Origin of the sequence: Ruegeria aquimaris (assembly GCF_025751555.1) — a bacterium.
Taxonomy (GTDB): domain Bacteria; phylum Pseudomonadota; class Alphaproteobacteria; order Rhodobacterales; family Rhodobacteraceae; genus Ruegeria_B; species Ruegeria_B aquimaris.
This window is the reverse complement of the sequence record NZ_JAOWLB010000021.1, coordinates 1-55674: the sequence shown is the minus strand read 5'-3', so window position 1 is coordinate 55674 and position 55674 is coordinate 1. Positions and strand designations below refer to the sequence as shown.

Annotated in this window: 56 protein-coding genes and 1 tRNA gene; 26 read left to right on the top strand and 31 right to left on the bottom strand. The window is 64.4% G+C overall.

The window, feature by feature from the left end; genetic code table 11:
* Window positions 1-45 precede the first annotated feature (45 nt).
* A complete protein-coding gene (locus tag OE747_RS20695) occupies window positions 46-411 on the bottom strand; it encodes a hypothetical protein (protein WP_263830369.1) in 366 nt (121 codons plus the stop codon).
* Between the two features lie 112 nt (window positions 412-523).
* The gene (locus OE747_RS20690; RefSeq protein ID WP_263830368.1) at window positions 524-1504 is read right to left on the bottom strand and encodes an AraC family transcriptional regulator; all 981 of its coding nucleotides are present in this window, start codon (window positions 1502-1504) and stop codon (window positions 524-526) included.
* Between the two features lie 136 nt (window positions 1505-1640).
* Between OE747_RS20690 and OE747_RS20685 the strand changes: the two genes are divergently transcribed.
* Both OE747_RS20685 and OE747_RS20680 read left to right on the top strand, forming a co-directional pair.
* Window positions 1641-2165, top strand: coding sequence for a DUF4142 domain-containing protein (locus tag OE747_RS20685; protein WP_263830367.1), 525 nt, complete (start codon window positions 1641-1643; stop codon window positions 2163-2165).
* 38 nt (window positions 2166-2203) lie between these two features.
* On the top strand, window positions 2204-2485 hold the full coding sequence (locus OE747_RS20680; protein WP_263830366.1) for a cupredoxin domain-containing protein: 282 nt from the start codon (window positions 2204-2206) through the stop codon (window positions 2483-2485).
* 12 nt (window positions 2486-2497) lie between these two features.
* On the opposite strand, the gene OE747_RS20675 is transcribed toward OE747_RS20680, so the two are convergent.
* The gene (locus OE747_RS20675) at window positions 2498-2935 is read right to left on the bottom strand and encodes a MarR family winged helix-turn-helix transcriptional regulator (RefSeq protein ID WP_263830365.1); all 438 of its coding nucleotides are present in this window, start codon (window positions 2933-2935) and stop codon (window positions 2498-2500) included.
* Window positions 2936-3046: 111 nt separating this feature from the next.
* Here OE747_RS20675 and OE747_RS20670 point away from each other — a divergent pair, with 111 nt between their 5' ends.
* Window positions 3047-3475 (top strand): organic hydroperoxide resistance protein, encoded by a 429-nt coding sequence (locus OE747_RS20670; RefSeq protein ID WP_263830364.1) that lies wholly within the window; start codon window positions 3047-3049, stop codon window positions 3473-3475.
* Between the two features lie 55 nt (window positions 3476-3530).
* Here OE747_RS20670 and OE747_RS20665 read toward each other — a convergent pair whose 3' ends face one another.
* Window positions 3531-4397, bottom strand: a complete 867-nt coding sequence (locus tag OE747_RS20665) for a branched-chain amino acid aminotransferase (protein ID WP_263830363.1) — start codon at window positions 4395-4397, stop codon at window positions 3531-3533.
* A gap of 155 nt (window positions 4398-4552) precedes the next feature.
* Here OE747_RS20665 and OE747_RS20660 point away from each other — a divergent pair, with 155 nt between their 5' ends.
* From OE747_RS20660 to dxs, 7 genes are all read left to right on the top strand, one after another.
* The gene (locus tag OE747_RS20660; protein ID WP_263830362.1) at window positions 4553-5065 is read left to right on the top strand and encodes a MarR family winged helix-turn-helix transcriptional regulator; all 513 of its coding nucleotides are present in this window, start codon (window positions 4553-4555) and stop codon (window positions 5063-5065) included.
* Window positions 5062-5763, top strand: a complete 702-nt coding sequence (locus tag OE747_RS20655) for a response regulator (RefSeq protein WP_263830361.1) — start codon at window positions 5062-5064, stop codon at window positions 5761-5763. The genes OE747_RS20660 and OE747_RS20655 overlap by 4 nt, the downstream gene beginning before the upstream one ends.
* Window positions 5764-5835: 72 nt before the next feature.
* The gene (locus OE747_RS20650) at window positions 5836-6618 is read left to right on the top strand and encodes a delta-class carbonic anhydrase (RefSeq protein WP_263830360.1); all 783 of its coding nucleotides are present in this window, start codon (window positions 5836-5838) and stop codon (window positions 6616-6618) included.
* A gap of 55 nt (window positions 6619-6673) precedes the next feature.
* Window positions 6674-7600 (top strand): histone deacetylase family protein, encoded by a 927-nt coding sequence (locus tag OE747_RS20645; protein WP_263830359.1) that lies wholly within the window; start codon window positions 6674-6676, stop codon window positions 7598-7600.
* Window positions 7597-7839, top strand: coding sequence for an exodeoxyribonuclease VII small subunit (locus tag OE747_RS20640; protein ID WP_044027791.1), 243 nt, complete (start codon window positions 7597-7599; stop codon window positions 7837-7839). The genes OE747_RS20645 and OE747_RS20640 overlap by 4 nt, the downstream gene beginning before the upstream one ends.
* 2 nt (window positions 7840-7841) lie before the next feature.
* On the top strand, window positions 7842-8708 hold the full coding sequence (locus OE747_RS20635) for a polyprenyl synthetase family protein (protein WP_263830358.1): 867 nt from the start codon (window positions 7842-7844) through the stop codon (window positions 8706-8708).
* A 15-nt stretch (window positions 8709-8723) separates the two neighbouring features.
* Entirely contained in the window at window positions 8724-10652 is a 1929-nt protein-coding gene (dxs, locus tag OE747_RS20630) for a 1-deoxy-D-xylulose-5-phosphate synthase (RefSeq protein ID WP_263830357.1), read from the top strand.
* An 80-nt stretch (window positions 10653-10732) separates the two neighbouring features.
* Here dxs and OE747_RS20625 read toward each other — a convergent pair whose 3' ends face one another.
* From OE747_RS20625 to OE747_RS20590, 8 genes are all read right to left on the bottom strand, one after another.
* Entirely contained in the window at window positions 10733-11890 is a 1158-nt protein-coding gene (locus OE747_RS20625; RefSeq protein WP_263830356.1) for an alpha/beta hydrolase, read from the bottom strand.
* A gap of 313 nt (window positions 11891-12203) precedes the next feature.
* The gene (locus OE747_RS20620) at window positions 12204-12962 is read right to left on the bottom strand and encodes a tyrosine-protein phosphatase (RefSeq protein ID WP_263830355.1); all 759 of its coding nucleotides are present in this window, start codon (window positions 12960-12962) and stop codon (window positions 12204-12206) included.
* On the bottom strand, window positions 12959-13765 hold the full coding sequence (locus OE747_RS20615) for a metallophosphoesterase family protein (RefSeq protein WP_263830354.1): 807 nt from the start codon (window positions 13763-13765) through the stop codon (window positions 12959-12961). The genes OE747_RS20620 and OE747_RS20615 overlap by 4 nt, the downstream gene beginning before the upstream one ends.
* Window positions 13762-14532: an ATP-binding cassette domain-containing protein gene (locus OE747_RS20610; protein ID WP_263830353.1), complete on the bottom strand. Its 771-nt coding sequence runs from the start codon at window positions 14530-14532 to the stop codon at window positions 13762-13764. Before OE747_RS20610 ends, OE747_RS20615 begins: the two co-directional genes overlap by 4 nt.
* Entirely contained in the window at window positions 14529-15479 is a 951-nt protein-coding gene (locus OE747_RS20605) for an ABC transporter ATP-binding protein (RefSeq protein ID WP_263830352.1), read from the bottom strand. The genes OE747_RS20610 and OE747_RS20605 overlap by 4 nt, the downstream gene beginning before the upstream one ends.
* Window positions 15476-16294: an ABC transporter permease gene (locus OE747_RS20600; RefSeq protein WP_263830351.1), complete on the bottom strand. Its 819-nt coding sequence runs from the start codon at window positions 16292-16294 to the stop codon at window positions 15476-15478. Before OE747_RS20600 ends, OE747_RS20605 begins: the two co-directional genes overlap by 4 nt.
* Window positions 16291-17235, bottom strand: coding sequence for an ABC transporter permease (locus OE747_RS20595; RefSeq protein WP_263830350.1), 945 nt, complete (start codon window positions 17233-17235; stop codon window positions 16291-16293). Before OE747_RS20595 ends, OE747_RS20600 begins: the two co-directional genes overlap by 4 nt.
* A gap of 46 nt (window positions 17236-17281) precedes the next feature.
* Window positions 17282-18775, bottom strand: coding sequence for an ABC transporter substrate-binding protein (locus OE747_RS20590; protein WP_263830349.1), 1494 nt, complete (start codon window positions 18773-18775; stop codon window positions 17282-17284).
* A gap of 332 nt (window positions 18776-19107) precedes the next feature.
* On the opposite strand from OE747_RS20590, the gene OE747_RS20585 reads away from it, so the two are divergent.
* Together OE747_RS20585 and OE747_RS20580 are read left to right on the top strand one after the other, a co-directional pair.
* The gene (locus OE747_RS20585) at window positions 19108-19851 is read left to right on the top strand and encodes a hypothetical protein (protein WP_263830348.1); all 744 of its coding nucleotides are present in this window, start codon (window positions 19108-19110) and stop codon (window positions 19849-19851) included.
* A complete protein-coding gene (locus OE747_RS20580; RefSeq protein ID WP_263830347.1) occupies window positions 19848-20612 on the top strand; it encodes a hypothetical protein in 765 nt (254 codons plus the stop codon). The genes OE747_RS20585 and OE747_RS20580 overlap by 4 nt, the downstream gene beginning before the upstream one ends.
* Window positions 20613-20709: 97 nt before the next feature.
* Here OE747_RS20580 and OE747_RS20575 read toward each other — a convergent pair whose 3' ends face one another.
* Window positions 20710-21555 carry an SDR family oxidoreductase gene (locus tag OE747_RS20575; protein WP_263830346.1) on the bottom strand — a complete coding sequence of 282 codons (846 nt, stop codon included), beginning with the start codon at window positions 21553-21555 and terminating at the stop codon, window positions 20710-20712.
* An 87-nt stretch (window positions 21556-21642) separates the two neighbouring features.
* Here OE747_RS20575 and OE747_RS20570 point away from each other — a divergent pair, with 87 nt between their 5' ends.
* On the top strand, window positions 21643-22275 hold the full coding sequence (locus tag OE747_RS20570; protein WP_263830345.1) for a class I SAM-dependent DNA methyltransferase: 633 nt from the start codon (window positions 21643-21645) through the stop codon (window positions 22273-22275).
* An 11-nt stretch (window positions 22276-22286) separates the two neighbouring features.
* Here the strand turns inward: OE747_RS20570 and queF are convergent, their stop codons facing one another.
* From queF to OE747_RS20540, 6 genes are all read right to left on the bottom strand, one after another.
* On the bottom strand, window positions 22287-22754 hold the full coding sequence (gene queF / locus OE747_RS20565) for a preQ(1) synthase (RefSeq protein WP_011049432.1): 468 nt from the start codon (window positions 22752-22754) through the stop codon (window positions 22287-22289).
* A gap of 21 nt (window positions 22755-22775) precedes the next feature.
* Complete coding sequence (gene queE / locus OE747_RS20560) at window positions 22776-23495, bottom strand: 7-carboxy-7-deazaguanine synthase QueE (protein WP_263830344.1); 720 nt, start codon at window positions 23493-23495, stop codon at window positions 22776-22778.
* On the bottom strand, window positions 23492-23848 hold the full coding sequence (gene queD / locus OE747_RS20555) for a 6-carboxytetrahydropterin synthase QueD (RefSeq protein ID WP_164128457.1): 357 nt from the start codon (window positions 23846-23848) through the stop codon (window positions 23492-23494). Before queD ends, queE begins: the two co-directional genes overlap by 4 nt.
* Window positions 23848-24540: a 7-cyano-7-deazaguanine synthase QueC gene (gene queC, locus OE747_RS20550; RefSeq protein WP_263830343.1), complete on the bottom strand. Its 693-nt coding sequence runs from the start codon at window positions 24538-24540 to the stop codon at window positions 23848-23850. Before queC ends, queD begins: the two co-directional genes overlap by 1 nt.
* A 171-nt stretch (window positions 24541-24711) precedes the next feature.
* On the bottom strand, window positions 24712-25701 hold the full coding sequence (locus OE747_RS20545; RefSeq protein WP_263830342.1) for a sterol desaturase family protein: 990 nt from the start codon (window positions 25699-25701) through the stop codon (window positions 24712-24714).
* Window positions 25702-25779: 78 nt separating this feature from the next.
* On the bottom strand, window positions 25780-26535 hold the full coding sequence (locus OE747_RS20540; protein ID WP_263830341.1) for a class II aldolase and adducin N-terminal domain-containing protein: 756 nt from the start codon (window positions 26533-26535) through the stop codon (window positions 25780-25782).
* A gap of 121 nt (window positions 26536-26656) precedes the next feature.
* Here OE747_RS20540 and OE747_RS20535 point away from each other — a divergent pair, with 121 nt between their 5' ends.
* Window positions 26657-27529, top strand: a complete 873-nt coding sequence (locus OE747_RS20535; protein WP_263830340.1) for a LysR family transcriptional regulator — start codon at window positions 26657-26659, stop codon at window positions 27527-27529.
* Between the two features lie 92 nt (window positions 27530-27621).
* Here OE747_RS20535 and OE747_RS20530 read toward each other — a convergent pair whose 3' ends face one another.
* Entirely contained in the window at window positions 27622-28050 is a 429-nt protein-coding gene (locus OE747_RS20530) for a VOC family protein (RefSeq protein WP_263830339.1), read from the bottom strand.
* Window positions 28051-28162: 112 nt separating this feature from the next.
* On the opposite strand from OE747_RS20530, the gene ade reads away from it, so the two are divergent.
* The 3 genes from ade (at window position 28163) to OE747_RS20515 (ending at window position 31845) form a co-directional block, all read left to right on the top strand.
* On the top strand, window positions 28163-29965 hold the full coding sequence (gene ade / locus OE747_RS20525; protein WP_263830338.1) for an adenine deaminase: 1803 nt from the start codon (window positions 28163-28165) through the stop codon (window positions 29963-29965).
* Window positions 29962-31425 (top strand): AMP nucleosidase, encoded by a 1464-nt coding sequence (locus OE747_RS20520; RefSeq protein WP_263830337.1) that lies wholly within the window; start codon window positions 29962-29964, stop codon window positions 31423-31425. The genes ade and OE747_RS20520 overlap by 4 nt, the downstream gene beginning before the upstream one ends.
* A 132-nt stretch (window positions 31426-31557) precedes the next feature.
* On the top strand, window positions 31558-31845 hold the full coding sequence (locus tag OE747_RS20515; protein WP_164128464.1) for an HU family DNA-binding protein: 288 nt from the start codon (window positions 31558-31560) through the stop codon (window positions 31843-31845).
* A gap of 183 nt (window positions 31846-32028) precedes the next feature.
* On the opposite strand, the gene OE747_RS20510 is transcribed toward OE747_RS20515, so the two are convergent.
* Complete coding sequence (locus tag OE747_RS20510) at window positions 32029-33303, bottom strand: MFS transporter (protein WP_263830336.1); 1275 nt, start codon at window positions 33301-33303, stop codon at window positions 32029-32031.
* A 144-nt stretch (window positions 33304-33447) separates the two neighbouring features.
* On the opposite strand from OE747_RS20510, the gene OE747_RS20505 reads away from it, so the two are divergent.
* The 3 genes from OE747_RS20505 (at window position 33448) to OE747_RS20495 (ending at window position 37149) form a co-directional block, all read left to right on the top strand.
* Window positions 33448-34869 (top strand): M20 family metallopeptidase, encoded by a 1422-nt coding sequence (locus OE747_RS20505; protein ID WP_263830335.1) that lies wholly within the window; start codon window positions 33448-33450, stop codon window positions 34867-34869.
* A gap of 45 nt (window positions 34870-34914) precedes the next feature.
* Window positions 34915-36195 carry a tetratricopeptide repeat protein gene (locus OE747_RS20500; RefSeq protein WP_263830334.1) on the top strand — a complete coding sequence of 427 codons (1281 nt, stop codon included), beginning with the start codon at window positions 34915-34917 and terminating at the stop codon, window positions 36193-36195.
* Window positions 36196-36270: 75 nt separating this feature from the next.
* Complete coding sequence (locus OE747_RS20495; protein ID WP_263830333.1) at window positions 36271-37149, top strand: DMT family transporter; 879 nt, start codon at window positions 36271-36273, stop codon at window positions 37147-37149.
* Here the strand turns inward: OE747_RS20495 and OE747_RS20490 are convergent.
* Complete coding sequence (locus OE747_RS20490) at window positions 37146-37667, bottom strand: glutathione peroxidase (RefSeq protein WP_263830332.1); 522 nt, start codon at window positions 37665-37667, stop codon at window positions 37146-37148. The two genes, OE747_RS20495 and OE747_RS20490, sit on opposite strands and share 4 nt — an antisense overlap.
* 139 nt (window positions 37668-37806) lie before the next feature.
* Here OE747_RS20490 and msrB point away from each other — a divergent pair, with 139 nt between their 5' ends.
* Window positions 37807-38256, top strand: a complete 450-nt coding sequence (gene msrB / locus OE747_RS20485; RefSeq protein WP_263830331.1) for a peptide-methionine (R)-S-oxide reductase MsrB — start codon at window positions 37807-37809, stop codon at window positions 38254-38256.
* Window positions 38253-38765 (top strand): peptide-methionine (S)-S-oxide reductase MsrA, encoded by a 513-nt coding sequence (gene msrA / locus OE747_RS20480; protein WP_263830330.1) that lies wholly within the window; start codon window positions 38253-38255, stop codon window positions 38763-38765. Before msrB ends, msrA begins: the two co-directional genes overlap by 4 nt.
* Before the next feature lie 46 nt (window positions 38766-38811).
* Here the strand turns inward: msrA and OE747_RS20475 are convergent, their stop codons facing one another.
* The 3 genes from OE747_RS20475 to fzlA all read right to left on the bottom strand — a co-directional run bounded on the left by OE747_RS20475 (window position 38812) and on the right by fzlA (window position 42657).
* Window positions 38812-40815, bottom strand: a complete 2004-nt coding sequence (locus tag OE747_RS20475) for a hydantoinase/oxoprolinase family protein (protein ID WP_263830329.1) — start codon at window positions 40813-40815, stop codon at window positions 38812-38814.
* Between the two features lie 72 nt (window positions 40816-40887).
* Window positions 40888-41919 (bottom strand): tRNA epoxyqueuosine(34) reductase QueG, encoded by a 1032-nt coding sequence (queG, locus tag OE747_RS20470; protein ID WP_263830328.1) that lies wholly within the window; start codon window positions 41917-41919, stop codon window positions 40888-40890.
* Window positions 41920-41991: 72 nt separating this feature from the next.
* Window positions 41992-42657 (bottom strand): FtsZ-binding protein FzlA, encoded by a 666-nt coding sequence (gene fzlA, locus OE747_RS20465; protein WP_263830327.1) that lies wholly within the window; start codon window positions 42655-42657, stop codon window positions 41992-41994.
* 182 nt (window positions 42658-42839) lie between these two features.
* On the opposite strand from fzlA, the gene OE747_RS20460 reads away from it, so the two are divergent.
* On the top strand, window positions 42840-43325 hold the full coding sequence (locus OE747_RS20460; protein ID WP_263830326.1) for a GNAT family N-acetyltransferase: 486 nt from the start codon (window positions 42840-42842) through the stop codon (window positions 43323-43325).
* Window positions 43326-43334: 9 nt separating this feature from the next.
* On the opposite strand, the gene mtgA is transcribed toward OE747_RS20460, so the two are convergent.
* The 5 genes from mtgA to OE747_RS20435 form a co-directional block, all read right to left on the bottom strand.
* On the bottom strand, window positions 43335-44063 hold the full coding sequence (mtgA, locus tag OE747_RS20455; RefSeq protein WP_263830325.1) for a monofunctional biosynthetic peptidoglycan transglycosylase: 729 nt from the start codon (window positions 44061-44063) through the stop codon (window positions 43335-43337).
* A 53-nt stretch (window positions 44064-44116) separates the two neighbouring features.
* Window positions 44117-45061 (bottom strand): Hint domain-containing protein, encoded by a 945-nt coding sequence (locus tag OE747_RS20450; protein ID WP_263830324.1) that lies wholly within the window; start codon window positions 45059-45061, stop codon window positions 44117-44119.
* Between the two features lie 191 nt (window positions 45062-45252).
* The gene (gltB, locus tag OE747_RS20445) at window positions 45253-49785 is read right to left on the bottom strand and encodes a glutamate synthase large subunit (protein ID WP_263830323.1); all 4533 of its coding nucleotides are present in this window, start codon (window positions 49783-49785) and stop codon (window positions 45253-45255) included.
* Window positions 49782-50219 carry a GFA family protein gene (locus OE747_RS20440; RefSeq protein ID WP_263830322.1) on the bottom strand — a complete coding sequence of 146 codons (438 nt, stop codon included), beginning with the start codon at window positions 50217-50219 and terminating at the stop codon, window positions 49782-49784. Before OE747_RS20440 ends, gltB begins: the two co-directional genes overlap by 4 nt.
* A 54-nt stretch (window positions 50220-50273) precedes the next feature.
* Window positions 50274-51707 (bottom strand): NAD(P)-dependent oxidoreductase, encoded by a 1434-nt coding sequence (locus OE747_RS20435; protein ID WP_263830392.1) that lies wholly within the window; start codon window positions 51705-51707, stop codon window positions 50274-50276.
* A gap of 228 nt (window positions 51708-51935) precedes the next feature.
* Between OE747_RS20435 and OE747_RS20430 the strand changes: the two genes are divergently transcribed.
* Window positions 51936-52739, top strand: a complete 804-nt coding sequence (locus OE747_RS20430) for an undecaprenyl-diphosphate phosphatase (RefSeq protein WP_263830321.1) — start codon at window positions 51936-51938, stop codon at window positions 52737-52739.
* On the opposite strand, the gene OE747_RS20425 is transcribed toward OE747_RS20430, so the two are convergent.
* Window positions 52736-53719, bottom strand: a complete 984-nt coding sequence (locus OE747_RS20425; RefSeq protein WP_263830320.1) for a complex I NDUFA9 subunit family protein — start codon at window positions 53717-53719, stop codon at window positions 52736-52738. The two genes, OE747_RS20430 and OE747_RS20425, sit on opposite strands and share 4 nt — an antisense overlap.
* A 223-nt stretch (window positions 53720-53942) precedes the next feature.
* On the opposite strand from OE747_RS20425, the gene OE747_RS20420 reads away from it, so the two are divergent.
* Both OE747_RS20420 and OE747_RS24605 read left to right on the top strand, forming a co-directional pair.
* Window positions 53943-54029, top strand: a tRNA-Leu gene (locus OE747_RS20420).
* 211 nt (window positions 54030-54240) lie between these two features.
* A partial coding sequence (locus tag OE747_RS24605) for a calcium-binding protein (protein ID WP_404818344.1) occupies window positions 54241-55674 on the top strand: 1434 nt, incomplete at its 3' end.

Genomic DNA, 55674 nt, shown 5'->3' with positions numbered 1-55674 from the left:
CGCTGCCGTCACAGGGTAAATGTGAACGGCCGGGCCGTCACCGGCTTACATCGCCGGTTTCGCCTCCGGGGTGCTCAGCGAGATCACGGTCACCACAGCCGCGCCGTTGATCCAGTAGAACAGCGCATCCAGCCCCGCAAAGCCGAACAGGCTGGGCGCCAGCAGGAACACGATGCCGACAGTCAGATCAACGGCCAGGTGAAACTTGTAGGGCAGCACCCGCCAGACACCCAGATGGTGGTCGGTGAGCAGGGTCAGCACAAAGGCGGCGATGCCGGTGATCACCGACAGCCACAGCGCCATCGGGTTCTCGGCGCCCAGGCCCAGGATCACGGGCAGACCCATCAGGGCCAGCGCGACAGGATAGTCAAGATAGGCATGCACGGTGCGTGTCACAAAACGGATAGACATGTTTGGGGTCCTTATCAGGTTGGTTGAACCGCCCACAGGCGGCATGCCCCTGATATGGAGACAGAAGTACGAACGCTGAATGATCCAGAGTTCGAAAATTAAGCCAGATCGTTCAGGATGCAGCCAAAGTCTGCCGTTTCGCACTATCGAACTGCTGCCGATAGGCGGCCGGAGATACCCCGAGCTGCTTGCGGAACACCCGGCTGAACGCCGCTTCCGAGGCATATCCCGCCAGTTCGGCGGCATCGGCCACGCTCAACCGGCTGTCGACCAGACCCTCGCAGGCGATCTGCATCCGCCACGAGGTCAGGTATTGCATCGGCGTCATTCCCATCTTGGCGGCGAAATGCTGGGCAAAGCCGGTGCGCGACTGGCCCGCGATCCGCGCCAGCCCCTCGACCGTCCAATCCTTGGCCGGGTCGCGGTGAAACGCGCTCAGCGCCCGCGACAGGTTGGGGTCGGCAAACCCCGCCAGCGCCGAATCATCCGGGCTCACCGTCTCCAGATGCGCGCGGATCGCCTGGGCAAACAGCGCCTCGGTCATCTTCAGCGCGATCAGGTCGCTGCCCATCCGGTCGCGCCCCGCCTCGGCCGCGATCACCCGCAACGTCGCCTCCAGCCAGACACCCCGCTCCTCGCCATAATCGCGGATCAGGATATAGGGCGGCAGCCGCTCCAACAGGGTATGACCCGGACAGGAGCGGCCATGCATGCCATAGGTCAGATGCCCGCAGATCAGCTGCGTGTCCTGATCGTCCTCGTCGCCGCCATAGACCAGCACCCCCTCGCCGCGATAGCCCGACCGGCTGAGCACCGTATCCAGCGGCAGCGCCGAATCGGGGCGCGAATGCTGACACATCAGCATGTGTTCGGCCCCGTGCGGGATCAGCACCAGATCGCCCTGGGTCAGCCGCAGCGTCTCGTTCGCCGCAGGCACATGCACCATGCATTCGCCGCGATAGGCAAAGTGAAACCGGGCCACGTTCTGATACGAGGGCACATGCACCCCGAACGGCGGCGTGAACGAGGTGCGGAAATACAGCGTCCCCTTCAGGGACAGGCGGGTGAGGATATCGCTAAGCAGGTCCAACATGCCGCCAGAATACACAATTTTCCCAATCCGTCCAGATAGCTGAACGATCTGCAATGTTCTTTACCCTCACGCGCATTCAACACACAGGGAAATCGATTATTTCAGGGTTCACAGAAACCTTGAAAGGAGACAGAACATGAAAACCATTACCCTCGCCGCCACTCTCGCCGTTGGATTCGCGGCGCACACGGCCCAGGCAGCAGACAAGATGAACGACCTCGAAATCGCGCATACCGCCTATACCGCCGGTCAGATCGACATCCGCTATGCGCATCTGGCGCTGGCCGTGTCCGACAATGCCGAGGTCCGCGCCTTCGCCGAAACCATGATCCGCGACCATACCGCGGTGAACGTGGCCGCCGGTGACCTGATCACCAAGCTGAAGGTCACCCCGCAGGACAATGATCTGAGTCGCACGCTGGTCAAGGGTGCCGCCGACAAGCGCGCCGAACTGATGTCGCTCAGCGGCAAGGCCTTTGACTGCGCCTATGCCCAGAACGAACTCGGCTACCATCAGGTGGTCAACCAGACGGTCGAAGGCGTGTTCATCCCGACCGTGACCGTCGAACCGCTCAAGGATCTGCTGTCCGAGGCGCTTGTCACCTTCAAGGTGCACGAAGGTCATGCCGAGCAGATGGTGAACGGCCTGAAATGCGGCTGACCCGCAGACAGGTCTGCTTCGGTGCGGGGGGGGCGATCGTGGGTTCCGCCCTCCCCGCATCGGGCTCTAGCCCGGTGGTGGTCGATATCCGCGCCTTTGCGTTTGAACCGGCCGAAGTCACCATCCGGGCCGGGGAAACCGTACGCTGGATCAATCACGACTTTGCCCCACATACCGCCACCGATGTTGAGGTGAACTGGGACACTGAGGAATTGGAAAAGGGCGGGCAGGCGGTGATCCGCTTCGACACCCCTGGCACCTATCCCTACTTCTGCGCCTATCACCCGCATATGAAAGGGGTGGTCACGGTGACCACCTGACGCGCGGGGCCGCTATCCGGCCTCGCGCAACCGAGCCGTCAGCCGGTGCAGCCGGTCGCGCAGCTCGGCCAGTTCGGCCAGGTCCGCATCCGCCGCCGCCAGGATACAGTTCGAGATGTCCGCCGCCTCGCCCTCCAGCGCCCGGCCCTTGTCAGTCAGGGTCACGATCACGCTGCGCTCATCCTGTGGGTTGCGCGCGCGCCTGAGCAGCCCCGCCGCCTCCATCCGCTTCAAGAGCGGCGTCAGCGTGTTCGATTCCAGCTGCAATTCCGTACCCAGATCGCTCACCTTGCGGCCGTCCTGCTGCCACAGCGCCACCAGCACCAGGTATTGCGGATAGGTCAGATCGAACCGCGCCAGCAACGGGCGGTACAGCCGCCCCATCGCGTGATTGGCGGAATAGAGCGAAAAGCACAGCAATTCATCAAGGGTCAGGGCACGGTCCAGCATCCCCCCAATATAGATCGCGCGCGATTATTTCGCAATGTCTTGCATTTCTCGGCTTGTGTCTCTATTTAAATCGTACACGATATAATCGCACTCGATGTTATGGAGCCCAACATGACCGTTTCCCCCGTCTATACCGCCCATGCCCGGGCCACCGGTGGCCGCAATGGCCAGGCCCAAGTCGCCGAATCCGGCCTCGACCTGGTGCTCGCCACCCCGCCCGCGATGGGGGGTAACGGCAAGGGCCATAACCCCGAACAGCTGTTCGCCGCCGGTTATGCCGCCTGTTATATCGGGGCGATGCAATTCGCCACGACCCAGGACAAGACGCTGGCCAAGGTGCCCGCCGATGTCTCGGTCGACGCCGAAGTCGGCATCGGCCCCCGTGCCGAGGGTGGGTTTGGCCTGACCGTGGCGCTCAAGGTCTCGATGCCCGGCGTCGATGCCGCCGAGGCGCAGCGCATCGCCGATGCGGGCCACGCCATCTGCCCCTATTCCAACGCCACCCGCGGCAACGTCGTGGTCACGACCGAAATCGTCTGAACGAAAAAAGGGCGCCGATCATCCGGCGCCCTTTCCCCAATAAACAGGTCGCGATTTACGCCCGTACCAGCGCCTCGTACTCCGCCGCGATATCGCGGGTCATCTGGCCCACTTCGAACGTATAGGGACCGATCTGGCCCACCGGGGTGACCTCGGCGGCGGTGCCGGTCAGCCAGCACTGTTCGAACCCTTCCATCTCTTCCGGCTTGATGCGGCGCTCGTGCACGGTGATGCCCTTGTCCTTGAGCATCCCGATCACCGTCTGCCGGGTGATCCCGTTCAGAAAGCAGTCGGCCAGCGGCGTATGCACCTCGCCATCCTTGACAAAGAACACGTTGGCACCGGTCGCCTCGGCCACATAGCCGCGCCAGTCCATGAACAGCGCGTCCGAGCACCCCTTGGCCTCGGCCTTGTGCTTGGAGATGGTGCAGATCATGTAAAGACCCGCCGCCTTGGCATGGACCGGGATCGTCTCGGGGCTGGGCCGCTTCCATTCCGCGATGTCCAGCTTGGCGCCCTGCATCTTGGCATCGCCGTAATAGGCGCCCCAGGGCCAGACCGCGATCGCCATCCGCACCGGGTTGCGGGCCGAAGCCACGCCCATATCCTCGCCCGACCCGCGCCAGACCACCGCCCGCACATAGGCGTCCGTCAGCCCGCTGGCCTTCAGCGTCGCCTCCTTGGCCGCCTCGATCTGATCCACCGAATAGGGCATCGGCATGTCCAGCGCCTGGGCGCTCGCGATCAGGCGCTCGGAATGTTCGCGGCTCTTGAAGATCTTGCCGTTATAGGCCCGCTCGCCCTCGAACACCGAACTGGCGTAATGCATCGCATGCGTCAGGATATGCACCTTGGCATCCCGCCAGGGAACAAACTCGCCATCCATCCAGATCACGCCGTCGCGATCGTCATAAGCCGCCATGCCACATCCTCCAGCCCAGGCCTTTTCCGAAAATTGCGCTGCTTAAGTCCGATCCGGACACAAAGTTGCGCAAAAACTGCGACTCGATACTTGTTCCGTATTGGAATGTCAACAAGACTGACATAAGCTGCCCCGAACCAAGGAAGAGGCACATCATGTCCGACGCGCGGCCCGCCCAAAGCTTTGGCGGCGAAAGCCTGCTGTTCCTGACCGACGAGCAGTTGCGTCAGGGGATTGAGGCGATGTTCTTCGCCTATCGCGGCTTTACCGCCGATCCCGACCGGATTCTGGCGGAAATGGCCTATGGCCGCGCCCATCACCGGGCGATCCACTTCATCAACCGGGCGCCGGGCACCACGGTGAACAACCTGCTGGCCATCCTCGGAGTCACCAAACAGTCGCTCAACCGGGTCCTGCGCACCCTGATCGCCGACGGGTTGGTCGAAAGCCGGGTCGGCACCCAGGACAAGCGCGAGCGGCACCTCTTCCTGACCCCCGAAGGCGCCGCGCTCGAATCCAAGCTCTCGGACGCCCAGCGCATCCGCATGCGCAGCGCCTATAAAGAGGCCGGGCCCGACGCCGTCGCCGGGTTCCGCCAGGTGCTCGAGGCGATGATGGACCGCGAGATGCGCCGCACCTACGCCAACCTGCGGGACAGCGCCACATGACCACACTCGATTCCCATCTGCTGATCGTCGACGACGACGAGCGTATCCGCGACCTGCTCAAGAAATTCCTGATGCGCAACGGCTTCCTCGTGACCGCCGCCCGTGATGCCGCCCATGCGCGCCGGGTGCTCTCGGGTCTCGACTTCGACCTGATCGTCATGGATGTGATGATGCCGGGCGAGGATGGCGTCAGCCTGACCCGGTCGCTGCGCGAAACCCTCGCCACCCCGATCCTGCTGCTCACCGCGCGCGGGGAGACCGAACACCGCATCGCGGGGCTCGAGGCCGGGGCCGACGACTATCTCGCCAAACCCTTCGAGCCGCGCGAACTCCTGCTCCGGATCAACGCCATCCTGCGCCGCGTACCGGAAACGCTGGCACAGGAGGCCGCCCCGAAATTCCTGCAACTGGGTCCCATCCGTTATGATATCGAGCGGGGCGAGATGTGGCAGGGTGACCAACTGGTCCGCCTCACTGCCACCGAAAGCCAACTGATGAAGATCTTCTCGGCCCGCCCCGGCGAGGCGTTTTCCCGCAGCAAGCTGGTCGAGGAACTGGGCCGCGACCGAGGCCAGGCCCAGGAGCGCGCGGTCGACGTGCAGATCACCCGCCTGCGCCGCAAGATCGAGCCGAACCCGAAACAGCCGCGCTACCTGCAAACCGTGCGCGGCGCGGGCTATATGCTGGCGACCGACTAGCGCAGGCTTTTTCACCAAGAACCGCTACTTTCGTGATAACCTTACCCCATTCGTTAAATCGGGGTTCCATTCATGCAACGCACCAGCCTTCTGTCTCTCGCCCTGCTGTCGCTGGCCCTGCCCGCCAGCGCCCAGACCCTCTGTCAGGGCTTCGGCCCGCAAACCCCCCGCGACATCGCCAGCGCCATCGGCACCAACACGGTCAGCTTTCCCCACGCGCCCGAAACCTCCGCGATGAACCTCTGCGACATCCACACGCATACCAATGCCGAACACAAGGGGCCCGGTTTCTCGCTCCCCGGTGGCGAGGGCGAACATGGCGGCTGGAAATGCAATGGCACCGACAGCCTGTCCGCCGCCGAACTGGCCACGCCCGAGGGGCACGAGACATTCCACGGCGTAAAACCCGGCGACACGATCGAGGTGCATTGGGTCTATACCACCTGCGATGTCGATCCCGGCCCGACGCTGGGTTCCTGCTTCTCGGAGGCCTGCACCAACCCCTCCCTGCGGGTCGAATCGCAGGTGTTCCTGATCGTCAACGACGACAGCGCCGCCGACTTCGGCACCTTCGCCTATGACGGCCATATGGCGGGCGGATTGCACCAGCCCAAATCCCTGCCCTCGGGCACCGGTCAGCCCGTGGTCTTCCTCGGCTCCACCACCGGACCCAGCTACACGCAAGAGGTCTGTTCGCCCATGCAGGTGACATGGAGCGTGCGGCCCGAATGCATGAAACTCTCCTACAGCTCGGTCCAGCGCTGGGGCGCCAAGGGCAACGTGTTCAACGAGGATCACAGCCACGGCGTGCGCCAACTGGTGACCGCCCCCGAACTTCTGGCGCCGATCAACTGAGCCCGAGGGGACAGAGCGTTTGCAGAGCCGCCCGCGCGTTGCTAGCGTGCGCGCCATGACAACCGCCCTGATCACCCATGCCGACTGCCTGAACCATGTCACCCCCACCGGCCACCCCGAGCGGGTGGCCCGGCTCGAACATGTGCTTCACGCCCTCGAACCGCTCGACCTGCGCCGCGTCACCGCGCCGCTGGCCGCCGAAGACGACCTGCTGCGCATCCATCCCGCAGGCTACATCGCCGATATCCGCGATGCCCGGCCCGACCAGGGGTTCACCCAGATCGACGGCGACACCTTCCTGTCGCCCGGTTCGGTCGATGCCGCCTTTCGTGCCGCAGGCGCGGTGGTGCGCGCCGTCGACATGGTGCTGGGCGGCGAGGTGCAGAACGCCTTTTGCGCCATCCGCCCGCCGGGACACCACGCCGAACGCGAAACCGCGATGGGCTTTTGCCTCTTCGGCAATGCCGCGCTCGCCGCGAAACACGCGCTCGACCATCACGGATTGCGCCGTGTGGCGGTGGTGGATTTCGACGTGCACCATGGCAACGGTACCCAGGACCTCTTGTGGGACGAGGCGCGCGCGCTGCTGATCACCAGCCAGCAGATGCCGCTCTGGCCCGGCTCGGGCCGCCCGGACGAGGATGGCGCCCACGGCCAGATCGTCAATATCCCGCTGGCCCCCGGCACCGGCGGCGCCGAGATGCGCGCGGCCTACACGGCCCAGGCCTTCCCGCGCCTGCGTGCCTTCAAGCCCGAGCTTATCATCATCTCGGCCGGGTTCGACGCCCATCAGGACGACCCATTGGCCAACCTGAACTGGTCCACCGCAGATTTCGCTTGGCTTACCGCCGAGCTGTGCGCATTGGCGCAAGAGCTGTGCCAGGGCCGTATCGTCTCGACTCTCGAAGGCGGTTATGATCTGAACGCCCTCGCCGCCGCCACGCGCGCGCATGTACAGGAATTGATAAAGGCCGCGACATGACCGAGACCCCCGTCGACCAGATGAGCTTTGAACAGGCGATGAAAGAGCTGGAAACCGTGGTCGGCCAGCTTGAACGCGGCGATGTGGCGCTGGATCAGTCCATCGCGCTCTACGAACGCGGCGCGGCGCTGAAAAAACGCTGCGAGGACGAGCTCAAGCGCGCCGAGGAAAAGGTTGCCGCCATCACGCTCGACAGTAATGGCCAGCCGACGGGCACCAAGCCGGTCGAAGGTCTCTGACCATGTTCGGCGAAAGGCTGGCGCAGGACGCCGCGCTGATCCAGCGCAGTTTCGACACTGTGCTGGGCGCGCTGGAGCCGCTCGACATCACCCGCGCCATGGCCTGGACCACCGAGGGCGGCAAGCGCCTGCGCGGCTTTCTGGTGCTGGAAAGCGCCCGGTTGCATGATGTGGACGAGGCCCGCGCGATCTGGCCCGCCACTGCCATCGAGGCACTGCATGCCTACAGCCTGGTGCATGACGACCTGCCCTGCATGGACGACGACGACCTGCGCCGGGGCCGCCCCACCGCCCATGTGAAATGGGACGAGGGCACCGCAGTTCTCGCTGGCGACGCGCTGCATTCGCTGGCTTTCGAACTCTGCACCCGCCCCGAGACAGGCAGCGCCGAGGTCCGCGCCACCCTGGCGCTCACGCTGGCACAGGCAGCGGGCGCGCGCGGCATGGTGCTGGGTCAGGCGCTGGACATCGCCGCCGAAACCGCGCCCGAACCGCTGACACTGGACCAGATCACCCACCTTCAGGCGGGCAAGACCGGCGCGCTGATCGAATGGTCCGCCGCTGCCGGTGCCGTGCTGGGTGGGGCCGACCCGGCCCCCTTGCGCCAATATGCCCGCGCGCTTGGGCTTGCTTTCCAGATCGCCGACGACATCTTGGATGTCGAAGGCGATGCTGAAAAGGCGGGCAAGCGGCTGCAAAAGGACGCCAGCGCGGGCAAGGCCACCTTTGTCTCGCTCCTGGGTCTCGACGCCGCCAAGAGCCGCGCCCGCGACCTTGTCGAGCAGGCCTGCGATGCCCTCGCCCCCTATGGCGCCCGCGCCGAAACCTTGAAGGAAGCCGCCCACTTCGTTATTGCGCGCGAGAACTGAACCGCAAAGGACACCATGTCTGACCGCCCGCATACCCCGCTTCTCGACCAGGTGACCCGTCCGGCGGACCTGAAACGGTTCTCCGACGCGCAGCTCACCCAGCTCGCGGGCGAGCTTCGGGCCGAGACCGTCTCGGCCGTCTCGGTCACCGGCGGCCACCTGGGCGCGGGTCTGGGCGTGGTGGAACTGACCGTGGCGCTGCACGCGGTGTTCGACACCCCGCGCGACAAGGTGATCTGGGATGTCGGCCACCAGTGTTACCCGCACAAGATCCTGACCGAACGCCGCGACCGCATCCGCACACTGCGGATGAAGGATGGTCTTTCGGGCTTCACCAAACGCTCCGAGTCGCCCTACGACCCGTTTGGCGCTGCCCATAGCTCCACCTCGATCAGTGCAGCCCTCGGCTTTGCCGTCGCCCGCGACCTGGGCGGCGTGACGCCCGAAGGGCTGGGCGACGCCATTGCCGTGATCGGCGACGGTTCCATGTCCGCCGGCATGGCTTTCGAGGCGATGAACAACGCGGGCCACCTGAAGAAGCGCCTCATCGTCATCCTCAACGACAATGAAATGTCGATCGCCCCGCCGGTCGGCGCGCTGTCGAACTACCTCTCCCGCCTCTATGCCGAGGCCCCGTTCCAGGAGCTGAAAGCCGCCGCCAAGGGCGCGGTCTCGCTCCTGCCCGAACCCTTCCGCGAGGGCGCCAAGCGCGCCAAGGAAATGCTCAAGGGCATGGCCGTCGGCGGCACCCTGTTCGAGGAGTTGGGGTTTTCCTATATCGGCCCCATCGACGGGCATGACATGCACCAGCTCCTGCCGGTCCTGCGCACCATCAAGGCGCGCGCCACCGGCCCGATCCTGCTGCATGTGCTGACGAAAAAGGGCAAGGGTTATGCCCCCGCCGAACGTGCCCGCGACCGGGGCCACGCCACCGCCAAATTCGACGTGGTGACGGGCGAGCAGAAAAAGGCGCCGTCAAACGCGCCCTCCTATACCTCGGTCTTTGGCAAGGCGCTGGTCGATCAGGCCGCCCGCGACGACAAGATCGTCGCCGTCACCGCCGCCATGCCCGACGGCACCGGGCTGAACCTCTTTGCCGAACGCTACCCCTCGCGCTGTTTCGACGTGGGCATCGCCGAACAGCATGGCGTGACCTTCTCCGCCGCGCTGGCGGCAGGCGGGCTGAAACCCTTCTGCGCGATGTATTCGACCTTCCTGCAACGCGGCTACGATCAGGTCGTGCATGACGTCGCGATCCAGCGCCTGCCGGTCCGTTTCGCCATCGACCGCGCCGGGCTGGTCGGCGCCGACGGCGCCACCCATGCGGGCAGCTTCGACATCGCCTATCTGGCCAACCTGCCCGGCATGGTGGTCATGGCCGCCGCCGACGAGGCCGAACTGGTGCACATGGTCGCCACCGCCGCCGCCCATGACGACGGCCCGATCGCTTTCCGCTATCCGCGCGGCGAGGGCGTGGGCGTCGAGATGCCCGAACAGGGCAAGGTGCTGGAGATCGGCAAGGGCCGGATGATCCGGAAAGGCGCCCGCGTCGCGCTCCTCTCCTTCGGCACCCGGCTGGCCGAGGTTCAAAAGGCCGCCGAGGCGCTGGCCGCCAAGGGGATCACCCCGACCATCGCCGACGCCCGCTTCGCCAAACCGCTCGACCGTGACCTGATCCTGCAACTGGCTCACGACCACGAAGCGCTGATCACCATCGAAGAAGGCGCCGTCGGCGGCTTCGGCAGCCACGTGGCACAACTGCTCTCGGACGAAGGCGTCTTCGACCACGGGCTCAAATTCCGCTCGATGGTCCTGCCCGATACGTTCATCGACCAGTCCAGCCCCGAGGACATGTACGCCATCGCAGGCATGAACGCCCCCCAGATCGAGACCAAGGTTCTGGAGGTGCTGGGCGTGGCGAAGATCGGGGAGAAGAGGGCGTAGGTTAAACATGCCCAGATCACCGATCAATCAAACAGTCGGCGCTATCCGCAACCAGGGAGCGTCGCCAGCCGGAAATGGCTTCATTCGAATGCGACCATAATCGGAAGCCCCCCAAGAACATCGCCCAGCCGTGTCGCCCGCTGGTTCCGGTCAAAGCGGCTTTTGTCGTTCAACCCGTGGCCGATCAATTGCACGACTTCCGGAGATCCCGCAAACTTGGAATGGCTCCCCGAGCTTGAATCGCTGATCTTTGACAGATCAATGGCGATAACCCCAAGCTTGGCCAGTTCGTCAATGTTCGATGCGCCCACCCGTGGCACGCCACCGGCAATCCTGCGCGAGATGCTCAAGGCGCTGTCGTCCTCTGACAACAGAACAAAGAACCGGTCGAATTTCGTGTCGATCTGTTCCAGCTGAGATCGAAACAAGTCCAGGTCGATATCCGGCGAGGCTAATATGATGGTCCGCAGCCGGCCGGTTGCGTTGAACCTGCCGGTTTGCACGGCGTCCTTCATCGCCTCCATGGTCAGGAATGCACCCATGGAATGGGCCAGGATGTCGTATCCTTCGGCGTTGGTCCGGGCCATGATTGCAGCGATTTCCGGAAATCGCGGTCGCGCAATCAGCGCACTGTTCAAATCGTAGACATAGCGCGTCAACCGTGCCGCCGAAGCCCAGTCGAAAAGCACCGGAACTCCCTGAAAACCGCTATCCTCGACGAACTGGGCCAGCCGCAAGACGGCATCGCTGGTGGTATTGTTGTATCCATGCACGAAAAACAGGATATCCCGGTGTCCTCTCGGGATTTTCGCCAGCTCCCGATTGAGCGAAGCGACAAAGGCGTCGTCCGACGCGTAGACGGTCGGTTCGACGACCGCAAATTCGGTTCTGGGGTCCGGCGGCAGTCTCTTCGCCCGTTCCAACTCGCCGACAACATGCGTCGGCGGGATTGAAACCTGTACCGAGGCAAGTCCAAGCTCCGGCGCGCGCTGATCGGAAAACAGGGCGCCCACGGTTTCGGTCTGCTGCCGCGTGGTCATCAGAAAGATCTTGTGTTTGGTCGCCGCTTGCACCGTTGCGACCGGGACCTTGGGATTGTCGACACCGATAAGTTCCGGCGGCGGCGAACAGGACACCAAGACCAATGCGGCCGTGATCCCCAACAGCCAGCGCAATCCCGAAACGGTGCGTGTCGTTTGGTGCATCAGGTTCTTGCGGACTTGGATTGCAATGATCATGTCGTCGTCCATCTCTTCCTTCACCGAAAGGCGAGAGGCAAACTGACCCGCATCTTTCGCACCCGACCAAGCATCACATCTGTGCCAAGCCTAACGATCCGCCAAGGGTCCGTAAGCTTATTCATCAAATGTCGCTTCTACGGCCAGAGACTCTCCCCCATTCGAACTGGGAATACGAAACGTTGATGCATACCCGCCTGTCAAACAACGATGGGGCCAAAGTCCCGTCGCGGCGTGTCCCTGTTACAAACCCGCTGAAAAACCTCGCATTCGGATGCACCGCCGCTGGCAGCCAGTCCGCGGATTGGCCGCCCTACCCCATCAGCAGCCGCTCGCGCAGGGCCGAGATATCGCCGGGCTCCAACCCGATATCCTTCAGGTAGCCCGCAATCGAGCCGTGCCGCCGGTCGATATGGTCCAGCATCGCCGCCATGGTTGGCGGCGCGCAGGCCAGGAACCGGGCATGCGCCTCGGCATCGCCGCCGTTCTGGCGCGTGCGTTCCAGCAGCTCCTCGACCAGCGCCGCGATGAACTCGCCGGTCAGCGCGTAATCGGCCAGGATGGTCTCGCGCTCCACCCCCGCCGTACCCAACAGCAGCGCCGCGATGATCCCTGTCCGGTCCTTGCCGGCAGTGCAGTGAAACAGCACCGCCCCTTTCGGCGCCACAGCAATCCGCGCCAGCACCGCGCGCACCGCCTCGCCCCGCTCGATCAGCGCCGTCAGATAGAACGGCACCAGCGGATCGTCGTGATCGCCCGCCCGGATGCGCTGCATCGTGGGCGCCAGATCGTCATAGACCGGCTGGTGATGGAACAGCACGTCGGGATGCCCAAGGTAGGGGTTCGGCTCCTCGGCCAGTTCCGCCGCCGACCTCAGGTCGATGACCGAGGTCAGCCCCTCACTCCCCAGCGCATCCAGCCCCTCTGCCGTGATCCGGTGCAGCCCGTCGCCGCGCAGCACCCGCCGCCAGCGCGTCAGCTTGCCGTCAGCCGTCGGATACCCGCCCAGATCGCGCAGGTTCTGCACGCCGGGCAGGATCAGATGCCGCTTGGGGTGCTTGATCATCGTCATCGGAACGCCCGCAACCGCGCCTCTTCCAGCACCGCCAGTTCGCGGCGCTCCGGCGACAGCGGCGCAAAGGCCACCGACAACCCGTGCGGCCGCAAGATGCACAGGCCCATGCTGGTGCCCTCGACAATGCGCATGTCGCGCTGCTCCAGGATATCCACCGTCGAATTCAGCCCCATGCAGGTGACCACCGGCACCCCCCGCCAGTGATGCACCTGGTCCAGATGCACATGCCCCGACAGCACCCCGACCACGCCCCGCCCCTCCAGCGTCTCGCCAAACACGCGCGAGCTTTCGGGGTCGAGACTGGCCCAAGGCAGCGTGCGCGCGTCCATATGCGGCGGGTGATGCGCGACCACCAGCTTGGGCAGGTCCGGCGCCCGGTCCAGCGCAGCGTCGAGAAAGGCGATCTGTTCGGCGTCGATCCGCCCGGCCACCCGCCCCGGCACCAAAGTATCCAGCGTGATCACATGCAGACCCGACACGACCCGGTCGTGAAAATAAGGCCCATCGCCGGTGCCGGTCCCGAACACCTGCGCAAACGCCGCCCGCTTGTCGTGATTGCCCAGCGCCAGAACCAGCGGCGGCACCAGCCCACTCAGGATCTCCCTGAGCAACTCATAAGATTGCACCGCGCCCGTATTGGTCAGATCGCCGCTGGCCACCACCAGATCGGGCGCCGGGTCCATCGCGTTGATCAGGCCGACCACATGCCTGAGCATGCCCACCGTATCGGTCCGCAACGAAGGGTCGCCCACATCGGGGTGAGAGACATGGAGATCGGTCAGATGAACGATACGTGTCATAATAGTCCGCCAGCCTGCAAAAGCGATTTCGTGTACGCGGTCCCGGGGTTGCGCATGATCTGCCCCACCGCACCCTGCTCCACCGTCTTGCCATGTTCCATCACAAGAACGTGGTCGCAGATGCTGCTCACGACCGCCAGATCGTGACTGATGAAAAGAATGGCAAGCCCCAGCTCATCCTGCAAGTCCATGAGCAGGTTAAGGATCTGCGCCTGCACCGACATATCCAGCGCCGACACCGCCTCGTCCGCCACCAACAGCGCGGGCCGGGTGACGATGGCGCGCGCGATGGCAACACGCTGGCGCTGCCCGCCCGAGAACTCGTGCGGGTATTTCCCCGCATCCGCCGGGCGCAGGCCGACATGCTCCAGCGCCTCGGCCACCTTGCCGCGCTCCTCCGCCCCGGTGGCGCGCAACGGCTCGGCAATGGACCAGCCCACCGTGCGGCGCGGGTCCAGACTGCCATAGGGGTCCTGGAACACCATCTGGAACCGGGGCCGCAACCGGCGCAGCGCGGCGGGCGGCAAGGCCGCCAGATCCTGCCCGTCGAACAGGATACGGCCCGCGTCCGGGCGCTCGAACCCCATGACCATGCGCGCCAGCGTCGACTTGCCCGACCCGGATTCCCCCACCACGCCCAGCGTCCGCCCGGCGTCGAGCGTGAAACTGGCGGCATCGACCGCCGTCAGCACCGGCGGCGGCGACCACAGCGCCCGCCGGGGCAGGCGATAGCGCCGCGTCACCGCTTCGACCGACAGCAGCGTCATGCGCCCTCCTCCGACCGGTGACAGATCATGGTGCCCCGTTGCGGTGGCCGTTCGCCCCGACACATATCCAGCTCGACCGGGCAGCGGCCTGCGAACCGGCAGCCGGGCGCCAGCTCGGCCAGGGGCGGCACGCTGCCGGGGATGGTCGGCAGGCGTCCGCGCCGCCCACCCGTCGCGCGCATGTTGCCGGGGCTCGGCCGCGCCGACAGCAGCCCTCGCGTATAGGGGTGCCGGGGCTGCGCAAGCACCTCCTCCGTCGCCCCCCGCTCGACGATATCGCCGCCATACATCACCATTACCCGCTCCGTCGCCCGCGCAACGGCGGCCAGGTCATGCGAGATGAACACCAGCCCCATGGTGCGCCGCTCGGCCAGCCCGACCAGCAGCTGCGTCACCCGCAGCGCCACGTTGGCATCCAGCGCCGTGGTTGGCTCGTCGGCGATCAGAACCCCCGGATCACAGGCCAGCGCCAGCGCGATCAGCACCCGCTGCCGCTGCCCGCCCGAGATCTCGTGCGGGAACTGGCGCAGCCGCGCCTCGGGATCGGGGATGCCCACTTCCCGGAACAGCTCCAGCGCCCGGGCGCGGGCCGCGTCGCGGCCCAGACCCAGATGCACCATCATCGGCTCCATCACCGTCTCGCCCACCCGCTTGATCGGGTTCAGCGCCGCCATCGGTTCCTGAAAGATCATCGCGACCCGCCGGGCGCGCAGCTTCTGCCAGATCGCCTCGCCCGCGCCCACCATCTGGGTCCCGTCAATCGTCAGGCTGCCGCTCACGCGGCCCGCATCCGGCACCATCCCCATCAGCGCCAGCCCCAGCATGGTCTTGCCGCAGCCCGATTCGCCCACGATGCCGATGCGGTCGCCCGGCGCGATGACAAACGATGCCTCGCGCACCGCCTGCCCGGCCCCCATATCCACCGTCAGCCCCGCTGCCTCGATCATCGCTGCCGGACCAGTCTGGGGTCGGTAATGTCGCGCAGCCCGTCCCCCAACAGGCTGAACCCCAACACCGCCGTCACGATGCACAACCCCGGATAGATCGCCAGTTGCGGCGCCAGATACATCAGCGTCTGTGCCTCGGACAGCATCCGCCCCCAGGACGGCGCCGGGGGCTGCGCCCCCAGACCCAGGTAACTCAGCGCCGCCTCGGCCAGGATCGCGATGGCAAACTCGATGGTGGCCTGCACGATGATCGGCGCCGCGATATTGGGCAGCACATGATCGCGCGAGATCACCACCCGCCCCATGCCCGCCGCCCGCGCGGCATAGACATATTCGCGGGTCCAGATCTGGTTGGCCGAGGCCCGCGTCACCCGCGCGAATACCGGGATATTGATGAACGCAATGGCGATGATCGCCACCATCAGCGACGGACCGAACACCGCCGCCAGCATGATCGCGAACAACAGCGCCGGAAAGGCGAAACCGATATCGGCGATGCGCATGATCACATCCTCGACCACGCCCCCCATGGCCGAGGCAAGAAGCCCCAGCGCAACCCCGATCACCCCGCCCAGACAGACCGAGATCAGCGCCACCGCCACCGAATTGCGCGCCGCCACCATCAGCTGCGAGAACACATCCCGCCCCAGCTGATCGGTGCCCAGCCAGTGCAGCTCGGACGGGGGCGCGAACTTGCCCCGGATGTTCAGCAGCGTATGGTCATGCGGCGTCCACACCAGCGACAGCGCGGCGGTTCCCGCCACCAGCGCCACCAGCACCGCGCCGATGACCAGGTTTGGCGGCAGTCTCGTCATGACCGCGCCTTCAGCCTGGGATCAATCGCCAGGTACAGCAGATCGACGATGAAATTCGCGGTCACCACGATGGCGGCAAACAGCATGACCAGCGCCTGCACCGTCGGCAGGTCGCGATTGGCGATGGACTGAAAGATCAGCCGCCCCAGACCGGGCAGATAGAACACGTTCTCGATCACGATGGTCCCGGTCACCAGTGCCGCGAATTGCAGGCCCACGATGGTCACGATCGGGATCAGCGCATTGGGCAGCACATGCCGCCACAACACCCTGCGCCGCGAAAACCCCATCGCCCGCGCGGTGCGGATATAGTCGAGCCGCATCACCTCCAGCGCCGAGGACCGCGTCACCCGCGCCAGCACCGCCGACTGCACCAGCGCCAGCGCCACCGTCGGCAAGATGAGCGACCGCACCGCCGCCGCCGGTTCCGACCAGCCCGGAAACCCGCCGGGCGGCAGCCAGCGCAGCTTGACCGCGAACAGCAGCACCAACAGGATCGACAGCCAGAACGCCGGCACCGCGATGCCCAGCTGGCTCAGGAACATGATACCCCAGTCCCCCGCCTTGCCATGGTTGGCGGCGGCGGCAACGCCGAGCGCAACCGCCAGGATCACGGTCACCACCATGCCCGAGATGGCCAGCGACACCGTCAGCGGAAGCCGCTCGGCGATCAGCTCGGACACCGGCACGCGGAATGACTGACTGATGCCGAAATCACCCTGCACCGCCCCCGCGATCCAGTGCAGATAGCGGCTCAGCACCGGCTCGTTCAGGCCCAGCTCCTCGCGCAGCGCGGCCAATGCATCCTCGGTCGCATCCAGCCCCAGGATCGACAGCGCCGGATCGCCCGGCAGGATATTCATCACCGCAAAGACCACCACCGACACCGCCAGCAGGGTCAAGACGAAACTGATCGTGCGGCGGAAAAGGAAGTACCCCATCAGTCGGCAGCAGCGCGCCGGATCACCCGGCGCGCCGCCTTTCCGGTCAGTTCACGGACACACCCGCCAGCGGCTGGAACAGCACCGCACGCGAATCCCAGAACCCCTCGACCCCGGTCTTGTAGACCCCAAGCTGCGGCAGCTGGAACAGGAACCCGTGCACCGCCTGATCGGCCAGGTACTTCTGGGCCTCCGCCAGCAGCGCATTGCGCGCCGCGTCATCGGCCTCGGCGCTGATCCGGTTCCACAGGTCGGTGTAGCCCGCATCGTCATAGCCATAGAAATATTTCGGCCCGCGCGCAAAATTGCCCATGTCGTTGGGCGAGGTATGGGCGATGATCGTCATGTCGTAATTGAGCTTCTTGTAGATCTCGTCGATCCAGAACCCCCATTCGACATTCTCCACCTTGGCGTCGATCCCGGCCTCGGCCAGCTGCGCCTGGATGATCTCGGCCGAGCGCGTCGCATAGGGGAAGGGCGGCACCCGCAAGGTCATGGTCGTCCCGGCAACCCCCGCCTCTTCGAACAGCGCCTTGGCCTTGGCGGTGTCATGCGGATAGGTGCCGGTCAGATCGACATAGGCGGGTCCATGCGGCGGATAGAAACTGCCGATCGGCACCGCCTGCCCATACATCGCCCCGTCGATGATCTCGCCCCGGTCGATGGCATGGCTCACCGCCTGCCGCACCCGGATATCGTTGAACGGCGCCTTCGCGTTGTTCATGGCCAGGATCACCTCGCCCTCGGTCGATCCGGTCACCACCTTGAACCGCGGATCGGCCTCGAACTGCGGCAACAGTTCAGGCGCCGGAAATCCGGGAAATGCGTCGATTTCCTCCGCAAGCAGCGCGGCCGAGGCCGCCGCCGCATCCGAGATGAACTTGAACTCTACCCGTTCCAGCGCCACCGAAGCCGCATCGCGATGATCGGGGTTCTTGACCAGCACCAGCTTGTCGCCCCGCGTCCAGCTGTCATACTTGAACGGCCCGGTGCCGACCGGGTTTGCGTTATTGGCCTCAACCGACTCGGGCGCCACGATAGACACGTCGCCCTGCGCCATGTTGAACAGGAAAAACGCGTCCTTCTGCTTCAGCTTGATCTCGACCGTGCCCGCGTCGACAACCGTCACGCTTTCAATCGGCTTGAACAGGCCTTTCGACGGGTTGACCGAATCCTCCGCCATCGCCCGGTCGAAACTGAACTTGACGTCCTCGGCATCGAACCCGGTGCCGTCATGGAACGTGGCCCCATCCACCAGGTCAAAGGTATAGGTCAGCCCGTCCTCGGACACCGTCCAGCTTTCCGCCAGTTGCGGCAGCACCTCGCCCGCCTCATTCACGGTGGTGAGCGATTCGAACAGGTTCTGCGTCAGCATCCCGTCAATCGACGCGGTCGCATCCGCCGTCGGATCCAGCGAGGTCGGCTCCTGCTGCAACCCGATGACAATGGTGGTTCCGGCCCAGCCCCCTGTCGGCGACAGCGCGGCGCACAGTGCCAGCGCGGCGATGGCCACGCCAGATCTTGCAAGTCTGGATGACATGGATGTCCTCCCCCTTTTCCATTGTTTGCGAACATATTCTGTAGAAAGTTCTTTACCTTTTCTTAAAGGCTGCATGAGTGACCCTGTCAGCGTCAACTGTTTTCGCCGCAGAGTGCGGCCCGCCTACCCCGGAGGTTTCCGGCCATCCATGCGCGCTACCTTGACCCGTCGTCACAGGTCGCCTTCAATGACCGGCAACCACCTTGGCCCTGTTCCAAAGGAAAACCATGCCGCCGCGTTCCTCCAAAAACGTCCCGACCGCCCGGCCTTTGGAGCGTGCCACAAAGGCCCGACTGGCAAACTTGTCCCGAAAAGCCTGGCAATTCTGCGCCATGGCCGCAGCAGCAACCCTGTTCACGGCCCATGGGCTTGCGGCCGGCGAGGTGTCCTTCAAGGTGACCGAACAGCTCACCATAAAAGATGCGCCAATCCCCTATTCGATGGTCCTTCGTCTCGGCGACGTCAACCCGACGCGGATGTCGGTGGCCGCGTATCTGGACCTGCGCGGGTTTCAGGCACAGGCGCCCGCCCTGCTCTCCAGCGTCCTGCAAGAGGACTGCAAACAGAAATTCGCGGTTGCCATCTCGGACGTTTCGGCCAAGGCCGACACCGTTTCCGTGCGCGGGCAGTTTCAGGCCAAGTTCTTCGGATGCAACACCAAGGACCCAAAGGTGCATTACCGCCGGTTTCTCCTGTTTGGCCAGAACGTGAATTTCCAGGCCACCGCGCGGACGGTTGTCACCCATCCATGCATGCGGGCAAGTCTGGTCGATCTGCAACTGGACCCCCTCGGGCTGCTGGGCGGCGCCGCCGACCTGTTCGGCCTGACCGAACTGGCCGAACGCCTGATTGTCGAAAAGGCCGAAGAGGCACTGTCAGACCACCCCGTCTGCCCCGAACTCCCGCCCGAAATCGCAAGTCTCGAACCGCGATATACCTCCGGCGGTATCCGCGAGATCGGCGCGGGCGGCCTTGGTGCCAATCTCAGCGGCTCGGTCGACACCAGCGCCGCAACGATCCTCGATCTGGTCCGGGTCATGAAAGACCGCGGCATTCTGGGGCCGCAAAACCAATGAAAACTGTTTGGACCCCCATCGCGCTTCTGGCCCTCACGATGCTGGCGCCCCAGGTCTCGGCCAACGAGGTTGACCTGACCTTTGACAATGACCTGACGGTTCTCGACCGCAAGATTCCCTACGGGCTCAGCCTGCAACTGACCGAGCGTGGCCCGACCCGCATCGGAACCGATGCGCTGCTCGACTTGACCAACGTCCAGTCCACCCTGCCCGGGATCGTGAACGGGCATACGCTGGTGGACCTGTGCACCCTCAAGGCCGAAATTCGCGGGATGGACCTGGCCGCTCAGGGTGGCAATTTCATGTTTTCGGGCACGCTTGCCGCCGACATGTATTCCTGCGCGCGCGAAGGCTTGACGGCCACTGACCGGGGACCGCTGGTCTTGTCACAGGACATGACCCTGACCGTCACCGCCGGGGTCCGGGTCGAGGACAATTGCGTCACCCTCAACCTGGCGGACATGGCCATAGACCTCACCGGCGCGGTCGAACTCACCGACGCGCAGAAACAGGCCTCGGCAAAGGCCGGGGATCTGCTGGTGGCGGTTGTCGAACGCCTGATGGCCAACCACCCGGTCTGTCCGAAACTGCCACCCGAGCTTGCATCGCTGGAACCGCGATACGACACTGGCGGCACCACCGAGATCGGCGAAGGTGGCTTGGGCCTCTCCCTGCGCGGCTCGACCGATGTCAGCACCGGGACCATTCTGGATATCTTGCAGGTGCTGCAAGACCGGGGCGTCCTGCCGCCCAAGCCCTGATCCTTTCCGGTTTCAGGCCGGAAATCGGCGTACAAAACGGTCAATCGCCGTCCCGGGACCGGTACAAAACGGTCGATTTCCGGTACAAAGGCCCGGTTCAGCCCTCGTCCGCCAGCGCCTCCAGCCCGACCTTGTAGTTGGGGTATTTCAGTTCGACCCCCAGCTCCTGCTTGATCTTGTCGTTCCGTACCCGCTTGTTTTCGCTATAGAAACTCCGCGCCATCGGGGTCAGGTCAGCCTCGTCGAAGTTGACGGCGGGCGGCAGCGGCAGCCCCTGCAACTCGGCCGCATAAGCAATCACATCCTGCGGCGGAACCGGCTCATCATCGCAAACATTATAGATCGCGCCGGGGTTTGGCCGTGCCATGGAAGCGGATAAAACCTGAGCGATATCAATGACATGTATGCGAGAGAACACCTGTCCCGGCTTGATGATCCGGCGCAGTCCGCCCTTGCCCAGCTTGGAAAACGGCCCCCGTCCGGGACCATAGATTCCGGCCAGCCGAAAGATGTGAACCGGCAGATCGGGCACCGCCTGCCATTGCTCCTCGGCCATCACCCGCCAGCGCCCGCGCGCCGCCGTTGGCGCGACCGGTGTGCTCTCGTCCACCCAGGCGCCGTCGTGATCGCCATAGACCGCCGTAGTGGAAAGGTATCCAACCCATTGAAACTGCTTGGCTCTTTTGGATATTTCCTCTCCCAGAGCCGCCAACACCGGATCCCCCGCCGCGTCCGGTGCGGTCGAGACCAGCAGATGCGTGACACCGTCGAACGACACATCGCCGCCGGGCCACAGAACCGGCTCGGCCCCGGATTGCCGGATCGCCTCCATCTGCTCGGGGTTGCGGCTGGTGCCGATGATCCGCCAGCCCCGCGGCGCCAGCCGCCGCGACAGCGCCCGGGCCGAATATCCATGTCCAAACGAAAGAAGCGTGCCTGTCATGCCCCATAGTTGCGACCCGCCGCCGGAACAATCAAGCGCATGATCGCCGCACTTGATTCGAATCCGCACTTGGGCCTTCAATTGTACATGAGCACAAAGACACCCGATCTGAACGCGGCCTATGGCCTGCAATCGCCCGAGGACAACCGGAAACTCTATGCCGAGTGGGCGGGCGATTATGACGACAGCTTTGCCGCGCGCGAGGATTACCAGCTACCGATGCACACCGCGCGCGCCTTTGTGGCGGCAGGTGGTCAAGGTCCGGTGCTGGATGTTGGGGCCGGAACCGGCCTCTGCGGCGCAATTCTGGCCGGGCTTGGCGTCGGCCCCATCGACGCCGCCGATATCAGCGCCGAGATGCTGGACCGCGCCATGCGCAAGGACATCTATCGCGACGCCATCGAGACCGACCTGAACCAGGGCATCCCCGCCCCGCGCGAGAGTTACTCCGGCATCGTCTCGTCAGGCACCTTCACCCATGGTCATCTGGGCCCCGAGGTTCTGCCTGCGCTCCTGCGCGTCGCCCGGCACGGCGCGCAATTCGCTATCTCGATCAATGCCAAGCATTTCGAGGAGAAAGGCTTCGATCTCGCCCTGCGCCGGATGGAGCAGGGGCAGATCGAGAACCTCAAACTGCCCCGGGTCCGCATCTATGGCGATCTGGCCGCAGGCCCGCACAAGGACGACATGGCCTATATTGCGCTGTTTGAGAAGTCCTAGAGGGCCTGAACCTAGCCCCGCCCGCGATAGGTCGGCACACCCTGATCGGGGATCCAGACACCCGGCAATTCCGGCCCGGTCTGATAAAACACGTCGATCGGGATGCCGCCGCGCGGATACCAATAGGCCCCGACCCTCAGCCATTTCGGCGCCAGCAACTCGACCAGCCGCTTGCCGATGGAGACGCTACAATCCTCGTGAAACGCGCCGTGGTTGCGGAACGAGCCGAGATAGAGCTTCAGCGACTTGCTTTCCACCAGCCAGTCGCCCGGCACATAGTCGATGACGATATGGGCGAAATCGGGTTGCGCCGTCAGCGGGCAGAGCGAGGTGAACTCGGGCGCGGTGAAGCGCACCGCGTAATCGGTGCCTGCCTGCGGGTTGGGCACCTTTTCCAGCACCGCCTCTTCGGGCGAGTTCGGCAGCTCGGTCTTGCCACCCAGTTGGGTCAGGTTCGCATAGATATCCTGATTGGCCATTGTCTTGCTCCTTTCGGCGCCTCAAACGCCGCGCTTGTTGCCCCAGACCAGCACATGCAGCTGCGGCAGGATTGTGGGGGTGAACCATCGGTCGGCCAGGGCCCGCCCGATCAGCCATTCGTACCGCGCCATGATACCGTCCATGTCGATGGCGGCATCCTCGGCATCGGGCGGCGGCGGCGTGTGGTTGCCCGGTTGCAGATAGACCGGTAGGGTCGGATAGCGCGCCGCCACCTCGCGCGCCCAAAGATAATCTGCCTCGTCGAACACCACGATCTTGATCACCGTCACCGCATCGCGCGCCCGTGCGATACAGTCGGCGAACCGGTCCCAATCGACCGTTTCGCCGGACGAGGGCGGCTTGGGGCTGAGGATCAGCGGCGACAATTCGCGGAACCAGCCGCGCGCGACCGATCCTTGGGTTTCCAGCGCAAAGCGATAGCCCTGCGCCTTGCCCATCTCGATCAGCGGGCCGAAATCCTGGATCGCCGGGTTGCCGCCCGACAGAGAGACCGTCAGCGGCACACCGCCCGACAGACGCACGACTTCGGTCCAGACCTCCTCGATGGTCATAGGCGCCCATGTGTCGCGATAGGCGCTGTCCACCGCATGCAGGCTGTCGCACCAGGAACAACGATAATCGCAACCGCCCGCCCGCACGAACACGGTGGGCGCGCCGATCACCGCGCCCTCACCCTGAATGGTGGGGCCGAATATCTCGGCGATGCGCAGCGTGCTCATGGCCGGTACTCGGCCCAGGTCTTGGGCGTTTCGCTGACCCGCACGGCGCTGGTCTCCGCCCAGCGCGCCTTGCAGAAGTCATAGACCTCTTTCGCCAGCCGCTCGGAAGTGACCATGTCATGGCCGAACACCTCGTTCAGGTGACGATGGTCCAGCGCATCGTCGATCCAGGTCTTGAGCGGCTTCAACTCGCGGTAATCGCGGACAAAGCCGTTGGCATCCAGATCGGCAGCAGCCAGTTCAACCTCGACGATATAGTTATGCCCGTGCAGCCGGGCACAGGGGTGATCCTCGGGCAGATGGCACAGCTGGTGCGAGGCCGAGAAATGGAACTCCTTGGTGATCCGGTACATCAGCGCCCCTCCACCGCCGCGCGCCAGAATTCGGGGTCGGCATAGGTGGTCGGATCGGTGACGCCCGCCAGATGGAACGCCTCGCGCCGTTCGACACAGGTGCCGCAGCGGCCGCAATGCACCTCGCCCCCCTTGTAGCAGGACCAGGTATCGGCAAAGGGCGTGTTGTGGCGCGCGCCCTCGCTCACGATGGCCGATTTCGGTTCGTGCACAAAGGGCGTGTAGAGCCGGACATTGGCATAACCGTCCAGCGCCTGCGCCTGCATCGCCTCGAACGCCTGGGTAAAACCGGGACGGCAATCGGGATAGATGAAGTGATCGCCGCCATGCACGGCGGTCGCCACCGCGTCGGCCTGTTTGGCCGCGGCGATGCCGAATGCGATGGCCAGCATGATGGCATTGCGGTTGGGCACCACGGTGATCTTCATGGTGTCTTCGGCATAATGCCCGTCGGGCACGTCCACATCATCGGTCAGGGCACTGCCCGACAGATGCGCGCCGATCTGGCGCATGTCGATCAGGTCATGCGGCACGCCCAGCCGCGCAGCCGCGCGGGCGGCAAAGTCCAGTTCCTTGCGGTGGCGCTGACCGTAGTCGAAAGAAATAAGGCCGATCAGATCGTGCTCGGCGGCCACCTTGTGGGCCAGCGATACCGAATCCAATCCACCGGAGCAGATGACAAGTGTCTTCACATTCAGGTCCCTTGTTTTCATAAGCCGGGTAGGCTGCGACCGGCGCCCGGATGATCCGGACCGGGCGCCTGTAGCAGAGGCGCGGGGCAAAGGTAAAGACCCGGCGCACCCATCGGCAAAAACGTGAAAGGCCGCCCAAGCGGGCGGCCCTTGTGAAACCTGTCGACCGGTTCAGGTATACATCTGCTTCTTATAGGCGCGGGTGCGTGTGGTCGCCTCGGCGCTGCCATCGTGAAAGGTGCCGAACCACTTGTCGAACGGGATCTCGGACGTGCCGTAATTGCACTCGAAATACCGGTGGTGCAACTGGTGAAAGAAATCCCCGGTCTTGGCGGCCTCGGTCTCGCCCGCCTTGATCTTCTCGAACCCCGAATGCGACAGGATCGGGCTGACCTGCTGGAAATAGATATGGAACAGCAGGTGCAGCGGGTGCGAGGGCACCACGAGGTGAATGAAATAGGTCGTGAAATAGAGGATATTCTCGTACCAGTGGTTCGAAATGCCCGACCACGGGCCGATATTGACATTGCGGTGATGCACCGCGTGCACATGCTTGTAGAGCTTCGGGTGATGCTCCAGCCGGTGCACCCAGTAGAAATGCAGCCCCGACCACATCGGGATGAAGAACATCCAGACCACGAACCAGACCGGCGCCTGTGCCCAGGTGACGGTGGGGACCCAGCCATTGGCCATGACCCAGTAGATCAGCCACTGATAGACCGTGCAGACGGTCATCGCGCTGCCCAGCGTCCACCAGATATTGTCCCAGACCTGATTGCGAAAGGTAAAGGTGCCATTGTCCCGGGTCAGGTCGCGGCGGTCGAACTTCTTGTACATGCCCTGACCCTTGCGCATGTAGAGCCACCAGTGCAGGCCGCCCGCCACCAGAATCTGCGGCACCATGTTCAACAGCCACACCCGGAACATCCAGCCGGGCGCAAAGCTCTGCATCGCCTCAAGCGGCGGCAGGAACCATGCATAGGCCGCAACGGCCAACGCCAGACAGAGTGTCAGCGAGGTGAGCTGAAGCCACGCGCCGCGATACCAGCGCAGCACCGCTGCCGGACGTGGCGGCCAGGTGAACAGCGGATTCAGCCCCACGGGGTTCACGGGGCGATAATTCCAGCGCGCCGCTTCCGGGTCCTGACTGAAATCGGTCATCGTTTTTCCTCGTCTCTGGACAAGCGCCATGCTCCGGCGCCCACGGGCCGGTGCAGGCAGGTTGCGATTTTCAAAGTGTCAGCTGGCGTAGGTCGAGCCTTCATCGTCCAGCACCGCCTTGACCTCGCGCAGATGCGCCTCGGCCTGGCCTGGATAGTCGTCAAGCTCCTGCGCCGTCTTCTCGGCAATCTCGTCGCTCAGCACGCGCAGCGGGCGGCCCGTCTGCAAGGCGCGGATATAGGTCTCCGCCGCGCGCTCGAAGTAATAGAGCCGGTTCAGCGTATCGCCCACGTCGCTGCCGATCACCAGAACCCCGTGGTTGCCCATGATCATCACCCGCTTCTTCGGGTCGCTCAGCATCGAGGCACAGCGCTCGCCCTCGCTTTCAAACGCCAGCCCGCCAAATTCATCGTCGATGACATAGCGGTTGTAAAAGGTGGCGGTGTTCTGGTCGATCGGCGGCAGGCTACTGTCGGCAAGGCTGGCGAGCACGGTGGCAAAGATCGAATGCACATGCATCACGCAACGCGCATGCGGGCAGCGGCGGTGGATCGAGCCATGCAGGCCCCAGGCGGTGGGATCGGGCGCGCCCGGCATCTCCATCGTCTTGGGGTCATTGGCATCCAGCAGCAGCAGGTCCGAGGCGCGGATGCGCGCAAAATGCATCTGGTTGGGGTTCATCAGGAACTGCGTCCCCTCGGGGTTCACCGCCAGGCTGAAATGATTGGCAACCCCTTCATGCATGTTCAGCCGCTCGATCCAGCGGAACGAGGCCGCCAGATCGACTCGCTCCTGCCAGTGGTCGATATTGAGGCGCAGGCTGGTGACGGACATGGGTTTGCTCCTGATCTCGGGCTGGCGGTGTGACTGTCCAAAACCTGCCTTTTGACATCAGGTTTGACCAACGAAAAATTCTCCCGTTTCGCATTAGCCATGCTTATGGCAGGGTTATGGTATGCAGAACCCCCTCCCCCCGCTGGGCTGGTTGCGCACCTTCGAGGCCGCCGCCCGCCACCTGTCCTTTACCGGCGCCGCGCGCGATCTGAACATGACGCAAAGCGCGGTCAGCCAGCAGATCAAGGCGCTGGAATCGCACCTGCGCCAACCGCTGTTTCACCGGCGGCCCCGGGCGCTGGAACTGACCGAGGCCGGGATCACCTATCTGCCGGTGGTGCGCGAGGCGTTCCGCACCCTGATCCGGGGCACCCGCGCGGTGACCGGCGACCACCAGAACACGGTGCAGGTGCAATGCAACATCACCTTCGCGGTCAACTGGCTGGGCCCGCGCCTGCCCCGGTTCCGCGCGCTGCACCCGGAAGTGCATCTGAACATCTTCACCGAGCTTTGGGAGCCGCGCGAAATGGCCGAGGGCGCGGCGGTCGAGATCCGTTATTCCCTGCGCCCGGCGGATACGGTGCGGACCGAGCTGCTGACAACGGATCGCTATTTCCCGGTCTGTGTTCCGGGCTATCCGGTCACGCTTGAAAACCTGCATGAACAGCCGCTCTACGACTGTTCGAACCTGCTGTCGAACTGGGCAAGCTGGGCCGAGGACGTGGGCCTGCCCTGGCCCAATCCGCCGATCACCTATGCCACCACCTATATGGTCGGGCTTTCCGTCGCGATGGCCGGGGGCGGGTTGTGCATGGGGCACAAGGTGATCGTATCGCGCCTGCTGGCCGAAGGACGCCTGATCGCCCCTTTCGATCACAGCGTGCAAATGCCCGAGGCCTATTACCTGCTCCTCTCGCCGCAGGCCGAGGAGACCCCCGGCGCGGTGGCCTTTGCCAACTGGATCCGCGCCGAAATCGCCCGCGAGGCCGGGTGATCCGGGAAAGGGGCGCTCCCGCCCGTCGTCGATGCCGCTGGCGCGACACCTCCTCCCGTTGTGCCGGGCAGCGCGCCCTTGGCGCGCTGCGGTCAGGCACTGTCCTTGGGCCGGCTCGGCACCCATGCATAGCCGTTGTCGCACAGGATATAGGCCTCGCGCAGGCCATGCGGCTTGTCGGTCGGGACCTGCAAGACCGTCGCGCCAAACGCCTCGGCCCGTTCCACCGCCCTATCGGGATGGCTTTCATAGAGCCTGATTTCGATCCCCGCGCCGCGCGGCGGGTTTTCCGGCAAGAGCCCCAGCAGAGGGTTGGCATGATAGGTGCCGTCGCTGTGCAACTGGAACACCTGCGCACCATAGGTGACAATGGCGAAATCCGCTGTCACCTGATGCGACCTCATCGCAAAAACAGCCTCTAGAAAGGCACATTCCGCGGGAACATCCCGCACCAACAGGTTCAGCCCGATCCCCCTGAGCGACCGCCCGAACCCATCTGCATCTACCGTTTCATAATCCATTCCGGCAGGGTCACGCCGACCGCCTGCCGCTGTCAAGCGCGCAATGACGAAGCTTTGATGAAACCCTTTCGGCGGGGCTTGCACCCGGTCGCGGTTTCGGAAAAGCTGCGCCATGGAACACAAGACTTTCCCCGATTGGGCCGATGTGGCCCCCCGACTGATCGCCGTTGCCGCAGGCCGCGAACCGGCGGATATGATCATCCGCGATGGTATCTGGATCAACGTGCACACGCGCGAGGCGCTTCCCGGCCACTCCATCGCCGTTGCCGAAGGGCGCATCGCCTTTGTCGGCCCCGATGCCAGCCATTGCACCGGCCCGGAAACCCGGATCATCGAGGCGAACGGGCGCTACATGATCCCCGGCCTGTGCGACGGGCACATGCATATCGAAAGCGGCATGCTGACCCCGGCCGAGTTTGCCGCCGCCGTCATCCCGCATGGCACCACCACCATGTTCACCGACCCGCATGAGATCGCCAATGTCCTTGGCCTCGCCGGTGTGCGGATGATGCATGACGAGGCGCTGATGCAGCCCGTCAACATCTTTACCCAGATGCCGTCCTGCGCCCCCTCGGCGCCGGGGCTGGAAACCACCGGGTATGAGATCACGCCCGAGGACGTGGCCGAGGCGATGTCCTGGCCCGGCATCATCGGTCTGGGCGAGATGATGAACTTTCCCGGTGTCACCAATGCCGACCCCAAGATGCTGGCCGAGATCGCCGCGACCCAGCGCGCGGGCAAGACGGTGGGCGGGCATTACGCCTCGCCCGATCTGGGCCCCGCCTTTGCCGCCTATGTGGCGGGCGGCCCGGCCGACGATCACGAGGGCACCTGCGAGGCCGATGCCATCGCCCGCGTCCGGCAGGGCATGCGCAGCATGATGCGGCTGGGCAGCGCCTGGTACGACGTCGAAACCCAGATCACCGCGGTGACGCAAAAGGGGCTCGATCCGCGCAACTTCATCCTGTGTACCGACGATTGCCATTCGGGCACACTGGTGCATGAAGGACATATGAACCGGGTGGTGCGCCATGCCATCGCCTGTGGCTGCGACCCGCTGGTGGCGCTGCAAATGGCGACGATCAACACCGCCACCCATTTCGGGCTGGAGCGCGAATTGGGCTCGACCGCACCCGGCCGCCGGGCCGATGTGATCCTGACCTCGGACCTGCGCGACCTGCCCATCGAGATGGTAATCGCGCGCGGGCAGGTGGTGGCCGAGAACGGAAAGATCGCCGTCGATTGCCCGCATTACAATTGGCCCGATACGGCCCGCAATACCGTGCATCTGGGCCATGCGCTCAGCGCCTCCAATTTCGAGATCAAGGCGCCAACCGGCGCCAACCGGGTCCGGGCCAACGTGATCGGCGTGGTGGAAAACCAGGCGCCGACCAAGGCGCTGAAAGCGGAACTGCCGATCATCGGCGGGCTGGTCGAGGGCGAGGGCGATGTCTGCCAGATCGCGCTGGTCGAACGCCACCGCGCCACCGGCGGTGTCACCAATGCCTTTGTCTCGGGCTTCGGCTATCAGGGCCGCATGGCCATGGCCTCGACCGTGGCGCATGACAGCCACCACATGATCGTGGTCGGCACCGACCGCGAGCAGATGGCGCTGGCCGCAAACCGGCTGGCCGAGGTCGGCGGAGGCATCACCATCTGGCGCGAGGGCCGGGAACTGGCGCTGGTGGAACTGCCCATCGCGGGCCTGATGTCCGACAGCCCCGCCGCCCAGGTCGCCGCCAAGGCGCAGAAGATGGTCGAGGCGATGGTCGCCTGCGGCTGCACGCTCAACAACGCCTATATGCAACACTCGCTGCTGGCGCTGGTGGTAATCCCCGAATTGCGCATCTCGGACCTGGGGCTGGTCGATGTCCGCACCTTTGAAAAGATTGACCTGCTGGAACCGCTTGCATGACCCAATTGAATACCCCCAAGACCCCGGAACCGGCCCTGTTCACCAACGCGGCCGAGGCCGTCGCACGGCTGGAACAGCTCTATGCGCAGGCCACCGGGTTTCTCTGCGACAGCTTCGCCGCGGCGATGCAGGGGATAGACCCCGGCACCCGCTATCGCGCCTATTACCCCGAAATCCGCTTCACCAGCGCATCTTACGCGCAGGTGGACAGCCGACTGAGTTTTGGACATGTCTCGCACCCCGGCACCCATGCCACCACGGTCACCCGGCCCGACCTGTTCCGCGCCTACCTGACCCAGCAGATCGCGCTCTTGATCCGCAACCACGGCCAGCCGGTGCAGATCGGCGCCTCGTCCACCCCGATCCCGCTGCATTTCGCGGTGGCCAATGCCCCCGATCTGGTCGTCCCGCACGAGGGAGCCGCTGGTTTCACCCTACGCGACGTGTTCGACGTGCCCGATCTGGCCACCACCAATGACGATATCGTCAACGGCACCCATGTGTCCGAGGACGGCGCGGGCCCGCTGTCGCTGTTCACCGCGCAGCGGGTGGATTACTCGCTCGCCCGGCTGGCGCATTACACCGCCACCGACCCGGCGCATTTCCAGAACCACGTCCTGTTTACCAACTACCAGTTCTACGTCTCCGAGTTCGAGGCCTATGCCCGCGCCCAGCTGGCCGACCCCGACAGCGGCTACACCAGCTTTGTCAGCACCGGCAATGTCGAGATCACCACGGCCGATGCGCCGCTGGATACGCCCGCCAAGCTGCCTCAGATGCCGTCGTATCACCTGAAACGCGCCGACGGCTCAGGCATCACCCTGGTCAACATCGGTGTCGGGCCGTCCAATGCCAAGACCGCGACCGACCATATCGCCGTGCTGCGCCCGCATGCCTGGCTGATGGTGGGCCATTGCGCGGGCCTCAGGAACACCCAGGCGCTGGGGGATTTCGTGCTGGCCCATGCCTATCTGCGCGAAGATCACGTGCTGGATGACGATCTGCCGGTCTGGGTGCCGATCCCGGCCCTGGCCGAGATCCAGATCGCGCTGGAACAGGCGGTGGCCGAGGTGACCGAACTCAGCGGCTATGACCTGAAACGGATCATGCGCACGGGCACCGTCGCCACCATCGACAACCGCAACTGGGAACTGCGCGACCAATCCGGCCCGGTGCAGCGCCTGAGCCAGTCGCGCGCGGTGGCGCTCGACATGGAAAGCGCCACCATCGCCGCCAATGGCTACCGGTTCCGGGTTCCCTATGGCACACTTCTTTGTGTCAGCGACAAACCGCTGCATGGCGAATTGAAGCTTCCCGGCATGGCATCCTCGTTCTATACAACGCAGGTCAGCCGCCATTTGCGCATCGGAATCCGGGCGATGGAGGCGCTGCGCGGCATGCCGCTGGAACGCCTGCACAGTCGAAAACTGCGCTCTTTCGACGAAACTGCCTTCCTCTGAGTGCGAAAAAACGCCGAAATCCCCATATTTTTGGGATTTTCGACGCTACTATTCGTTGTGTTTGATCACAAGATACAGTTAGATTGCCGCGATGAGGCCCAAAGGATCGGGCACGAAAAAGGAGACCAAGAAATGGCAAAGCCTATGACCAAAACTCAACTCGTCGCCGCACTGGCCGAGGAAATGGGCAGTGACAAGAAAACCGCTGGCATGGCACTGGACGCCATCGGCGCGCTGATCACCCGCGAAGTGGCAGGCGGCGGCGCCGTCACCCTGCCGGGCGTCGGCAAGATCTATTGCCGCGAGCGCCCCGAGCGTCAGGTGCGCAACCCGGCCACCGGCGAGACCTTCACCAAGGAAGCCGACAAGGTCGTCAAGGTGACCATCGCCAAGGCGCTGAAGGACAGCGTCAACGGCTGATCCGCACCGGACCCGAACGACAAGGCCGCCCATGGGGCGGCCTTTTTCGTTGGGCGAAATCGCAGTACCGGGCCGATCCGCAACGCGGGGCTTAGCTGACTTTCATTGAGCACGTGCCGCAGATCAACTTGATCCCTAGCAAGCCTTAGGCAGACTCGTGTCACAAGAATCTCTGGCTATCTTTCAACTGGCAACCTGTGGCGATGAAACGGTTCGCCGAAAAACCCAAAATGCTATTAGGGCGAGAAAAACCATGCCCCCACCCAGGACAAACGCCACATTCACATCGCCCAGATAATCCGAAAGCCCCCCGGCCAGTGTCGGAGCGATCATCATGATCAGATAATACATCGAGTAGAAAACGCCGGTACCGAAGGCACGCGCTTCGGCGGAAAGAACCAGGCTTGGCAGCGCGACCAATGGCCCGGGCGCCAATCCGGCAAACAAACCGCCCAAGACAAGCATCGCAGGGACATAGGTCTCCGGGAGATAGAGAACCGCTGGAAAGACCATCATCTTGCCAGTCAGGCTTGCCAGAATGACCCAATTTGCGCGCCCGGTCCGATCTGCCAGCCATCCGCCCAACGGAATGGAGAGAGAGGCCGCGAATATGTAGAGACTTATGGCGGAACTTGCGGCGGTGATCGGCATCCCGCGATCTGCCAGAACTAGCGTTCCAAAGCTGAAGATCATGGCGAATGCTGCATTGTAGAGCGCCCACAGCGCCGCAGCCAATGCCAGCGGTGCCCAGGGAAGAGAGGTGAACTTGATCGGCGCGTTGCCGGTTACTGCACCCTCTGGTCCCTTGTAGATAAACACAAAAAACAAAAGCGCGAGAACCGTGCAGATCGTCAACACGGTCCATGCTGTCTGGAGATCGGTGCCAGCGGCCAGCGCGGGAAGTATCAGCAGGCTCAGACCGATCCCTATCGGCCAGGAACTTATGAAAATCGCCAGAGCCGTTGAAACATTCCGCCCGGCGAACCAATCGATGACCATCTTGGTCATAAGGACGTTCAGAACGACCCCGCCTGCTCCGGAAACAATTCTGCCCGCCACGGCCCATCCCAGGTTTGAGGCATAGGCCACCATCACGCCGCCCAGAACCATTAGCACCAGACTGGTCGCAACCGTCCGCTTGTCGCCAAACCAGGTCGCCACAGCACCGCCACCAACCGCAACAATGACCCCGGGACCAAGGTAGAGACCGATCAAAAGACCGATATCTGTCAGAGTAATAGCGAGACTTTCCATGATGAATGGAGACAAGGCCGCTATCGACTGGAATTGGAACGCCATCACCGTTCGCGCGAAGAACAGCACCAGCAGGATAATCCATCGCATCGGCATAGGCAGGTTCCTTGCAAGTACGACACGATGAACGGTTTTCTGAGATGTGTCGCTCTCAGCATACGTTCGGATCTTAAAACCACACAAGGAATTCGAGAGCAGGTTCATGTCACCCCGGCAAGATCATGTACGCCCGCGCTTGACCCGGACCAACACGGTTTCACAACATGGCCTGTTGCGTCCCAAGGGACACGGATGTTTACCTCGGGCCTTTTCCGGCGCAGGGTTGCGGTGCAACACCGGAGGCCCGCCATGAATGAACATCCCGTCTGGTCCTATGTCCACCGCGCCCAGGCCGATCTGCACGCACTCTCGAATGCCGTCTGGGCCACGCCCGAGACCTGCTATGCCGAAACCCGCTCCACCGCCGCCCATGTGGCCGAGCTGAAACGCCAGGGCTTTGCCGTCACCGAAAACGTCGCTGGCATCCCTACCGCCGTGATCGGCGAGGCGGGAGAGGGCGGCCCGGTGATCGCCTTTCTCGGCGAGTATGACGCGCTGGCGGGGCTGAGCCAGGTCGCCGACCTGGCCGAGCGCAAGCCGATGGAACAGGGCGCCAACGGCCATGGCTGCGGCCACAACCTGCTGGGATCGGCGGCGATGCTGGCGGCCATCGCCCTGCGCGACTGGCTCCGCGACACCGGCACGCCGGGGCGCGTGCGGTACTATGGCTGCCCCGCCGAAGAGGGCGGCGCGGGCAAGACCTTCATGGTGCGCGACGGCGCATTCGCCGATGTCGATATCGCGATTTCGTGGCACCCGCATTCAATACCCGCCGTCATGCTGGGCAGTTCGCTGGCCAATGCCCGCGTCGATTTCTCCTTCACCGGCCGCGCCTCGCATGCCGCCGCCTCGCCCCATCTGGGCCGCAGCGCGCTCGATGCGATGGAACTGATGAACGTGGGCGTCAACTACTTGCGCGAGCACATGCCCGACAGCGCCCGCATCCATTACGCGATCATCGATGGCGGCGGCATCTCGCCCAACGTGGTGCAGGGCCAGGCCAAGGTCCGCTACGTGGTGCGGGACAAGACCGCGCCCGAGATGCTGAAACTGCTGGCCCGTGTGCGCAAGGTGGCGCAGGGCGCCGCGCTGATGACCGAGACCGAGGTGCAGGACGAGGTGCTGGCCGCCGTGTCCAACCTGATCCCCAACGACCCGCTCTGCGCCGCCATGCAGCGCAATCTCGACCTGTTGGGTCCGCCCCCGTTCGACGATCTGGACCGCGCCTATGCCGCCCGGTTCCAGGCCACGATGACCGAGGAGGATATCGCCACCGCCTATGAAAGCGTCGGCATGCGCCCGCGCACCGATCTTGCCCTGCCCGATTTCGTGGTGCCCGAGGGCACACCGGTGCCCCCTCTGGCCGGATCAACCGACGTGGCCGATGTCAGCTGGGTGGTGCCCACGGTTCAGCTCTGGGGCGCGACCTATGCCATCGGCACCCCGTTCCACTCGTGGCAGATGGTGGCCCAGGGCAAGAGCCCGCTGGCGCTGAAAGGCATGACCCATGCCGCTGCCGTCATGGCAGCGACCGGAGCCGATGTCATCCGGGACGCCGACCTGCGCAAACGCGCCTGGGACGACCTTGGCGCCCGGGTTGGGCCAAAGGGGTATATCTGCCCGCTGCCCTCCGACGCCGAACCGCCCATCGCCGCCATGGCCGGGAGTTAACCACTGCCCCAGCCCCATCCGACACACCCGACCCGGAGAACACAAATGACCAGACAAGACGCCTACGGAAATCCGATCACGACCGAGAGTGCGGCGGCGGCAGACCATTATGACCGGGGCGTCCGGCTCTTCCTTGCCGGTCAGTTCGGGGCATCAACAGAGTTCGAACAGGCCATCGAACAGGACACCGGATTTGCGCTTGGCCACGCGGCCCTGGCCCGGGCGCGGATGATGTCCGCCGATATGCCGGGGGCAAAGGCCGCGATTGCACAGGCAGCGGAACTTGCGCCACTGGCCGACCGGCGCGAGCGCCAGCATATCGAGGCGATGAACCTGTTGCTGAGCGGGCAGCCAAAAGCAGCGCGACAGGCGGTTCTGGCCCATGTCCGCGACTACCCGCGCGACGCTCTGGTCGCGCAGCTGTGCACCAACATCTTTGGCCTCATCGGCTTTTCCGGCGAGGTCGGGCGCGAGGCGGAATTGCTCGCCTATACTTCGGCCCTGTTGCCCCATTACGGCGAGGACTGGTGGATGATGTCGATGCACGCCCTGTCGCTGTGCGAAACCGGGCAGGTCGACGCCTCGCTGCGGCTGATGGAGAAGGCACTCGTACTCAACCCCGACAACGCCAACGGTTCGCACTTCAAGGCGCATGCGCTCTACGAGGCAGGGGACACCGCCGCTGGCCGGGCCTATCTGGCCGACTGGATGCGTGGCTATGACGACCGGTCCGTTCTGCACGGGCACCTGTCCTGGCATCAGGCCCTCTGGGCCCTGCATGACGGTGACGCGGCCGAGATGTGGGCGCTGATGGATCGCAGCATCGGTCCCGGCGCGGCCAAGGGCCTGCCGATCAACGTGCTGACCGATACCGCCGCCCTCCTCTATCGCGCCGAACTGGCCGGTATCGCGGTGGACCCGGCGCGCTGGACCGCGATCAGCGATTTCGCCGCGCGGTTTTTTCCCGAAACCGGTCAAAGCTTTGCCGACATGCACGCGGCCCTTGCCCATGCGATGGCCGGTCAGGGCGACCGGCTGGCCCATATCGCCGAGACGGCCAAGGGCTTTGCCGGCGACCTTGTGCGCCCGGTCACCCGGGCCTGGGCCGCTATCGCGCGTCAGGATTGGGCGGGCGCGCTCTCCGAATTGGCACAGGTCATGGCCACAAACGAGCGTCTGGGCGGCAGCCGCGCCCAGCGCGACCTGATCGAGCTGGCCTATGTCAACGTGCTGGTGCGGTTGGGTCTCACGGAGGAGGCGCGGCGCAGCCTGCAAACCCGCCGCCCCGTGCTGTTCCCGGCGCCGCCGATTCACGATCTCGGGTGATCCCGGACCTCGGCCCTTGAACATCGCCGGATTTTCCGAAACTGTCCGCCCGATTGCACAGAGGGTGGAGAGATCATGGACTTGCGCGCCATCGCCATGGGGCTGGCTTTTGCCTTCATGTGGTCCTCGGCCTTTACCTCGGCCCGGATCATCGTCGCGGATGCCTCGCCTCTCTTTTCGCTGGCCTGCCGGTTCCTGATCTCGGGGCTGATCGGCGTGCTGATCGCAAAGGCGATGGGCCAGACCTGGCGGCTGACCCGCAATCAGTGGAAGGCCACCATCATCTTCGGCATCTGCCAGAACGCCCTGTACCTGGGGCTGAATTTCTACGCGATGCAGACCGTCGAGGCCTCTGTCGCCGCGATCATCGCCTCGACCATGCCGCTGCTGGTGGCGCTGGCCAGCTGGGTGTTCCTGGGCGAGCGTCTGCCAGGCCTCGGTGTCATTGGCCTCTTGGCCGGTTTTGTCGGTGTCGCCCTGATCATGGGCGCGCGGATCGACGCGGGCGTCGATCTCTTTGGGGTGTTCCTGTGCGGTCTTGGCGCGCTGGCGCTCGCGGCCGCCACACTGGCGCTGCGCGGAGCAACTTCGGGCGGCAACTTCATGATGGTGGTGGGCCTGCAAATGCTGGTGGGCTCGGCTGTGCTGTTCATCGCGACCCCGGTATTCGAGACCGTGCATGTCAATCCGACGCTGCCCTTGGCGCTGGCCTTCGCCTATACGACACTGATCCCCGGCCTGACCGCAACCTTTGTCTGGGTGCTGCTGCTGAACCGTATCGGCGCGATCCGGGCCGCGACTTTCCACTTCCTCAACCCGGTGTTCGGCGTCGCCATCGCCGCCGCTCTGCTGGGCGAGCGCCTGGGCGCGCTCGACCTCGCGGGCGTGGCGATCACCACCGCCGGCATCCTGGCGGTGCAACTGTCCCGCCAGACGGCCGCGCGCAAGCCTTAGTTCAACAGCGCCTCGATCTCGCGCTTCATCCGTGCCGAGTCGGGACGGACCGCCGAACCGAAAGTCGCCGCAACGGTGCCGTCCGGCGCCACAAGCACCTTGTTGAAGTTCCAGCCCGGCTCGAACCCGGTTTCAGCCTTGACCGCCTTGTAGAACGGATGCGCCCCCGCCCCTTTCACATGCAGGATGTCGGTCATCGGCAGGGTCAGATCATAGTTCAGCGCACAGAACTCCTTGACCTCGGCCGCGGTTGCCAACTCCTGGTTGAAATCGTCCGACGGAACGGCCAGCACGACCAGACCCTTGCCCTTGTAGGTTTCCCACAGGTCCTGCAACCCCGCATACTGGCCCGTGAACCCGCATTGCGAGGCGGTGTTGACCACCAGCACCGGCTGCCCGCGCCACTCCTCCAGCGACAGCGTACCGCCGTCGATCGAGGGGAACACGCCGGACACAGGGGCCGCCTGAACAGCGCGGCCAATGAACAGAAGAACGATCAGGAAAACGATACGAAACATCTTGGCTCTCCTTTCCCACAGTCTACGTCTCACAAAGGCAACCGGATCAATGCACGTCTGCGCGAGCGGCATGAAACAACCCTTTGCTTTCGGCAATCCGATCTCAAATACTGCGCCCAAGACCCTGAAGGGAGGTTCCATGACCCGTTACACCAAATCGCCCGAAGCCCTTGCCGCCCTCTCGCCCGAAGAATTCTACGTGACGCAACGCAGCGGCACCGAACGCCCCGGCACCGGCAAGCTCTTGCACAACAAGGAACCCGGCATCTACGTCGACATCGTGTCGGGCGAACCGCTGTTCGCCTCGTCCGACAAATACGAATCCGGCTGCGGCTGGCCCAGCTTCACCAAGCCGATCGAACCCGCGCATGTGACCGAGATCGAAGACCGCACCCACGGCATGATCCGCACCGAGGTCCGCTCGACACACGGTGACAGCCATCTGGGCCATGTCTTTCCCGACGGTCCGCGCGACCGGGGCGGGCTGCGCTATTGCATCAACTCGGCCTCGCTCCGCTTCGTTCACCGCAACGACATGGAGGCAGAAGGCTACGCCGATTACATCGACCAAGTGGAGGATATCGCATGAGCCTTGAACGCGCCGTTCTGGCGGGAGGATGTTTCTGGGGGATGCAGGACCTGATCCGCAAGCTGCCCGGGGTGAAAGCCACCCGCGTGGGATACACCGGCGGGGATGTGGCCAACGCCACCTATCGCGATCACGGCACCCATGCCGAAGGGATCGAGATCATGTTCGACCCGGCCCAGACCACCTATCGCGACCTGCTGGAGTTTTTCTTTCAGATCCACGACCCGACCACCCGCAACCGCCAGGGCAACGACATCGGCACCAGCTATCGTTCCGCGATCTATTACGTGGACGAGGCGCAAAAGGCCGTTGCCCTTGATACTATCGCGGATGTCGACGCCTCCGGCCTCTGGCCCGGCAAGGTGGTGACCGAGGTGGAACCCGTCGGCGATTTCTGGGAGGCCGAGGACTATCACCAGGACTACCTGGAAAAGCATCCCAACGGCTATACCTGCCATTTCCCGCGCAAGGGCTGGGTGCTGCCCAAACGGGCCAGCGCTGCTGAATAACCAGATAAACAGAAGCGGGGCGCGCGCGCGATGCGCGCGCCCCAACTCACTCGTCGGCCACGCGCGGCCGCCCGCTGGCCTCGACCGTAACCGTCGCCTCGACAAAGACTTCGCGCCCCTCGACCGGCACCTGCCGGACATCGCGCGACACGATCACCCGGACATCCTCGGCCCCGGCGGCGCGCGCCTCGGCCTGCGCCTCGGCCCGCAGAACTTCCTCCAGCAGCCCCAGCGCCGCCTCAGCCGAGCCAAAATCCTGCGGCCCCTCCTCCAGATGCACGCGGTACCGCCCCTCGGCCGGGGCCGTCACCGTGCCTGACTTGCGAAAGGTCACCCGCCCGACCACGGCGCCGATGGCATTGGCGACGCCCGCATGTTCCGGCAGGATCATGCCGCAATGCAGCCGCCCGCCCACCGCCGGGTAATAGCTGGGCGCCGATGCCCCCAGCCCGACGACCTCCACGTTCAGCGCCATGTCGAGCTTTAGCAGCCCGCGATGTCCCGCCAACCCCTTTTGCGTCAGGACATGCCGCGCCAGTTGCTCGGGCGGCAAACCGAAATCGGTGTCATCCTCGGCAAAAGCGGCTTCCAGCAGGGTCAGCGCGGTCTGCTCGGTCAACTGGTCGATGATCATCTGCGCCAGCGCCTCGGGGGAACCGGCAAGCCGTTCGCCGCTGCCGGTCCGCTTGCGCGCATAGAGCTCCAGCCCCTTGCGCGCAGCCTCACCATCCCACGCATCGAGCCTGCCCAGCACATGGCTCGCATCCGAGGGCGTGATCCCCGACACCTGCACGATCCCCCGGTCGATCAGCCGCGACAGCGCGCCCTGCTCCATCCTGGTGCGTAACAGCGCCGTCAGCGGCAGCACCCGCGTGCCCAGCCGCTCCAGCAACACGGTCTCGCGCGGCCCCAACCCATCGGTCGGTACCCCCGGGACCAGGCGAGCGAAACGCACATCGTATTCGCCCACGGTCGCGGCCCGCAACTGCTCGTCCAGCACCGCATGCACCACCTCGCCCGCCTCGGCGGCGATCAGCGAGACCGGCAACACACGGCGCGGCCCCAGAAAGACACCGCCCTGCAAGCCCTCGGCCATCACATGCACCTGGCTGTCCCCGCCCAGGCCATGGGTCCGCATCGCCACCGCCTCGACCATGGTCCGGAACCCGCCCACCTGCGCGCCCGCCGGGTCGATCTTGGGCCGCCCGTCCTTGATCAGGGCCACATCCGTGGTGGTGCCGCCGATATCCGAGACCAGCGCATTCTCGACCCCGGTCAGCCAGCGCGCGCCCACGATCGAGGCCGCCGGACCACTCAGGATGGTCTCGATCGGCCGTGCCCGCGCCTGTTCCGCGCTCATCAGCGCGCCGTCGCCGCGCACCACCATCATCGGCGCATCGATCCCCAGTTCGGCCAGCGTATCCTGCGCCCGCCCGATCAGGCGGTCGATCATGCCGATCAGCCGCGCGTTCAACACCGCCGTCACCGCCCGTTTCGGGCCGTTGAGCTTGGCCGACAACTGGTGCGAGCAAGTCACCGGCGCGCCAGTCCGCTCGGCGATGATGCGCGCCGCCTCCAGCTCATGCGCCGGGTTGCGCGTGGCAAACTGCGCCGCCACTGCATATCCCGACGCGCCTGCGCCCGAGGCCAGAAACTCCTCCAGCGCGGCCACGTCCAGCGGCGCCGCCTCGCTGCCCGCATGACTGTGCCCGCCCGATATGACCAGCGCGGGATCGCCCTTCAGCGCCTCACGCAGGCCGTGCTTGTCCAGATCGCCCTGGCTGAACCCGATATAGATCAGCGCCACCCGGCCGCCCTGACCTTCGACCAGCGCGTTGGTGGCCAATGTGGTCGACAGCGAGGCCAGCCCGATCTGCCCGGCGGAAACACCCGCTTCTTCCATCACCGCTCGGATGGCCTGCCCGACCCCGATGGCCAGATCCGACCGCGTTGTCAGCGCCTTGGCAGAGGCGATGACATCGCGCTCGTCCCGGATCAGCACCGCATCGGTATAGGTTCCGCCTGTATCCACGCCCAATGACAGTGTCATCCCGGTTCTCCCTCTCGTTCGCTCTGGCCTCAATACCGGCTTTCCGCGACACGTCCCGCCTGTTTGCGGCACTTATCCCAGCTTCTCGACCGCCCAGGCTGCGGCATCGGCCACCGTGGCATCGGCATCCCCCACCAACCGCGCGGCCACCGCCCGCAACTCGGGCAGGCCCGAATTGCCAATGGCATAAAGGACATTGCGCACAAACCGGTCCCGCCCGATCCGCTTGATCGGCGAACCTGAGAACATGGCGCGGAACCCGGCATCGTCCAGCCCCGCCAGCTCGGCCAGGCGCGGCGCGGTCAGGTCCTCGCGCGCCGCATAGCGCAGGTCGCTCGCCGCCACCGCGAACTTGTTCCACGGACAGGCCGCAAGGCAGTCATCGCAGCCATAGATCCGGTTGCCCAGCTTGCCGCGCAACTCCGGGTCCACCGGCCCCTTGTGTTCGATCGTCAGGTAAGAGATGCAGCGCCGCGCATCCAGCCGGTAGGGCGCCGGAAAGGCATCGGTCGGGCAAGCCGTCAGACAGGCGGTGCAGGATCCGCAATTGTCCCGCTCAGGCGCATCCACCGGCAGATCCAGCGTGGTGAACACCGACCCCAGAAAGGCCCAGTTGCCCCAATCCCGGCTCACCAGGTTGGTATGCTTGCCCTGCCAACCCAGTCCCGCCGCCTGCCCCAACGGCTTTTCCGGCACCGGCGCGGTATCGACAAACACCTTCACCTCACCCCCCGCCTCACCAATCAGCCAGCGGGCCAGCCGTTTCAGGCGCTTCTTGACCAGGTCGTGGTAATCCTTGCCCCGCGCATAGACCGAGATTGCCCCCCGGTCGGGTTGGCCCACCACCGCCATCGGATCCGCGTCCGGGGCATAGCTCTCGGCCAGCATGATCACCGACCGCGCCTCGGGCCAGAGCGCCGCCGGATTGCCGCGCCACTCCATGCGCTCGGCCATCCAGCCCATCTGCCCGTGATACCCGGCCCCGACAAAGGCGGCCAGCCTTTCTGGCACCTCCGGCACATCCCCGGGGCGGCAGATACGGCAGGCCACGAACCCTTCCTCCAGGGCGCGCGCGACCAGCCTCTCCTTCAACTCCCGGCCCATGCTTCTTTCTGGTCCAAAATACTCCGGGGGAGTCGCGCCTTGGCGCGACGGGGGCAGCGCCCCCAAACCCGGTCAGAAATCGAGATCGGCGTAATGCGGCGGCGGCCGGAACCCGGGCACCTGATCGGCAAGGATCGACCGGAACGAGGGCCGCGACTTGATCTTGGCATACCAGTCCTTGACCACCTGACTCCGGTTCCAGTCCACGTCCGAGATATAGTCGAGCGAGGACAGATGCGCGGCGGCGGCAAAATCGGCCAGCGTCATCTGGTCCCCCGCCAGCCAGCGGCGGTGATCCAGCAGCCAGGCCATGTAATCCAGGTGATACTTGATCGCCCGCGCCCCGTCCTTGACGTTTCGGCTGTCGGGATAGCCCTTGCCGGTGACCTTCTTGTTCACCCGTTCATAGAGCAGCTTAGACGTCACCTCGTTGTGGAACTTGTCGTCAAACCAGTTGACCAGCCGCCGCACCTCGTAGCGCCCATCGGTATCCTTGGGCATCAGCGCCGGATCCGGGCGGGTTTCCTCGATATATTCGCAGATGGCGGCGCTTTCGGCCAACATGCGCCCGTCCAGCTTCAGCACCGGCACCTTACCCGCCGGATTGCGGCGCAGGAAATCCGGGTCGGCCTCCCAATACCGCTCCTCGACCAGTTCGACCTCGACCTTCTTTTCCGCCAGCGACAGGCGGACCTTGCGGCAGAACGGCGAAAGGGGAACGTGAAACAGGCGCGCCATGGTGATCCGGATGATTTCAATTCTTGCATGTCAGCAATAGCCCCGCCAGCACGGCAAGTGCAAGTTCCCACGCGCATGGCGGGCAAGCCGCCGCCGGTTCGCGACACGCAATCGTGACGCCCCACCGCTTGACCGCGCCGCGCCGCAGGCGCAGACCCGGCCAAACAGGACAGTCCCGGACCATGCCAGAACACCATCAACCCGATATCAGCTTTGCCCGGCTCGGCCAGATCGACCCGGCCGTAATTCTGGCCCATATGTCCGATCCCCGCGTCGCGACCCATATGCCTCTGCTCACCGAACCCTGGACGCCCGAGATCTGCGCCGGATTTGTCGCGGCCAAGGAAGCCTGCTGGCAGCGCGACGGTCTCGGTCACTGGGCCTTTCTCAACCACGGCGACTATGTCGGCTGGGGCGGGTTCCAGAAAGAGGGCGAGGAATGGGATTTCGGCCTGGTGTTGAAGCCCGACGTGTTTGGGCTGGGATTGCCGATTGCGAAAAAGGCCCTCGCCCATGCAATGGCAGACGACCGCATCCCTTTCGTGACCTTTCTCCTGCCGCCCTCTCGTCGGCATCTGGGTGCCCTGAAACGCCTGGGCGCGACACAGCTTGCCGACATCGACTATGATGGCGTGCGGTTCCTGAAATTCCGGCTCGAAACCGCCTAGGGGCCGCCCCTATTCGAAACAGGCCGCGCGCCCGTCGGCCGCGATGGTCGCGGCCCCGTCCATGATCCCCGCCGCCCGCTTGCGCAGTCTGGCCGACGGATTCGCGGCCGACCGCTCGCGCGGATTGGGCAGCACGGCGGCGATCCGCGCCGCCTGCTGCGGGCTCAGCTTGTCGGGTTCCACCCCGAAATAGTGGCGCGAGGCCGCCGCGACCCCGAACACGCCCTCGCCCATCTCGGCCACGTTCAGATAGACCTCGACGATGCGGCGTTTCGACCAGACCAGTTCGACCAGCGGCGTGATCCCGGTCTCCAGCGCCTTGCGGACCCAGCTGCGCCCCTGCCAGAGGAACACATTCTTGACCACCTGCTGCGACAGGGTCGAGGCGCCGCGTCCGCCGCCCTCGTCAATCGCTGCCCGAATCGCTTCGACGTCAAAACCCCAATGCAGGCAGAAATTGGCGTCCTCGGCCGCCACCACCGACCGCGCCATCACCGGGGCGATATCCTCCAGCGGCATCCAGTCGCGCTCCACCGCGCCCAGCCGCCGGTACTCGCTCCAGATCGTGTGGGTGATCGGCGGATTGATCAGCGTGAACAGCACCACTAGCGCCACAAGCAAGGCAGCACCACCCACAAGAATCCGACCAACCCAGCGCATGACCCATTTCACGGGTTGCACCCTGTTATCGGCCTTGCGGGCCTTTTTCTTTCTGGAATTCGCAGTCCGCTTGGCCATAACCGCTTTCTAGCGCAGTTCTGTGCCGATCTGAACGGGCAAAGCCATCCGGCTCAGGCTGCCGACAGAAATTGTGCTTCGGCCGATTTCGCAACCCGGCGGGCGGTTTGCCATCCCGCGTCTGAAGTGATTGGGAGATCCCGGAACATGTTCGACTCCGCGTCGTCAGCATCCAAATCCCCGATGTCTTCGAACGCGCCGGGAAAATAACTTTCCGATGGGATGCCCTCGGAAAACACGATTTCGTGCCGCGCGAACAGCAGGTGATAATAGGTGACCTTGTGGCGCGGCACGATTCGTATCGTGCCACCATTCACCAGCAATCTCGCCGGAACAAACACCTCGCTTTCGCCGCAGGCCAGTTCGGCCTGCCACCCGGTGATCAGCATCCGGTGCTGCTGGCTGACATAGAGGTCGCGAAAATTGCCCAGGACACCGGCGGCAAACAGCACCGGCGCCAGGGCGCCGTCGCCCCGGACGGTTGTCTGCGCCAGTTGCACCAGCGGCTGGAACCCGCTGTCCAGTGTCCGCACCAGATCGCCCGGGCGCAGGGTTTCGACCGGGATCGGGCCACTTTCGATCTCGATCAAGGTGCCCGCCGCGAAACAGGCAAAGCCGGGAAACCAGTTGGTCGTGGTCGTATCCAGCGTTTCAATGGTCAGCTGGGTATTGCCGTTCTGCAAATCCGGCAGATCGTCGAAATCGGCATTCATGTCCAGGGCAACGGTCATGTGTCTGCCGTTACCCAGATCTATTCGGATGAACGAGGCTCTTTGCCCCGGATCCCCGCGCACGTTGCCGACACCCAGATACTGGTAACTCAGCAATGTCAGCCCGCCGTCAAACGAAACATATTCGCCCGACAACGGGTCGTTCAGCTGTGTGTCGACATCGACAAAGGTCAGAACGCTTGTCGAGTTGTTGACGATGTTGATCGTTCCGCCATCCACGAACGGGTCACCGTTCACGTTCTGCGCGGTCAACGTGATGTTTGCCATCTCTGCCCTGCCCGGTTTCCGGGTCCGTATAGGGCGCGCCATCACGCGCGCCTGCCTCAGATCCAGATTTCGGTAAAATTGGGGCGGAAATGTGGCGCCCTGCCCAAAATGTTAACCATGATGCCCAAGACAGCAAAACGACCGGAGTGTTTGAACACCCCGGTCGCATGTCAGCGGGCCGTTTCCCGAGCTTACTCGGCGGGCATGGCCAGCGTATCGAGCGTCAGCGGATAGGCCAGCTTGTTCAGCATCTCCTTGGGGCAAACCTGAAGGAAATTCGCCTTTTCGCTGTCCCAGTGTTGCAGGATGTCGGCGGCCTTGCGGCTGCGGGTCTCTTCCGCATGACGCTCGATAAGGCCCTTCAGCTGTGCCTCCCAGTGGTCCACCGTCACCGGGCAGGTGACCAGCGTTTCCATGTTCATCAGCGCCTGCGCCTTGCCTTCGGGATCATAGAGATAGGCCATGCCCCCGGTCATCCCGGCACCAAAGTTGGCGCCGATACCACCCAGAATCACCGCCACGCCCCCGGTCATGTACTCGCACCCGTTCGACCCACAGCCCTCGACCACCACCTTGGCGCCCGAGTTGCGCACGGCGAACCGCTCGCCCGCCCGGCCTGCGGCGAAGAGATACCCATCGGTCGCCCCGTAGAGCACGGTGTTGCCGATGATCGTGTTCTCATCCGCCTTCAGCGGGCTGACCTGCGGCTGGCGCACCACGATGGTGCCGCCGGACAGACCCTTGCCGACATAGTCATTGGCATCGCCCGACACTTCCAGCTTCAGGCCGGGCGCGGCAAAGGCGCCCAGCGACTGACCGGCCGAACCGCGCAGCTTGATATGCAGGTGGTCGCCTTGCAGATCGTTGCGCATGCCGAACCGCTTCACGATATGGCTCGACACCCGCGTGCCCACCGTCCGGTGCGTGTTCTGCACCGAATAGCTCAGCTGCATCTTCTCGCCCTCCTCCAGGAACCGCGCGGCATCGCGCACGATCTCGGCATCCAGCGTGTCGGGCACCACGTTGCGCGGTTTGCTGCGGTCATAGACGATGTTCTGTGCCCCATCGACGGTGATCAGCAGCGGGTTCAGGTCCAGATCGTCCAGATGCGCCGAGCCGCGCGACACCTGCGCCAAAAGGTCGGCGCGACCGATCACCTCGTCCAGCGACCGCGCGCCGATGCTGGCCAGGATCTCGCGCACTTCCTGCGCATAGAAGGTGATCAGGTTCACCACCTTTTCGGCATTGCCGGTGAACTTGGCGCGCAAGGATTCGTCCTGGGTACAGACACCCACCGGGCAGGTGTTCGACTGGCACTGACGCACCATGATACAGCCCATCGCGATCAGCGCGGCGGTGCCGATACCGTATTCCTCGGCTCCCATCATCGCCGCCATGACGATGTCACGGCCCGTGCGCAGCCCGCCATCGGTGCGCAGCGTCACCCGGTCACGCAGGTTGTTCATCGCCAGAACCTGATGCGCCTCGGTCAGGCCCATCTCCCATGGCAGACCCGCGTATTTGATCGAGGTCGCCGGGCTGGCCCCGGTGCCGCCATTATGGCCCGAGATCAGGATGATATCCGCCTTGGCCTTGGCCACCCCGGCGGCAATGGTGCCCACGCCCGAAGACGCCACCAGCTTCACCGTCACCTTGGCGCGCGGGTTGATCTGTTTCAGGTCATAGATCAGCTGCGCCAGATCCTCGATGGAATAGATATCGTGGTGCGGTGGCGGGCTGATCAGCGTCACGCCCTTGGTCGAATGGCGCAGACGCGCGATCAGGTCGGTGACCTTCATGCCGGGCAGCTGGCCACCCTCGCCGGGCTTGGCGCCCTGCGCCACCTTGATCTCCAGTTCCTCGCAATGGTTGAGGTATTCGGCGGTCACACCGAACCGGCCCGAGGCCACCTGCTTGATCTTGGCGGACGGGTTGTCGCCGTTGGACTCGGGCACGAAATGCGCCGGATCCTCGCCGCCCTCACCGCTGTCGGACTTGGCGCCGATGCGGTTCATCGCCACGTTCAGCGTCTTGTGCGCCTCGGGGCTGAGCGCACCCAGCGACATGCCCGGCGTCACAAACCGCTTGCGGATCGAGGTGATGCTTTCCACCTCTTCGATCGGCACCGGCTTGCCCAAGGGCTTGATGTCGAGAAGATCGCGCAGGTGGATCGGCGGATTGCTCTGCATCTTGGCCGAATACTGCTTCCACAACTCGTAAGAGGCACGGTTGCAGGCCATCTGCATCATGTGCATCGTGGTCGCTTCCCAGGCATGGGTCTCGCCCGATTTGCGCGCCTTGTAGAACCCGCCGATGGGCAGCACATCCAGCCCGCTGTCCCAGCCACGCGCGTGGATCTCCTCGGCCTTAGCCTGAATCCCCTTGATGCCGATGCCCGAAATCCGGCTGGTCATGCCGGGGAAATACTCGGCCACCATGGCGCGGCTCAGACCGACGGCCTCGAAGTTCAGACCGCCGCGATAGGAGGACACGACCGAGATGCCCATCTTGGCCATGATCTTCAGCAGGCCCTGATCAATCGCCTCGCGATACCGCGCGATGTTCTCGGTCAGCGTACCGTCCAGCAGGCCGCGCTGGATACGGTCGGCAATCGAATCCTCGGCCAGATAGGCGTTGACCACGGTCGCACCGCAGCCGATCAGCACCGCGAAATAATGCGGGTCGATACATTCCGCCGACCGCACGTTCAGCGAGCAGAAGGTCCTCAGCCCCTTGCGCGTCAGGTGGCTGTGCACCGCGCTGGTGGCCAGGATCATCGGCATCGCCACCTTGCCCGGCCCCGACAGATGATCGGTCAGCAGCAGGTGCCCGGCACCCGAACGCACCGCCTCCTCGGCCTCGGCGCGGATGCGCGCCAGTGCGGCGCCCAGCCCGGCCGATCCCTGCTCGAAACTACAGTCGATCTCGACCAGCGGCGCGTTGAAGTTCTTCTTCAGCGTCTCCCACTGGGCGTTGCCGACAAACGGGCTCTCGGCCACGATGATCTCGGTCTGGCTGCTGTCCTCGTCCAGCACGTTCTTGAGGTTGCCGAACCGCGTCTTCAGGCTCATCACCCGGTATTCGCGCAAGCTGTCGATGGGTGGGTTGGTCACCTGGCTGAAGTTCTGGCGGAAGAAATGGCTCAGCGGACGGTACTGTTTCGACAGCACCGCGGCGGGCGTGTCATCGCCCATCGAGGCCAGCGCCTCCTTGCCATCCTCGGCCATGGGCGCAAGGATCTGCTCCAGTTCCTCGATGGTGTAGCCGGCCGCGATCTGCCGCTTGCGCAGTTCGGCGCCGGTGAACAGAGGCTTCTCCTCGACATCGCCAAGCTGGTCTTCGAGATTGTTGATCTTGCCGACCCAGTCACCAAACGGGCGCGAGCCGGCCAGTTTGTCCTTCAACGCGCGGTCGTGGTACAGCTTGCCCTCGGCCATATCGACGGCGATCATCTGCCCCGGACCCAGCGCGCCCTTTTCCACCACGGTTGCCTCGTCGGTGGGCACCATGCCCGCCTCGGACCCCGCGATCAGCAACCCGTCGCCGGTCACCACATAGCGCATCGGGCGCAGACCGTTGCGGTCCAGCCCGCCACAGACCCAGCGGCCATCGGTCATCGCCAGCGCGGCGGGGCCGTCCCAGGGTTCGATCACCGAGTTGCAATAGGAATACATGTCGACCCAGGCCTGCGGCAGTTCCACCGCCTGCTTGGACCAGCTTTCGGGCACCAGCATCGTCTTGGCCATAGGTGCGTTGCGCCCGGCGCGCACCAGCACCTCGAACACCGCATCCAGCGCCGCCGAGTCCGAAGACCCGCCCGGCACGATCGGCTTGATATCCTCGGCCATCTCGCCGAAATACGAGCTCGCCATGCGGATCTCGTGGCTCTTCATCCAGTTCAGGTTGCCCTTCAGCGTGTTGATCTCGCCGTTATGGGCCAGCATGCGGAACGGCTGCGCCAGCCACCACTGCGGAAAGGTGTTGGTGGAATAGCGCTGGTGATAGATCGCGAACGAGGATTCGAACCGCTCGTCCATCAGGTCGGGATAGAATACCGCCACCTGCTCGGCCAGCATCATCCCCTTGTAGATGATCGACCGGCAACTCAGCGAGGCGAGGTACAGGCCCGAGATCCCGGCGGCAATCGCCGCCTTCTCGATACGACGACGGATGACATAGAGCTCGCGCTCGAATGTCTCTTCGTCCACCCCCTTGGAGTTCGAGATCAGGATCTGCTCGATCTCGGGGCGGGTGGCGTTGGCCTTGTCGCCCAGACAGGTCACATCCACCGGCACATGGCGCCAGCCATAGATGTAGTAGCCCATCCGCAGCACTTCGGACTCGACGATGGTCCGGCACCGCTCCTGTGCGCCGAAATCGGTGCGCGGCAGAAACACCTGGCCAACGGCGACCAGCTGGTCCAGGCGCGGCTCATGCCCGGTGCGGCGGATCTGGTCATAAAAGAACGGAACCGGGATCTGCACATGGATGCCCGCGCCATCGCCGGTCTTGCCATCGGCATCCACCGCGCCCCGGTGCCACACGGCCTTGAGCGCGTTGATCCCGGCCTCGACCACCTTGCGGCTTTTCTTGCCGTTGACCGAAACAACCAGACCAACCCCGCACGAGGAATGCTCCTCCTCCTCGGAATAAAGCCCGTTCTCGGCCATCCACTTGCGCTTGGCTTCTTCGGCCCGCACCCAATCGGCATCGTATTTGGTCATTGGCTGTCTCCTTGATCAGGCAGGGCATACATGGCTTCGACCTCTGCTTGGGTCATCTGCCGACGTTCACCTGCGAACGCGTATCCCTCGGGCTTCTTGTCGATATAAAGTTCAAGTTTCAGGGCGCTGCCGCCCGCATTTTCAAACAGGCCAGCCGCCATCTGGGTCTGGCCATGCATCTGTCCCTCGGCCGTGATCCGGTACCACAGGGCCGAGCCGCATGTGCCGCAGAACGCCCGCTCGGCCCAATCCGACGAGCGATAGACCTCGACCGGTCCCAGCGCCGCGTAACCCGGCTCCACCGGAAAGCTGACATAGGCGCTGCTGGTCCAGCGGCGGCACATGTCACAGTGACAGGCGCCCAGCGCCGCACGGGCCGGGGTGGCGGTGACCGTCACCGCGCCGCACATGCATTCTCCGTGAAGTTCCGTCATCGCGGGCCTCGCTCCCGATTGTGAAAGGGGGTCTTCGATTGCAGGACCGGCACCTTACTCCGCCGCTAGGGCGGTCTTGGCGCCAAACCCTTCCAGGATCGCCTCGGCACAGTCGCGTCCGTCACGGATCGCCCAGACCACCAGGCTGGCACCGCGCACGATGTCGCCCACCGCATAGACGCCCTCCATCTCGGTGGCGCCGGTGCGGAACGCGGCCTTGACCGTGCCCCAGCGGGTGACCGGCAGGTCGGGCTGACCGAACAGGGTGGGCAGGTCCTCGGGCTCGAACCCAAGCGCCTTGATCACCAGATCGGCCTCTTCGACGTAATCGGCGCCCTCGATCACCTCGGGCGACTGGCGGCCGCTGGCATCGGGCTGGCCCAGGCGCATCTTCTGCACCATCACGCCTGTGACCTTGTCATCGCCGGTGAACCCCTTGGGCGCCGACAGCCATTCAAAGACCACGCCTTCCTCCTCGGCGTTCTGGGTCTCGCGCTGGCTGCCCGGCATGTTGGCCCGGTCCCGACGATAGAGGCATTTGACGCTGACAGCCCCCTGACGGATCGCGGTGCGCACACAATCCATCGCGGTGTCGCCACCGCCGATAACCACCACCCTCTTGCCATCGGCATTCAGCCGACCATTGTCGAAATCGGCAACCGCATCGCCAAAGCTCTTGCGGTTCGAGGCCGCCAGATAGTCGATCGCCTTTTCAATGCCGCCCAGACCGCTGCCCGGCAGCGACAGGTCGCGCGACTTGTAGACGCCGGTTGCGATGATCACCGCGTCATGGGCGGCACGGATCTCGGCGAAGTTGGCCGCGTCCACATCGCAGTTCAGCTCGAACCGTACCCCGCCATCGGCCAGCAGCCGGTTGCGGCGCTCGACCACGTCCTTTTCCAATTTGAAGCCCGGAATGCCGTACATCAGCAGGCCCCCGGCCCGGTCGTACCGGTCATAGACCGTCACCTGGACACCGGCCTGACGCAGCATGTCGGCTGCGGCCAGCCCACCGGGGCCCGCCCCGATGATGCCCACGCTTTCGCTGCGCTCCGTCACCGGCGAGGCAGGCTTGACCCAGCCCATGTCCCAGGCGGTATCGGTGATGTATTTCTCGACCGCGCCGATGGTCACGGTACCGTGACCCGACTGCTCGATCACGCAATTGCCTTCGCACAGACGGTCCTGCGGGCAGATACGGCCACAGATCTCGGGAAAGGTATTGGTGGCCTGGCTGGTCTGATACGCCTCTTCCAGCCGCCCGGTCGCGGTCAGACGCAGCCAGTCGGGGATGTTGTTGTGCAACGGGCAATGCGACTGACAATAAGGCACGCCGCACTGGCTGCACCGGCTCGCCTGCTCGGCGGCCTTGGCTGCGGCATACTCGGCATAGATCTCGTGAAAATCCTCCTTGCGCGCAGCGGCTGCACGCTTTTCCGGCATGTCACGTTCGATCTGCACGAATTTCAGCATCGGTTGCTTGGCCACGGGGGTGAACTCCACGAATTTCCTGTTGCGCGATTTGGTATATGAGGGCCGAACGGATTAAAAGTCAATTATGCTGACCTATTTTACCTTTCTGGCAAAAAAATCTCGACCCATGCTGCAATTTTCCAAAATTTTAGGTACCATATCGGACCTAAATGGCAACTTCCCTTTTCTCAAGGGCCAGTTATACCCGGCAAGCAACCTGTTTCGCGCGGAAATCCAACACCCATGCCCCTCCTCCAACTGATTCTCGTGGCGCTCATCCAGGGTATTACCGAGTTCCTGCCGGTCTCCTCCTCGGGCCACCTGATTCTGCTGCCACACCTCACCGGTATGCAGGATCAGGGTCAGACTATCGACGTCGCGGTTCACGTCGGCACGCTCTGCGCCGTGGTCCTCTATTTCTGGGCCGATGTGCGCGAGGCTCTGTCCGGCCTGCCCCGCGCGCTGACGGGCAAGACCGACACGCCGGGCGCAAGGCTGGCCATGGGGCTGATCGTGGCGACGAGTCCCACCGTGATCGCGGGTGCCATCCTGCATTTCACCGGGTTCAGCGACGCCTTGCGCTCGGTCGCCGTGATCGGCTGGACGATGCTGGGCTTTGGTCTGGTATTGTGGTGGGCGGATCGCACCGGCCCGCAACTCAAGCACACGGCCGACTGGGGTTTCCGCGACGCGCTGGTCATGGGGCTGTGGCAGGTACTGGCGCTGATCCCCGGAACCTCGCGCTCCGGCATCACCATCACCGGCGCCCGGCGGCTGGGATATGCGCGCGGCGATGCTGCCCGCATCTCGATGCTGATGTCGATCCCGACAATCATCGCCTCGGGCGTGCTCTTGGGGACCGAAGTGGCGGTTACCGCCGATGCTCAGGCTGCGCGCGACGGCGCCATCGCCGCCGCATTCGCCTTTGTCTCTGCCCTGCTCGCGCTCAGCCTGATGATGCGCCTCTTGCGCTCGGTCAGCTTCACGCCCTACGTGATCTACCGCATGGCGCTGGGGCTGGTGCTGCTGGCGATCGCCTATACCTAGGCGCGCAGGTTCCGGGCCGAGGCCTGGATGTCGTCGTACTGGCCATTGGGGCGGAACTTCCACAGATAGCTGGGCAGAACCGCTTCCATCGTCTCGGGCACGATGCCCAGATCCGCAAACCCCTTGGCGCCCTCGCTCACCACATTGTCGCGACGCAGGTTCTTCAGCTGATCGCGCGTCAGGATGTTGTTCGGGAACAGCTGAAAACTGACGAATTTCGCCAGATCCAGCATCCCGGCCATGATCCGCGCGGCAAGAAACGGCAGCCCGACGATGATCCGCTTACGATGGATCACACCCAGCATCCGCTGCATCAACGCGCGGAAGGTTTCGACATCCGGCCCGCCCAGCTCGTACACACCCGGCTCGGCCTGACCCAGCGCGCCCTTGACCGCCGCCCGCGCCACGTCATCGACATAGACCGGCTGGAACCGTGTATCGGCGCCGACGATGGCCAGCACCGGCCCGAACCGAGTCATGCCCGCAAACCGGTTAAAGAACTGATCTTCGGATCCGAAGATCACCGACGGCCGCAGGATCACCGCATCCGGCCGGTGCCGCAGCACGCCCGCCTCGCCCTCGGCCTTGCTGCGCGCATAAGCGCTGTCACTGTCGGCATCGGCCCCGATGGCCGAGACATGAACCACGCGTGCGACGCCCTGTTCTGCCGCCAGCCGCGCGACCCGCTCCGCGCCCTCGGCCTGCACCGCCTCGAACCCGTTCTTGCCCATCTCGTTCAGCACGCCGACACAGTTGATCACCGCATCCGCCCCGCGCATCGCCTGCGCCACCGAGTGATCGTCACGGATATTGCACAGCACCGGCTCGACCTGGCCCACCGCGCCATAAGGCTTCACATGCATCGCCTCGTTCGGCCGACGCACCGCAACGCGCACGCGCCACCCCTCTTTTGCCATGCGCCGCGCGATATAGCGCCCGACAAAACCCGATCCTCCATAGATCGTGACCAGTTTCGACATGAGAAGGCTCCTGCTGACTTTGGGTCTTGATCCGATCTACCCCCGCACGGGCGGGCAAACAAGGCGCAATAGTGCCGCGCACGCCCGCCAAGCCCCCTGTTTCCCCCACAAATCACCGCCCCAAGAACGCCGCCGCCCCTCCACGACAAAAAACTTTCACACCAGCCGCAAAATCCGGTTGACGCCCCCCGCGCCGCGGCTTAAACGGCGCCTCACGACACCTGCCCAGGTGGCGGAATTGGTAGACGCGCTGGCTTCAGGTGCCAGTGACCGCAAGGTCGTGGAGGTTCGAGTCCTCTCCTGGGCACCATGACAAGCCCCTAGGATCCTGATCCTGGGGGCTTTTCTGTCTCTGACCCACCCGCGCCCCCGCATCGGGACCCGGCAGATGATGACGCAACGGCAACCGCAAAAATCAGACTTGCGCGCGCCGCGGACCCTCATCTAATTCTTTCCTTATTCATATTCGTTTTCAAACCCTTGGGCTTTTTCCAAGGGTCATTTTGGTGGAGTAATAGAACGTGACTATTCAATACAACGGCTTGATTGACGACCTGACAGACAACCCGTTTCGCCATGCCATCGCCGCAGGAAACAAGCTCTTCGTCTTCAATGACAGCCTGATCAACGGCATGGGCCAGGATTCGACATTCCGTGTCTATGACAACACCGGCACTCTCCTGATCGAGGAACAGCGCCTGACCGATGCCTCCGCCGATGAACTCTCCGGATGGTCCTTTATGGGCATCGCCCTGCCCTATACCACCACCGTGCGTCATGTGCAGGTGCATGCCGATGGCGGCTTTACCCTGCATTACGAGGGCCACAGCCCGATCGTTCAGCGCGACACGCCCAGCGCCAATCCGAAATTCGTCGCCCAGCGCAGCTTTGCCGCCGATGGCACGCCGCAGCCCTCGGAACCCGGCAAGATTTATCTCGACCCCGACGGCCCCAACACCAACAGCATCGTGGATCTGCCCAGTGGCCAGATCGCCGAGGTCTGGTTCGGCATGCAGGGCGCCAATCCCGAGGCGCTGCACCTGACCCTGAACACCGGCACGGCCGAGGCCATCGCCATCGACATCACCCCAACGGGCGAGCCGTATCTCGGTTTTCTCGGGGTCAAGGTATCCTCGGCCAAACTGGTGGTGTCCGGCAGCACGCTGCACCTGATCTATCAGGATGTGCAAAGCGGCGACGTGTTTTCCCGGGTCTTTGGCATGGACGGCACCGAGCTTCGGCCGCAGATCAATCTGGGCGGAACCGACAACGCCACCCTGACCCGTCCCGCGGCGGATACCGTCAATGCCGCCGTGCTGAATGACGGTCGCGTTGTCGTCACCTGGTCGAATCAGCGCGACGGTGTGGATGCCGACCCGGAACTGTTCCAGGCGATCCTGTCGGCCGCTGGCACGGTTGTCCGCGCACCAGAGCTGGTCAATACCGACCTGCACGATGGCGGCCAGTATGACGGGCTGGTATTCCCGCTGTCGGATGGCGGCTATGCCATCGTCTATCACACCATCGGCGGCACCCCCTACCGGCAAGAGGCGCTGCTGCGCCAGTTCGATGCCAGCGGCAATCCCGTCACCGCCTCGGTCGCCTTCGAAGGCGACACGCCGAACCAATCCCTGAACGCCCATTTCGCGGCCATTTTCCCGAACGGATTTGGCTACATGCTGGATGGCTTCGGCGACGAGTTCACCATTCGTATCGAAGGTCTGGGAGAGCCATCCGACTCGGGCCTCGTGCTGACAGGAACGCCCGAGGCCGACATCCTGACCGGTGCGGCGGGCGCGGACACCATCACCGGCCTCGACGGCAACGACCGGCTCTTGGGCGAGGGCGGCGATGACAGTATGGATGGTGGTCTGGGCGCCGACACGCTCAACGGTGGCGATGGCGATGACATCCTCATCGGCGGCCCGGGCGAGGGCGACCTGCGCGACGTGATC

What these genes read in the sequence shown, in the direction of transcription:
- OE747_RS20695 (WP_263830369.1), bottom strand. Translation starts at nt 411, where the DNA reads ATGTCTATCCGTTTTGTGACACGCACCGTGCATGCCTATCTTGACTAT.
- OE747_RS20690 (WP_263830368.1), bottom strand. Translation starts at nt 1,504, where the DNA reads ATGTTGGACCTGCTTAGCGATATCCTCACCCGCCTGTCCCTGAAGGGG.
- OE747_RS20685 (WP_263830367.1), top strand. Translation starts at nt 1,641, where the DNA reads ATGAAAACCATTACCCTCGCCGCCACTCTCGCCGTTGGATTCGCGGCG.
- OE747_RS20675 (WP_263830365.1), bottom strand. Translation starts at nt 2,935, where the DNA reads ATGCTGGACCGTGCCCTGACCCTTGATGAATTGCTGTGCTTTTCGCTC.
- OE747_RS20670 (WP_263830364.1), top strand. Translation starts at nt 3,047, where the DNA reads ATGACCGTTTCCCCCGTCTATACCGCCCATGCCCGGGCCACCGGTGGC.
- OE747_RS20665 (WP_263830363.1), bottom strand. Translation starts at nt 4,397, where the DNA reads ATGGCGGCTTATGACGATCGCGACGGCGTGATCTGGATGGATGGCGAG.
- OE747_RS20660 (WP_263830362.1), top strand. Translation starts at nt 4,553, where the DNA reads ATGTCCGACGCGCGGCCCGCCCAAAGCTTTGGCGGCGAAAGCCTGCTG.
- OE747_RS20655 (WP_263830361.1), top strand. Translation starts at nt 5,062, where the DNA reads ATGACCACACTCGATTCCCATCTGCTGATCGTCGACGACGACGAGCGT.
- OE747_RS20650 (WP_263830360.1), top strand. Translation starts at nt 5,836, where the DNA reads ATGCAACGCACCAGCCTTCTGTCTCTCGCCCTGCTGTCGCTGGCCCTG.
- OE747_RS20645 (WP_263830359.1), top strand. Translation starts at nt 6,674, where the DNA reads ATGACAACCGCCCTGATCACCCATGCCGACTGCCTGAACCATGTCACC.
- OE747_RS20640 (WP_044027791.1), top strand. Translation starts at nt 7,597, where the DNA reads ATGACCGAGACCCCCGTCGACCAGATGAGCTTTGAACAGGCGATGAAA.
- OE747_RS20635 (WP_263830358.1), top strand. Translation starts at nt 7,842, where the DNA reads ATGTTCGGCGAAAGGCTGGCGCAGGACGCCGCGCTGATCCAGCGCAGT.
- dxs (WP_263830357.1), top strand. Translation starts at nt 8,724, where the DNA reads ATGTCTGACCGCCCGCATACCCCGCTTCTCGACCAGGTGACCCGTCCG.
- OE747_RS20625 (WP_263830356.1), bottom strand. Translation starts at nt 11,890, where the DNA reads ATGATCATTGCAATCCAAGTCCGCAAGAACCTGATGCACCAAACGACA.
- OE747_RS20620 (WP_263830355.1), bottom strand. Translation starts at nt 12,962, where the DNA reads ATGACGATGATCAAGCACCCCAAGCGGCATCTGATCCTGCCCGGCGTG.
- OE747_RS20615 (WP_263830354.1), bottom strand. Translation starts at nt 13,765, where the DNA reads ATGACACGTATCGTTCATCTGACCGATCTCCATGTCTCTCACCCCGAT.
- OE747_RS20610 (WP_263830353.1), bottom strand. Translation starts at nt 14,532, where the DNA reads ATGACGCTGCTGTCGGTCGAAGCGGTGACGCGGCGCTATCGCCTGCCC.
- OE747_RS20605 (WP_263830352.1), bottom strand. Translation starts at nt 15,479, where the DNA reads ATGATCGAGGCAGCGGGGCTGACGGTGGATATGGGGGCCGGGCAGGCG.
- OE747_RS20600 (WP_263830351.1), bottom strand. Translation starts at nt 16,294, where the DNA reads ATGACGAGACTGCCGCCAAACCTGGTCATCGGCGCGGTGCTGGTGGCG.
- OE747_RS20595 (WP_263830350.1), bottom strand. Translation starts at nt 17,235, where the DNA reads ATGGGGTACTTCCTTTTCCGCCGCACGATCAGTTTCGTCTTGACCCTG.
- OE747_RS20590 (WP_263830349.1), bottom strand. Translation starts at nt 18,775, where the DNA reads ATGTCATCCAGACTTGCAAGATCTGGCGTGGCCATCGCCGCGCTGGCA.
- OE747_RS20585 (WP_263830348.1), top strand. Translation starts at nt 19,108, where the DNA reads ATGGCCGCAGCAGCAACCCTGTTCACGGCCCATGGGCTTGCGGCCGGC.
- OE747_RS20580 (WP_263830347.1), top strand. Translation starts at nt 19,848, where the DNA reads ATGAAAACTGTTTGGACCCCCATCGCGCTTCTGGCCCTCACGATGCTG.
- OE747_RS20575 (WP_263830346.1), bottom strand. Translation starts at nt 21,555, where the DNA reads ATGACAGGCACGCTTCTTTCGTTTGGACATGGATATTCGGCCCGGGCG.
- OE747_RS20570 (WP_263830345.1), top strand. Translation starts at nt 21,643, where the DNA reads ATGAGCACAAAGACACCCGATCTGAACGCGGCCTATGGCCTGCAATCG.
- queF (WP_011049432.1), bottom strand. Translation starts at nt 22,754, where the DNA reads ATGGCCAATCAGGATATCTATGCGAACCTGACCCAACTGGGTGGCAAG.
- queE (WP_263830344.1), bottom strand. Translation starts at nt 23,495, where the DNA reads ATGAGCACGCTGCGCATCGCCGAGATATTCGGCCCCACCATTCAGGGT.
- queD (WP_164128457.1), bottom strand. Translation starts at nt 23,848, where the DNA reads ATGTACCGGATCACCAAGGAGTTCCATTTCTCGGCCTCGCACCAGCTG.
- OE747_RS20545 (WP_263830342.1), bottom strand. Translation starts at nt 25,701, where the DNA reads ATGACCGATTTCAGTCAGGACCCGGAAGCGGCGCGCTGGAATTATCGC.
- OE747_RS20540 (WP_263830341.1), bottom strand. Translation starts at nt 26,535, where the DNA reads ATGTCCGTCACCAGCCTGCGCCTCAATATCGACCACTGGCAGGAGCGA.
- OE747_RS20535 (WP_263830340.1), top strand. Translation starts at nt 26,657, where the DNA reads ATGCAGAACCCCCTCCCCCCGCTGGGCTGGTTGCGCACCTTCGAGGCC.
- OE747_RS20530 (WP_263830339.1), bottom strand. Translation starts at nt 28,050, where the DNA reads ATGGATTATGAAACGGTAGATGCAGATGGGTTCGGGCGGTCGCTCAGG.
- ade (WP_263830338.1), top strand. Translation starts at nt 28,163, where the DNA reads ATGGAACACAAGACTTTCCCCGATTGGGCCGATGTGGCCCCCCGACTG.
- OE747_RS20520 (WP_263830337.1), top strand. Translation starts at nt 29,962, where the DNA reads ATGACCCAATTGAATACCCCCAAGACCCCGGAACCGGCCCTGTTCACC.
- OE747_RS20515 (WP_164128464.1), top strand. Translation starts at nt 31,558, where the DNA reads ATGGCAAAGCCTATGACCAAAACTCAACTCGTCGCCGCACTGGCCGAG.
- OE747_RS20510 (WP_263830336.1), bottom strand. Translation starts at nt 33,303, where the DNA reads ATGAACCTGCTCTCGAATTCCTTGTGTGGTTTTAAGATCCGAACGTAT.
- OE747_RS20505 (WP_263830335.1), top strand. Translation starts at nt 33,448, where the DNA reads ATGAATGAACATCCCGTCTGGTCCTATGTCCACCGCGCCCAGGCCGAT.
- OE747_RS20500 (WP_263830334.1), top strand. Translation starts at nt 34,915, where the DNA reads ATGACCAGACAAGACGCCTACGGAAATCCGATCACGACCGAGAGTGCG.
- OE747_RS20495 (WP_263830333.1), top strand. Translation starts at nt 36,271, where the DNA reads ATGGACTTGCGCGCCATCGCCATGGGGCTGGCTTTTGCCTTCATGTGG.
- OE747_RS20490 (WP_263830332.1), bottom strand. Translation starts at nt 37,667, where the DNA reads ATGTTTCGTATCGTTTTCCTGATCGTTCTTCTGTTCATTGGCCGCGCT.
- msrB (WP_263830331.1), top strand. Translation starts at nt 37,807, where the DNA reads ATGACCCGTTACACCAAATCGCCCGAAGCCCTTGCCGCCCTCTCGCCC.
- msrA (WP_263830330.1), top strand. Translation starts at nt 38,253, where the DNA reads ATGAGCCTTGAACGCGCCGTTCTGGCGGGAGGATGTTTCTGGGGGATG.
- OE747_RS20475 (WP_263830329.1), bottom strand. Translation starts at nt 40,815, where the DNA reads ATGACACTGTCATTGGGCGTGGATACAGGCGGAACCTATACCGATGCG.
- queG (WP_263830328.1), bottom strand. Translation starts at nt 41,919, where the DNA reads ATGGGCCGGGAGTTGAAGGAGAGGCTGGTCGCGCGCGCCCTGGAGGAA.
- fzlA (WP_263830327.1), bottom strand. Translation starts at nt 42,657, where the DNA reads ATGGCGCGCCTGTTTCACGTTCCCCTTTCGCCGTTCTGCCGCAAGGTC.
- OE747_RS20460 (WP_263830326.1), top strand. Translation starts at nt 42,840, where the DNA reads ATGCCAGAACACCATCAACCCGATATCAGCTTTGCCCGGCTCGGCCAG.
- mtgA (WP_263830325.1), bottom strand. Translation starts at nt 44,063, where the DNA reads ATGGCCAAGCGGACTGCGAATTCCAGAAAGAAAAAGGCCCGCAAGGCC.
- OE747_RS20450 (WP_263830324.1), bottom strand. Translation starts at nt 45,061, where the DNA reads ATGGCAAACATCACGTTGACCGCGCAGAACGTGAACGGTGACCCGTTC.
- gltB (WP_263830323.1), bottom strand. Translation starts at nt 49,785, where the DNA reads ATGACCAAATACGATGCCGATTGGGTGCGGGCCGAAGAAGCCAAGCGC.
- OE747_RS20440 (WP_263830322.1), bottom strand. Translation starts at nt 50,219, where the DNA reads ATGACGGAACTTCACGGAGAATGCATGTGCGGCGCGGTGACGGTCACC.
- OE747_RS20430 (WP_263830321.1), top strand. Translation starts at nt 51,936, where the DNA reads ATGCCCCTCCTCCAACTGATTCTCGTGGCGCTCATCCAGGGTATTACC.
- OE747_RS20425 (WP_263830320.1), bottom strand. Translation starts at nt 53,719, where the DNA reads ATGTCGAAACTGGTCACGATCTATGGAGGATCGGGTTTTGTCGGGCGC.